Below are 48,788 nucleotides of genomic sequence, written 5' to 3'. Positions count from 1 at the left end.
GTACTCGGTCACGGTGCTTCTCCCTGCTCCGTGGTGTCGTCGGTTCTCACGTCGCCTCCTCGCCGGCCTCGATGACGAGGACCGAGGGGAGGGTGCCGAGGAACAGCGCGACCGCGTACAGCTCATTCACGGGCCACGGCGCCTGGTTGTCCATGCGTTTTTGGACCCTCAGGACGCTGATCCCGGTCCAGTCGGCGACGTCCGACGCGGTGGCTCCCTTGTCGTGGAGCCGGCTTCGGATGACGTCGTTCAGGCGCTCCTCGAGCGGGCTGACCCTGCTGACCGTCGCGCCGCTCACGATGCAGCCTCGACGATGTCCGCGGCCTTGAGGAGCGCCTGAGCCATGTCGCGGGCCTGAGCGGCGGTGAGGCTGACGTCATCTGCGAACACGGTGACGGTGACGCCGTTGTCCTCGGAGTCCTCGATGACGACCTGGACCCCACGCTCGCGCAAAATCAGCCCCTGGCAGGCGTCGTGCTCCTGGATGAACGTCGCCGGGTCAGCGTCGTCGTGGACGTGATCGGTACACCACGAGGCGTGTGTCATGGTGGTCATCGGATCTGCCCCTCAGCCTGAGCCACGAGGAACAGGATCTCGAGGGCGTAGGAGTGCGCCTCCCTGACGGTGAGGTAGTGCCCGACCTCCTCGTCGTAGCCGATGTGGACATGAGGTTGGCCGGCGACGTCGGAGAGCACGGCCGCCATGTACGGCTTCCGGTAGGAGTCGTCCGTGAGGCGCACGGACGACTCGCCGCTGATCGTGACCTGGCGTTCCTTGCCGAGGCAGGCGATCTCGTCGTGGGCGCGGGCACACCATCGGGTGTGCGTGGCGGTGAAGGGTTGTGCGGTCATGGCTGGTGTCTCTCCCTCGCTAGATGCACACAAGGTGCACGCGGGGCCAAAACGAAAGGCCCCTAGTCTGCGTTTCCGCAGGTCAGGAGCCGTTTCGTGTCGGTGGGCGATACTGGGTTTGAACCAGTGACCTCTTCCGTGTCAAGGAAGCGCGCTACCACTGCGCCAATCGCCCCGGATCGAGCTTCGGGCCTTGTTTTTAGCGTGAACTTGGGTAAACGTATACGTGAGGTGGAGACGGGATTTGAACCCGTGTACGCGGCTTTGCAGGCCGCTGCCTCGCCTCTCGGCCACTCCACCGTGAAGGCGTCAAGCCTCCGAGCGGACAACCGGGCTCGAACCGGCGACCTCAACCTTGGCAAGGTTGCGCTCTACCAACTGAGCTATGTCCGCGTAAACATCAGCGGTGTAACTTCCCCGCTCGATGCTTTGTAGACATTAGCGGATTCTCCGCACGTTTCCAAAACCGGATCGGGGGGCTTCTGGGGTGCCGCTCACGACGCTTGACGACGCGACTCTGCGGCCGCTCCGGACGCCCTACCCGACCACGACCCGTCGATGTACTGCTGCTCCTGCGCGAGCAGCTCCTCGTCCACCGCCGGGTCCTGCCCGTAGTCCAGCGGCGATCGACGTCGCTCCACCTCCTGCCTCGCCCACGCCACCAGGCGGGCGCTGGAGCTGACCCGCGTCTCGACCGGCCACACCACCCGGGTCGCCGCGTTGAGCCCGGCCCCGATGAGGACCGCGATGGCCAGCGCGTAGAGCCAGATGAGGATGACGATGGGCGCCGACAACGGGCCATATATCGACGTCCCGTCGAGCGAGGCCCCCACCGCCCCGCGGACGACGAAGGAGGCCAGCACCCAGATCACCAGCGCGAGCACCGCCCCCGGCAGGTCGCGCCACCACCGGGACCGGTGCGGCGTCGAGATGTGGAACAGCGTGGTCAGCGCACCGATGGTCGCCACGACGACGACCGGCCAGTAGAGGACCCCGAGGAACCGCACCCGCTCGGGCAGCCAGCCGTCGATGACCGTCGGGCCGATGAGCACGAGCGGGATGATCAGCACGCCGAAGACGAGGGCGATGAGGTAGAGCGAGAAGGACAGCGCGCGCGTCCGCACGATCCCCCGGACCCCGCTCTGCCCGTACATGATCGAGATCGTGTCGACGAAGACGTTGAGGGCGCGCGAGCCCGACCACAGGGCGAGCAGGAACCCGATGGACACGAGGTCGAACCGGCCGCCGCGGAACACGTCGTCGACGGTCGGGACGAGCACGGAGGTGATGCTCTGCTCGGTGAGGAACTGCGCGGCATACCCGCTGATCGCGTGTGTCACCTCGGCGACGGCGTTGGTGCCCAGCCACTGCCCGACGTAGCCCACCCCGCCGAAGAGCGCGAGGACGAGTGGCGGCAGTGACAGGAGCATGAAGAACGCCGCCTCGGAGGCCAGCCCCGTCACCCGGTAGCGCAGGCACGCGCGGATCGTCTCCAGGACCAGCCGCGCACTGGTCGTCGCGCCCTGGACCTTGTCCAGTTCGCGCCGGAGCCGGGCTCTGATCGTCATCGAGCCCCACGCTAGCGGCGAGACCGGCCGGTGCCGGCGTGTGACACGGGCAGCGGGTGTCACGGAAGCGCAAAGGAATCCGCCGGGTCAGGGGGGCCGGGACGACTAGCCTCACCATGTGGCGACGCACGTGGTGACGAACCAGGTCCCGGCTCTGACGGCATACGACCTCTTCGGCCGCGATGCCGTCCTCGTGGAGGCGATGGACCGCTGGGGCGACCCCGGCGATCTCGGCGGCCTGCACGACCTCGGCCAGCGGGCCGGTTCGGCGCAGGCGATGGAGTGGGGAGACCAGGCCGACCGCAACGTTCCGCGGCTGCGGACCCACGCGCCGAGCGGCGAACGCCTCGACGACGTCGAGTTCCACCCGGCGTGGCACTCCCTCGTCGAGGTCGCCGTCGGTGCAGGGCTGACCGCCGAGCCGTGGACGAGGCCCGCCGGCAGCGCGGCGCACCTGCGACGGGCCGTCGGCTTCCTGGTCTGGAGCCAGGTCGAGGCGGGCCACGGCTGCCCGGTCTCCATGACGTATGCCGCGGCGCCGGCCCTGCTGACCGACCCCACCCTCGCGGCGGTGTGGGTCCCCAAGCTCGCCTCGCGAGACTACGAGCCGGCGCTGCGGCCGGTCGGCGCGAAGCGCGGGGCACTGTCCGGCATGGGGATGACGGAGAAGCAGGGTGGCTCCGACATCCGCTCCAACACCACGCAGGCCTTCGCGACCCCGGGCGGGCCCCTTCCGGGCGAGACCTATCGACTGACCGGGCACAAGTGGTTCTGCTCGGCCCCGATGAGCGACGTGTTCCTCATGCTCGCGCTGACGCCCGCCGGGGTGACCTGCTTCGTCGTGCCCCGCGTGCTCGAGGACGGGACGCGCAATCCCTTTGCGCTGCAACGCCTCAAGGACAAGCTCGGCAACCGCTCCAACGCCTCGTCCGAGGTCGAGCTCGACGGCACGTGGGGCTCTCGTCTCGGCGAGGAGGGACGCGGCGTGCGCACCATCATCGACATGGTCTCGGCAACGCGCCTCGACTGCGTCCTCGGCTCCGCCGCCACCATGCGCCAGGCGCTCGTCCGCGCCGTCCACCACACGCGACACCGCAGCGCCTTCGGGCACCTCCTCGTCGACCAGCCGCTGATGCGCAACGTCCTGACCGACCTCGTACTGGAGTCCGAGGCGGCGACCCTGCTCGCGACCCGGCTGGCGCACGCCGTCGACGAGGGTGACACCGCGTTCTCCCGGCTGGCCGTTGCCGTCGGCAAGTACTGGGTCTGCAAGCGGACCGCGCCGATGGTCGCCGAGGCGCTGGAGTGCCTGGGCGGCAACGGTTACGTCGAGGAGAACGGCCTGGCACGGCTCTACCGCGAGGCGCCGCTGAACTCGATCTGGGAAGGCTCGGGCAACGTCAACGCCCTCGACGTCCTGCGCGCCGTCACCCGAGAGCCACAGGCGCTCGACGCCTTCGAGAAGGAGCTCACCCTCGCCCGCGGTCTCGACCGTCGCCTCGACGAGGCCATCGACGGTGCCATGACGCAGGCCCACGGCGTCCTGACGGGCGACGCGGTCGCGGCCCAGGCCGGCGCCCGGCGGCTCGTCGAGGCCCTCGCCCTGGTGCTGCAGGCATCGCTCGTCGTGCGCTACTGCCCCGCCCCCGTCGCGGAGGCGTTCGTGGCTAGCCGGCTCGGCGGAGCGAAGGGTCAAACGTTCGGGACGCTGCCCCCCGACCTCGTCGGTGCGGGCGGCGCGATCATCGACCGCGCCTTCGCCTGACCCCTGCTGCCGAGGTGCAGGCGCAGGCCCCAGACGACGCTCGGACGGCGCTCAGACGACCTCGCGCAGACGGCCGTCGGTGACGTCGTAGATGAACCCGCGGACGCTGTGCTTCTTGGGGATGAAGGGGCTGCCCTGGACGCGGGCGAGGGACTGCCTCACGTCAGCGTCGAGGTCGGAGAACGCCTCTGCAGCCCACTCCGGCTTGATGCCGGTCTCTTCCTGGATCGACTGCTTGAACTCGTCGTCGGTGAAGGTCAGCATCCCGCAGTCGGTGTGGTGGATGAGGATGATCTCCTCGGTCCCGAGCAGCCGCTGGCTGATCGACAACGAGCGGATCTCGTCTGCCGTGATCACGCCGCCCGCGTTGCGGATGACGTGGGCATCGCCCTCCGAGAGGCCGAGCAGGCCGTAGGGGTTGAGGCGGGCGTCCATGCAGGCGACGATCGCGATCTTGCGCGCGGGGGGCAGCGGGAGGTCGCCCTTGGTGAAGGACGAGGCATACGCCTCGGCGCTCTCGAGGAGCTCGTCGGTCGTGGACATGCGGGACTCCCGGGGTCGAAGGGGCAGCGAACGAGAAACGCAGTGAGTGAGAACCTAAGTGTCCCCGGGCAGGAAGTATAGGCTTCAACCATCGGCTGAGACGGCTCACTCCCCCGTCGGGCCGCCGTGCAGCTCGCAGACGATGTCGAGGTGACCGACGTGTCGGGCGAACTCCTGGATGACGTGCAGCAGCACCCTCTCGAGCGATGCCGGGTCGGCGCCGGCCCAGCGCTCACCGGGCGCCCCGACGTCCGTCAGCGCGTGCTGCATGACGATTGCCCGGGTGCGCTCCCCGCCTGCCGTCAGGGCACCGAGCAGCCCCTCGAGTGACTCCTGCGGAGCGACGAACCAGCGTCCGTCGCGTCTGTCCGACCACGGGTCGTCGACCTCGAGTCCCGCGAAACCCCAGACGAGCCAGCGGCGTTCGACGTTGACAAGATGTTTGATGAGCTCCAGGGGCGTCCAGCCCGAGCCGACGAGACTGGTTCTCAGCTGATCGTCGGAGAGACCGGCGGCCTTGGCCCGGACCACCGACCGGAAGTGGTCGAGATAGTCGAGCAGCACCACACGGCGGTCCCCGCGAGGGCTGGTGGGCTCAGGGAAGGGGACGGTCACGGCCGGTGGTCAGCTGGCGTCGAAACGGGCCAGCTCTGCCTCGACGTCGATCCCCATGTCGGGCCATTCCGGCGCCATGGCCTCGAGCCGGTCGAGCAGGAGGCGCTGCACGGCATACCGGGCGTACCACTTCTTGTTCGCGGGCACGACATGCCATGGGGCGCCCTTGGTCGAGCACTTCGTGAGCGCGACCTGGTAGGCCTCCATGTAGTCGGGCCACAGCTGACGCTCGTCGATGTCGGCGCGGTTCCACTTGTAGTGCTTGTCTGGCCGCTCCAGCCGCTGGGTGAGCCGGGCCTTCTGCTCGTCCGCGGAGACGTGCAGCATGACCTTGATGATCTCGGTGCCCGAGCCGACGACCTGGCGTTCGAAGGCGTTGATCTGGGCGTAGCGCTTTGACCACTCGGCCTGCGGCACGAGCTCGTGGACGCGGACGACGAGCACGTCCTCGTAGTGCGAGCGGTCGAACACGCCGACCGTGCCCGCGTGCGGCAGCGCGGCGCGGATCCGCCAGAGGAAGTCGTGCTGACGCTCCTGCTCGGTGGGCGCCTTGAACGCGGTCGTCCGCACGCCTTCGGGGTCGACGGCCCCAACGACGTGGCGCATGATGCCACCCTTGCCGGACGTGTCCATGCCCTGGATGACGAGCAGGAGGGCCCGCTTGCTGCCGGCCCTCGACTCCGCGAAGAGCCGTTCCTGCCACTCCCCCACCTCGGGCGCGTGCAGGGCCAGTGCCTCCGTCCCGGCCGACTTTCCGCCCGAGAACCCCGGTGTCGACTCGCAATCCACCTCCGCGAGGACGAAGCCCTTGTCGACGCGGAGCAGGTCCGACATCGAGGGCTCGCCGACGACCTGCACCTCCTCGGCATCCAACGGCAGGACGGCTGCCTCAGCGGCCTCGGTCGTCTTCTTCGCATGCTTTCGTGACGTCTTGTGGCCCATCCGGTCATCCTGCCCTACCGCGCCGGTGAACGGCGGGCGGCGACTCGGCATACTCGCGGCATGCGCCTGCTGCTCGCCGACTCCCCTGTCACCGACGCCCCCACCCTTGGCTCCGGCCTGGAGGACGCCGCCCTCGCCGCCGCGTACGCCGTGCCCCGCACCTCCCGGCGGTGGCTCCGCGCCAACTTCGCGTGCAGCGTGGACGGCAGCGTGACCGGCGCCAACGGCCAGTCGGGGTCGATCAACACCGAGGCCGACCACATCGTCTTCGAGCTCCTGCGCGCCCTCAGCGACGTCGTGGTCGTCGGCGCCGGCACCGCACGGCAGGAAGGCTATCCGGCCCTGACGGTGGACGACCGGTGGCGCGCTGCGCGGGCCGACGCGGGGTTGAGCCCGGCCCTTCCGCTGGTCGTCGTCTCGGCACGCGGCCAGGTGCCGCCGAGGCTCGTCGAGGCCGAGGGGGGCACCGTCCTCCTCGTCACCCACGGCGGCTCCGAAGGGCTGGACTCCGCGCGCGAACAGCTCGGCACGGAGCACGTCCTCGTGTGCGGCCAGGGCCACGTCGACCTCGTGGGGCTGATGGACGAGCTGGCCGAGCGGGGCTGGACGCGGGCGCTGACCGAGGGCGGCCCGCGCCTGCTCGGCTCGTTCCTCGCGGCGGGTCTCGTCGACGAGCTGTGCCTGTCGGTGACGCCGCGGGTCGTCGTCGGTGACGGGCCCCGCATCTCGACGGGCGGCGGGCGCGACGACGCGTTCACACCGCGGGTCCTCGTCGAGCAGGACGGCACCCTGATGGGCCGGTGGCTGCGCGCCTGAGCGGGCTGTCCCTCAGCTGCAGTGCCCGACCGGGGCCCCCGACTGCTGACGTCCGGGCTGCAGGAAGTCGGCCAGGACCCGCTCCCAGCGCTGCGGGTCGAGGTTCCACTCCTTGCAGTGCCGCGCGGTGTCCCAGCGTTCGAGGGTGACGAGGTCCGGCCTCGCCGCGGCCAGGGCGATCGACGGGCCGACCGGGACGAACTCGTCATCGATCGAGTGGTGGATCAGCATCCGGTGGCCGATCTCGTCGGCCCGGGCGACCCAGTTGGTCCGCGCGACGTCGACCGGGTCGTGCACCCCGGCCAGGCGCCTCGTCGCCCGGCGCCCCATGACCAACGAGCCCATCCAGCCGAAGACCTGCGGCACGCGGCGCAGGCGCGCGTGATGGGTCAGGACGTCGCCCCAGTCGACGACGGGCGAGTCGAGGAAAACGGCCTCGACGAGGTCGCTGAGCCGCGACTGGTTGAGGGTCTGCAGCGTGATCGCCCCACCCATCGACCAGCCGCCGAGGACGAGTGCCTCGGCGCCGTGCTGCACGGCATACTGCATGGCCGCCTCGACGTCGCGCCACTCGCTCAGCCCGAGGTTGTACCGCCCGTCCGGAGCCGGCGGGGCGCCGGCGTCGTTGCGGTAGGAGATGACGAGGGTGGTGTAACCCAGGCGGCGCAGCGTCGGCAGCGCACGCAGGCACTCCTCGCGCCGCGCCCCGCGGCCGTGGACGAGGACGGCCCAGCGGCCGGTGGGCCGCTCCGGCTCGAGCAGCCAGGCCGGCATCGGGCCGAGCTCGCTCTCGACGGTGACGTCACGGGAGGGGAGGTCCATGCTGCGTGCGGGCGAGTCCCAGTAGTAGTAGGCGTTCCAGCGGGCCGGACCGGGGGCGAGGTGGCCGCGATCGACGCTGAGCAGCTTGCGCACGACGGTCCCCGCCTCCTCGTCGGACCGGATGACGTCGCCGACCCGGGCATGGCCGGACCCGCCGTCGAGCCAGAGACCGTAGCGACCCGCCACCGTCGTCTCGGGGCCGAGCTGGAGGGTGACCTCGTCGTCGTGGACGGCGAGCACCACGGTGTCGTCGGGCCGGCGCGAGTCCGGGGTGAGCACCTTGCGGGCGAAGACCGTCGCGCCGGCGAGGGAACCACCGAGGGCGACGCCGAAGGCTGCGGCGCCGGAGATCCCGGTCACCCGGGCGGCACGACGCCGTCTTTCCGTGGCCTGCTTCGTGGATGACACGGGCTCATCGTGTCAGGCGGGGCCGCTGGCACCACAATGGGCGGGTGGACCAGCCGATCGACCTGCCCATCCAGCCCATGCTCGCCAAGGCGGTCAAGGGAGTGCCCGCCGCGGACAGTGTCCCGGGCGGGCTGCTCTACGAGCCGAAGTGGGACGGCTTCCGGTGCCTCATCGTGCGGGACGGCGATGAGATCGAGCTCGCCAGCCGCGGGAGCAAACCGTTGACCCGCTACTTCCCCGAGGTCGTCGAGCACGTGCGTCGTCTGCTGCCCGACAAGTGCGTCGTCGATGCAGAGATCGTCGTCCGGACCGGCTCACCCGGCGCGGAGCGGCTGCACTGGGAGCACCTTTCGCAGCGGATCCACCCTGCGGAGTCCCGCATCCGCAGGCTCTCGGTCGAGACGCCCGCCGAGCTCGTCTGCTTCGACCTGCTCGCGCTCGGCAGCGCGTCGCTGCTCGACGTGCCGTTCCGCGACCGGCGGACTCGGCTGGAGCAGGCCCTGTCGGGACTCACGGACGACGACCCGATCCACCTCACCCAGGTCACCACCGACGCCGACGTCGCCCGCACCTGGTTCGAGCGCTTCGAGGGAGCCGGCCTCGACGGGGTCGTCGCCAAGCCGCTCGACCAGCCGTATGCCCCGGGCAAGCGGACGATGCTCAAGGTCAAACACCACCGGACGGCCGACGCCGTCGTCTACGGCTACCGCGTGCACAAGTCCGGGCAGGGTGTCGGGTCGCTGCTCCTCGGGCTCTTCACCGAGCAGGACGGTGCGGACCGGCTGGTCGGCGTCGGCGGGATCGCGGCCTTCACCAACCTGCGCCGGCTGGAGCTCGTCGAGGAGTTCGAGCCGCTCGTCGTGCGCGACGAGGACGGCACGGTGCTGGACGCGGCCACCGACCGGTCCCGGTTCTCCGGTAGCAAGGACGTGTCCTTCGTGCCGGTCCGTCCCGAGCGGGTCGTCGAGGTGGCCTTCGACCAGATGGAGGGAGTGCGCTTCCGCCACGCTGTGACCTTCCTGCGCTGGCGGCCCGACCGGGAGGCGACGTCCTGCCGGCTCGACCAGGTCGACCGGGCGCCCGCATACGACCTCGCCGAGGTCCTCGCGGCCCCCTGACCCGGCGTCACCCGTCGGACGAGAGCAGGGCGCTCATCCGGGGTAGGGCGAAGAAGTCCGCCACAGCGGGCGCGTTGGGCGATCCCAGCTGTGGGTCGGCGCCGGCCGCGAGCAGGTCGGCGACGATCTCGCCCTGGTCCCGGAACACCGCGGCGACCAGCGCGGTCTGGGCGCGCTCGTTGATCCGGGCCGTGTCCGCACCCCGCTTCAGCAGCGCGCGGACGAGGTCGGCGTGCTCGTGGTAGGCCGCCAGGATGAGCAGCGTGTCGCCCTTGCTGTTGGTGAGGTTCACCGGCAGGCCGCGGTCGAGATAGCCGACCACCGTGCCGGTCTCGCCCTCGCGGGCCAGGTCGAAGACCGAGGTGAGGAAGGCGAGCTGGGCGTCGGTCAGCTCGGCGACAGGCTCGGCGGCAGGCTCGGCATCAGGGTCCGGTGGCGGGGTCGTCGTGGGGTCGTCGTCCATGCCGCCATCGTAGGTCGGGTCACTCGCTCGTCCGGCGCGGCCGGCGGGCACCTCTCGAGCCACCCTCGGGCGGCTCCTCGGGGTTGTCGCGCAGGTAGCCGCCCTGCGACGGGTGGTAGTCCTCGTCCTCGTAGCGCTTCTTCGACGGCTGCACCCGCGGCGGCTCCCCCGGCATCTTCGGATAGTCCGGGGGGAAGTTCAGCTCCGGCAGCCCGTCCGCCGCGTCGCGCTCCCACCATGCCAGCGCCGGCCCGAGGTCTCCGGCGGTCGACGCGATATCACCCCACGGATCTGCTTGGGAGGCAACGAGATCCGGCACGGTCTCGACCGTGAAGTCCCCCGGGGTGAGGCCCCCGAGGTCGTCCCAGCCGCACGGCATACTCACCGGCGCTCCGGGCAGCGGACGAGGACTGTAGGCCGACGCGATGGTGCGGTCGCGGTTGGCCTGGTTGAAGTCGACGAAGATCTTGTCCCCGCGCTGCTCCTTCCACCACGCCGTCGTGACGAGGTCCGGCAGCCGCCGCTCGAGCTCGCGGGCGATCGCGATGACGCCGTGCCGCACGTCGAGGAACTCGTGGTCGGGACGGATCCGGCTGTAGACGTGGATGCCCCGGTTGCCGGACGTCTTGGGGTATGCCGTGAGCCCGACGTCGGTGAGGACCTCACGCAGCGTCGTGGCCGCCCTGACGACCTCGCCGAAGGTGCGGCCGGGCTGCGGGTCGAGGTCGATCCGCAGCTCGTCCGGGTTGTCGAGCGCTCCCGGGGCGGCCGAGACGGTGACCGGCCACGGGTGGAAGGTGATGGTGTTCATCTGCACGGCCCAGACGGCCGTCGCCAGCTCGTCGATGACTAGCTGGGGGTGCTGGCGACCGGAGGGGTAGGTCACCGTCACGCTCGAGGCGTAGTCGGGGACGCCCTTCGGGGGGTTCTTAGAGTAGAACTCCTCCCCCTCGATGCCCGTCGGGAAGCGCTGCAGGGTGACGGGGCGGTGTCCGGCGAGCGCCAGGAACCGGTCGCCGACGGCGAGGAGGTAGGTCGCGAGGTCGAGCTTCGTGATGCCGGCATCCGGCCACAGCACCCGGGTCGGGCTCGAGATCCGGACCGCGCGCGTCACGTCGTCCGGGCCGGGAACCTCGAGGACGGTCGCGTCGGCTGCCATGTGGCCAGCGTAGAGGTTGCCTCCTCCGAGGCGTCGCCCATCCTTGACCTGCTGTTTACCTCCCGTCGGATCGCGAGAGGACGTCGCCGACGTAGGTTCGAGCATCCTGCGGAATGTCCTGACACCCCACGTGGACTCCTCGGGACGTCGTCCCAGCGGCAGCCACCCTGCCCCCCCACGAACCCGAACGGGAACCCATGTCCGTCCTGCACCGAGGCGCCGTCGCGGCGCTGTCCACCGTCGCCGTCGTCAGCACCGGTCTCGCCTTCTCCCCCAGCGCGCAGGCCGTCGACGTGTCGTCCGACGTCGTCATCAGCGAGGTCTACGGCGGCGGCGGGAACTCCGCCGCGCCCTACCGCAACGACTTCATCGAGCTCTCCAACAAGGGCACTATCGCCGTGAGTCTGGACGGCTGGTCCGTGCAGTATGCCGGCGCGACCGGGACGGCGTTCGCCACCACCACCCTGACCGGCTCGATCGCCCCCGGGGGGTTCTACCTCGTCGCCGAGGCGGCGGGCGCCAACACCACCGCGCCGGCGCTGCCGACGCCGGACGTGGTCGGCACCCTCGCCATGAGCGCCGTGGGTGGCAAGGTCGCCCTCGTCAACGTGGGCACCGCCCTCACCGGCTGCGCCGCGGCCTGCTCCACGGCCGTCGGCGTCGTCGACTTCGTCGGCTACGGAGCCGCGAACGACGCGGCCGGCGGTCACCCGACACCGGTGACGTCGAACATCACATCGGCCCAGCGGACCCTCACCCCCTTCACCAACACCGGTGACAACCTCGCGGACTTCACCGTGGCGGCGCCCACCCCCAAGGCCGTGGGCGCCACGCCCCCCGCGGGCACGGACTGCTCGGCCACCCCCACTCCGGCAGAGTGCATCCCGGGACCGAGGACCGTCCAGGACGTCCAGGGCGACGGGTTCGTCTCGCCACTGGACAGGACCACCGTCGAGAAGGTGGCCGGCATCGTCACGGCAGTGCGCACCTCCGGGCGGACGCGAGGGTTCTGGATCCAGCAGACCGCGCCGGACGCGGCCCGGACGTCGGCCTCCTCGGCGCTCTTCGTCTTCTCCTCCAGCGTCGTCCCCACCGTCGGCGACTCCGTCCTCGTCACCGGCGCCGTGTCGGACTTCTACCCGCTGCGCTCAGGTGAGACCGTCCGCACGACCGCCAACCTGTCGACGACGGAGGTCACCCCGACGACGGTCACCACGCTCAGCAGGGGCAACCCGATCCCAGCCGCACTGGCCCTGACCCCGACCACGGTGCCCGACGCCTACGCCCCGGTCGTCGCCGGCGGCAACGTCGAGTCAATCACCACCGTCAACCCGGCCGCGACGGCGATGGAGTTCTGGGAGGCCCACGAGGGCATGCTCGTCCAGGTCAGCGATGCCCGCGTCATCGGCCCGGGAAAGCCGAGGTTCGGCGAGATCTACGTGACGACCAGGCCGGCCGACCACGCCACCCCCCGCGGCGGCACCTACCTCGGTGGCTACACCGACGTCCCGACCGGTCGCCTCCGCATCTCCCCCACCAACGGGCTCGTCCCCGCGGCCAACGTCGGCGACGAGCTGACCGGCGTCACCAGCGGCCCGGTCGAGGGGTCGGGCTTCGGGGGTTACGGCATCGCCGCCACCACACTCGGCGCCCACCGGGACAACCACCTGGCCGCCAGCACGGCACGACCCGCCGCGGCCGACCGGCTCTCGGTCGCGACCTACAACGTCCAGAACCTCGCTCCCGGCGACACGGACGCCAAGTACGCCCAGCTCGGCGCCGGTGTCGTCACCAACCTGAAGTCCCCCGACGTCATCACCCTGGAGGAGATCCAGGACAACAGCGGCGCCACCAACGACGGCACGGTCGCCGCCGAGGTCACCCTCAGCAAGCTCGCCGCAGCGATCACGGCTGCCGGCGGCCCGGCATACACGTGGTCCGGGATCGACCCCGTCGACGGCCGGGACGGCGGACAGCCGGGCGGCAACATCCGGGTGGCCTTCCTCTACAACGCCGAGCGCGTCACCCTGGCACCCGGGACCAAGGGCGACTCGACGACAGCGGTGACCGTGGCCACCACCCCCGACGGCACGGCCGGTCTCTCGCTCAACCCGGGCCGGGTCGACCCGACCAACCCGGCCTGGACCAGCTCCCGCAAGCCACTCGCAGGGGAGTTCCTCTTCCAGGGCAAGAAGGTCATCGTCGTGGCCAACCACTTCAACTCCAAGGGTGGTGACCAGAGCGCCGACGGTCGTTTCCAGCCGCCGGACCGCAGCTCCGAGGTGCAGCGCGGCCAACAGGCCACCGTGCTGAACACCTTCGTCAAGCAGGTGCTCGCGGCCGACCCCGGCGCCAACATCGTGATCGCGGGCGACCTCAACGACTACCAGTTCTCCCCATCCATGCAGCGGCTGACGGACAACGGTGCGACCCTGACCGACCTCATCACCACGCTGCCGGCGAACGCGCGCTACACCTACGTCTTCAACGGCATCTCGCAGGTCCTCGACCACATCCTCCTGTCGAAGGCGGTCACGGACGCCGAGTACGACGTGGTCCACGTCAACGCCGAGTTCTCGGTGCAGTCCTCGGACCACGACCCGCAGGTGACCCGCATTCGGCCGAGCGTCCGCACCGGCACCGTGGCCCTCGACCCGGCCTCGGTGGTCGTCGGTGGCAGCGTGCAGGTCGCCCTCTCCGGCTGGTACCCCAACCGGGCCTTCTCCGTCTCGCTCGACGCGGCGGTGGCCGGCACGGTGACCACGGACGGCACCGGCGCCGCGACGTTCGCCTTGCCGATTCCCACGGTCACCACCACCGGTGCGCACACCGTGACGGTCGCCAGTGCTGACGGCGCCACCGCCTCGGCCCCCCTGAGCGTCAAGGCGGTGCCGGTCAGGCTCGGCACCGTGGCGCTCTCCCCGGCGAGGCAGGATGCCGGCAAGTCCGTGGGGGTGAGGATGGATGGGTTCGCACCGAACGCGCCGCTGTCCGTCTCGATCGACGGCGGGCCGCCGCTCGCGTCGGTGACCACGGACGCGTCGGGACACGCCAGGTCCGCGATTGCCGTCCCGCGCACAACCAGCGTCGGCACCCATCAGGTCCGCGTCACGGCCAGCGACGGCGGGAGCGTCTCGGCCGCCCTCCAGGTCCGGACTGACTGCGTGCCGAAGCCGGGCCCGCACGCCACCTGGGTCGAGAACGTCACCTGGCTGATCGCCGTGATCGCCGGCTGGGCCTGCTGACCCGGGGGATGTTCGCGAGGTTACCGAGGGATGACGTGGGGGTGGGGCGGGGAACGATCCCCCGGCATGCTGTTGTTGTCAGGAAGGACCTGTCGTCAAGAATGACTGCGGAGTCACCGCGCACCCGAGGAGAGCCCCGTGAAGAAGGACCAGACCAAGAGCACGTATGCCGTGAGCAAGACCGACGAGCAGTGGCGCGCCGAGCTGACCCCCGCCGAGTACGACGTGCTGCGCAAGGCGGGGACCGAGCGGGCCTTCGTCGGTGAGTACACCGACACCTCGACCGAGGGCGTCTACTCCTGCCGGGCGTGCGGCAGCGAGCTGTTCCGCAGTGACACGAAGTTCGAGTCGCACTGCGGTTGGCCGTCCTTCTTCGCCCCTCTCGCCGAGGACCGGGTCGAGTACGTCGTGGACCGCAGCTTCGGGTCCACGAGGACCGAGGTGCGGTGCGGGAACTGCGGCTCACACATGGGCCACGTCTTCGAGGGTGAGGGCTACGGCACCCCCACGGACCAGCGGTACTGCATCAACTCGATCAGTATCACCTTGGAGCCCAAGGCCTGAGCGGCCCTGGCCCCACGCTGGCGCGACGACGGGTTACCTCTCCGTAGGCCTCACGCGAGCCCACCCTCGGAGAGGTAGCGGGACAGGATCGACCTGCCCAACCGGGCATCTGTCTCCGCTGATCGGGCAGGTGACGGCATACTGTGTGACCCTCCACACTTCTGGCACGGGCCATGGCGGTCCGGTTCATCCCAGTGAGGAGCATGGCCTTGAGCACGGAAACCGCCGTCGCAGCCGACGTTGCTGCACAATCCCCTGTAGCGCCACCCGGGAACCCCGCCCTTCTTGGTCTTCCGACCTTCCTGCCGAGCGGCATCACGCTCGGGCTCTGGCTGGTGGGCTACCTCGACACCGCCACGAACGCGGGCGGCATGATCCCCGTCACCTTTTTCTCTGCCGGCATCTTCCTGCTCATTGCGGCGGTCTGGGCGAGTCGGCTCGGCCAGAGTGCGGTGGCCGGCATCTTCGGCACCTTTTCGGCATTCTGGATGAGCTTCGCGGTCCTGCTCCTGGCGATCGTCAACGGCTGGCTGGGGCTCTCGAAGGACGCCGCGGTCGCCGCGACGCAGATCCAGAACATCCAGGCGGCGTACGTCCTCTCCTTCCTGATCGTCTTCGCCCTCCTGACCCTGGCCACGCTCCGCCTGCCCATGGCGTTCACCCTCGGCTTCGTCCTCGTCACCGTGACGTTCGCGTTCGTTCTCGCGTTCGTCCTGACTGGCGCCAAGCTGTGGGCCACGCTCGGCGGGATCACCTGCTTTGGCTTCTGCGCAGTCTTCGCCTACATCTTCTATGACGCGATGACCCAGGAGCTGGGCGGCAAGGCGCTCACCCTCGGCGCGCCGATGCAGCGATAACCCTCAAGAGGACCTCGTCCGGCGCACCGCAGGGCAATCGCCTTTGTGGTGCGCCGCACGGGTGCTCTTGGCTGGTTCTAGCGGTACTCGGGGTTCGGCTTCACGAAGTCGAACCGCTCGCCGTCGTCCCAGGCCGAGCGCTGGTTGCCGTAGGCCGGGATGCCGCCGGCCGTGCGGATCATCCGGGCAACGTGCATGAGGTTCCACGTCATGAACGTCGTGTTCCGGTTGGTGAACTCGTTCTCCGGCCCGCCTGATCCCTCGTCGAGGTAGGACGGTCCGGGGCCGACCTCGCCGATCCAGCCGGCGTCCGCCTGGGGCGGAATCGTGTAGCCGAGGTGTTGCAGGCTGTAGAGGATGTTCATCGTGCAGTGCTTGACGCCGTCCTCGTTGCCGGTGATCAACGCACCTCCGACCCGACCGTAGAAGATGTACTGCCCCTGCTCGTTCAGCTGCCCCGACTGGGCGTACAGGCGCTCGATGGCCCGCTTCGTCATGCTCGAGTTGTCGCCCAGCCAGATCGGCCCGGCGATGACGAGGATGTCGCTAGCCTTGACCCGGTCCCAGATCTGCGGCCACGCGTCGGTCTGCCAACCGTGCTCGCGCATGTCTGGATAGGTGCCCGTGGCGATGTCGTGGTCGATCACCCGGAGGACCTCAACGTCGACGCCGTGCTTGCGCATGATCGAGGCGCTGACCTCGATGAGCCCCTCGGTGTTCGACGTCTCCGGGGACTTCTTGAGCGTCCCGTTGAGGAACATCGCCCGGAGGCCGCTGAAATCCCGGTCCTGCGTCACATCAGCCATGGTTCAAGCCTATCCACGGGGTGCAGCCTCAGCGCAGCGAGGCCACCATCTCGGCGACCTCGACGCGCGGGCCGGTGTAGAAGGGGACCTCCTCGCGCACGTGCAACCGGGCCTTGGCCGCCCGCAGCTCGCGCATCAGGTCGACGATCCGGTGCAGCTCATCGGCCTCGAACGCGAGGATCCACTCGTAGTCACCGAGCGCGAACGCCGAGATCGTGTTGGCCCGCACGTCGGGGAAGTCGCGCGCCATCTGGCCGTGCTCGACGAGCATGTCCCGCCGCTCGGTCCCGTCGATGAGATACCAGTCGTAGGACCGGTTGAACGGGTAGACGCAGACGTAGGCCTTCGGCTCCTCCCCCGCGAGGAACGCCGGCACGTGGCTCTTGTTGAACTCGGCCGGACGGTGCAGGGCCGCCACCGACCACACCGGGTCGAGCGCGTGACCGAGCTCGGTCTGCAGGAAACGGTGGTAGGCCGCCTGCAGCTGCTCGATCGTCTCGGCGTGCCACCAGATCATGACGTCGGCCTCGGCCCGCAGACCGGCAACGTCGTAGACCCCCCGCACGACGACGCCCTCCGCCTCGAGGTCGGTGAAGAGCGCCGTGACCTCTCCGGAGATCTTGTCCCGGTCCTCGTCGAGCGGTTCGGCCGCCGCGAACACCGACCACATGGCATACCGGATCGTGTCGTTGATCTCGCGGACCTGGCTCGGGGACGGCTTACGGCTCATGCCCCCATCATGGCAAGTCACGGCCGCGCGTGAGCAGGTGGGTGGCCACGGAGCGAGCGGCCCGTCGCGCCGAGGCGATGCACGCCGGCACCCCGACCCCCTCGTATGCCGCACCCGCCAGCTCCAGCCCGGGGAGACGGGCGACGTCGGCCATGATCGAGGCCACCCGGTCGACGTGACCGACGGCATACTGCGGCAGCCCGCCGCCCCAGCGTTGGACGTGGGCGTCGACCGGCCGCGGGAGGGTGTGGCCCAGGACGGTGCCGAGGTCCGCGAGGGCGACGGCGACGAGGTCGGCGTCCTCGCGCTGGAGGGTGGCGGTCTCGCCCAGGCGTCCGACGGAGGCACGCAGGTGGACGACCTCGGGATCGAGGTCGTCCACCCACTGCCACTTCGAGGCCGAGAACGTCGCCGCCTTGATCGTGACGGGCTCCATCGGTGGCACGAGGAACCCCGACCCGGCGAGGTCGACGCCGTCGCTGCCCGCCGGCTCCGTCCGCAGGCCGGAGCGCGGCAGGGCCAGGGTGACGATGGCCATCGACGCATAGTCGATCGCCTGCAGCCGCCGCGAGGCGTGCGGTGCCACCTCGACCAGGAGCCGGCCCGTCGGTGCGGCCGGAACGGTGAGGACGACGGCATCCACCTCGAGGCGCTCGGGCGCGGTCGTCGGGCCGAGGACGAGGGCCCAGCCGTCGGGAGTGCGCTCCAGCTGGCGGACCGTGACACCGGTGCGGATCTCGATCCCGCTGGCCTGCAGTCGCCCTGACAGGTCCGCGACGAGACGTCCCAGGCCTCCGCGATAGCCCGCGAAGACCGGTCTCGCGCCCGCGGGGCCGCTCCCGGTGTTGTCGCTGCGACGGGCCACCTCGGCAGCCGTGTCGACGATCCCGGCACCGGTCCGGGCGGCGGCCCAGAGCTCCGGGACGGTGGCCCGCAGCGAGAGCCGGCGGGCGTGGCCGGCATACACGCCGGCGAGGAGCGGTTCGACGAGCCGGTCGACCACGGCGGCGCCGACCCGCGACTCGACGAAGTCGCCGACCGACACGTCCTCGGTCGATGTCGGGGTCGGGGGCTCTGACCGGAGCCGGGCGACCTCGGGCGCGGTGAGGATCCCGAGAGCCGAGTCGGGATCCGAGGGGACACCCATCAGGGTGCGGGGGGGCAGGGGCCAACGCCGTCCACGCGACCAGATCGAGGCGGGGGCGGGCGTGGGGTGGACGATGCCGTCGCTGAGCCCGGCTTCGGCGATGAGCTCGAGGGCCTCGGGGCGGCGGGCGAGCATCGACTCGGCACCCACATCGATCTGGTGCCCGGCGATCTCGGCGGATCGGAGCTTGCCACCCACGCACGCAGCGGCTTCGAGGACGACGATGTGGGCCGGTCCGGGCGTGCCGGCGAGCTGACGGCTCAGCTCCCAGGCAGCAGCGAGCCCGCTGATCCCGCCGCCGACGACGGCAATCCTCATGGCCCGCACGGCTCCAACGATGTCAGACCCCCTCCTGCGGACCTGACGCGGCCGGCGTCGGAACCGAGACCTCTTCCGGTGGAACGCTCCACGGCGCGCCGCGTGTCCTCTCGGTGAGACGACCCCACAGGAGGAACGACATGGCGATCCACCTCAACAGCCGAGCCGGCGCCGTCGCCAGTCTGGGGCTCGTGGTCGCCCTGGCGCTGGGCGCCTGCTCGTCGTCCGAATCCTCCGGTGCGGTGGGCTCAGCGGAGCCTGGCGCCGTGGCGCCGGGCGCCCTCCGGGACGCCACCTCGGGGGCGGCGAAGGACGCCCGGGCCCCCGCTGCGGTGGCCCCTGCCCCGGCGGCCCCCGCAGCGGGTCCTCCGGCCGCTCCCCAGGCTGCTGGGGCTGCGCCGGTGCAGACCCAGAAGCTGGCGCGCTCGGCCACCGTCCGGCTGGGCGTCAGCGACGTCGCGGCCGGTGCGTCGGGCGTCCGCGGCGTCGCGCTGGGGGCCGGTGGCTCGGTGACGGCCGAGGACATCGGCACCGCGGCCGGAGAGCGAGGTGGTGACCGGGGCACGATGACGCTCGCCGTCCCGGCCGACCGGCTCGACGCGGTGCTCGACCAGCTGGGCCTGCTCGGCTCCGTGGCCCAGCGCACCTTGACCAGCCAGGACGTGACCAGCGCCTACGTCGACACCGCGTCGCGGGTGGCGACGATGAAGGCGAGCGTTGACCGGCTCCGCGCTCTCGTCGCGCAGACGACGACAATCGCCCAGATCGTCGACCTCGAGACGGAGCTGTCGCGACGGGAGGCTGACCTCGAGTCGCTGCAGGCCACCCTGGCAACGCTCGACAAGCAGGTGGCGCTGTCCACGGTCACCGTGACGCTCACCCCGACGACCGCCGCGGCACCGGTCGTCGACGCGGGGTCAGGGTTCCTCGTGGGGATGCGTCACGGCTGGGACGCGTTCAGCTCCGCCGCCGTGGGCGTGCTCACCGCCCTCGGCGCGGTCCTGCCGTTCGCGGCGACGCTCGCCCTGCTCGGTCTGCCCGGGGTGGTCTGGTGGCGACGCCGGCTGCGCGCCGAGGTGCCGCCGCCGGCCGCCGTGGCAGCGGTGTCCGAGCAGTGAATCGAGACCTGCTGAGCCCCGGTGCGCTGAGGCTCAGAGCAACCGGGGCTCAGCGCACCGGGGCTCAGCGCACCGAGATCTCGTGGACGAGGGCGGTGATGCGGGTCAGCACGTCGGGGTCGACCTCCGGGAGCACGCCGTGGCCGAGGTTGAAGATGTGGCCTGGCGCCGCGATGCCTTCGGCGACGATCTCGCGGACCCTCGCCTCGATGACGTCCCACGGGGCGAAGAGGAGCGCGGGGTCGAGGTTGCCCTGTACGGCATACGCGGGACCGAGTCGGGCCACGGCGTCGGTGAGCGAGACGCGGAAGTCGACCCCGACGACCTCGGCGCCGGCCGCGCCCATCGCGGGGAGCAGCTCACCGGTCCCGACGCCGAAGTGGATCCGGGGCACGCCGAGGTCGGCGACCGCGGCGAGCGCCACGGCCGAGTGGGGTTGGACGAACCGCACGTAGTCCGAGACCGGCAGCGCCCCTACCCACGAGTCGAAGAGCTGGACGACGCTGGCCCCGGCCGAGGCCTGCACCCGCAGGAACATCCCGGAGATCTGGGCCAGCCGCTCGCAGAGGTCGTTCCACAGCTGCGGGTCGCCGTGCATCAGGGACTTGGTGTGCTCGTGGTTGCGGCTCGGACCCCCTTCGACGAGGTAGGACGCGAGGGTGAACGGGGCCCCCGAGAACCCGATGAGCGGCGTCTCCCCCAGCTCGGCGACGAGCAGGCGCACCGCCTCGGTGATGTCGGGGACGTGGTCGGGAGTCAGCTCGGGCAGTCGGTCGAGGTCGGCCCGGGTGCGGAACGGCCGCGCCACCACGGGTCCGGTGCCGGGGACGATGTCGAGGTCGACCCCGACCGCGGCCAACGGGACCACGATGTCACTGAAGAAGATCGCCGCGTCGACCCCGTGACGGCGCACCGGCTGCAGGGTGATCTCGGTGACAAGGTCGGGCCGGCGGCACGACTCGAGCATCGGGATGCCCTCGCGCACCGCGCGGTACTCCGGGAGCGAGCGCCCGGCCTGGCGCATGAACCACACCGGCGTCCGGCCGACCGGCTCCCGGCGGGCGGCGTGGACGAGGTCGCTCGTCGCCGGGCAGGCAGTGGCGGCAGGGGCATCGGGCGCGGCAGAGGTCACCCGGTCATCGTCCCATGCTTCGGGCAGGGCGCCCGGACCAGACCTCAGCCCGAGGCGAGCACCACGACACCGACGAGGGACAGAAGCACCCCGACGTTCTGGATCCCGGCCAGCCGCTCACCGAGGACGGCGCGCGCCAGCAGGATGGTCACGACGGGGTAGAGCGACCCGAGGACGCTCGCCACACTGACCATCCCCTGCGTCGCCGCGAGCGCGAAGAGGGCGTTGGCTGCCAGGTCGGCGACGCCGACGAGGACGAGGGCGGGCCAGTCGCGGCGCCCCACCCCGCCGAGCGTGCGACGCGCCAGCGCGACCACGGCATACAGGGTGGTGCTCGTCAGCCGCATCCCCCACAGGGTCGAGACGAGCGACTCGCGCGAGCCGCGGCTGATGAGGAAGAGCACCAGCCCGAAGCCGACCGCCGCGACGGCGGCCAGGACGATGGGCCGCGCGGGGAGGCCGCCGCGCAGCTCTGGTCCGCTCGCCAGCACCGCGCCGGCGACGGCGACCGCCATGCCGACCCAGGCGAGGGGGCTCGGGTCGTCGCCGCCGATGACCCCGAGGATGACGGGGACCGCGGCGCCGAGGGCCGCGATCGGGGCGACCACGCCCATGGTGCCGGTCGACAGGGCCGCATAGAAGGCCGCGAGCGCGACGGACCCGATGGCGCCGGCCGCGACGGCCCACGGGATCCACGCAGTGCCGGTCAGCGGGTGCCCCGCGAGGACGATGACGCTCAGGCTGGTCAGCCCGACGAGCTGCGACCACCCCACCACGGCCGCCGGCGGCAGGGTCCGCGAGCGCAGGCCCGCCACGAAGTCGCTCGTGCCCCAGAGCAGCGACGAGCACAGGGCGAGGAGGGCGGACACGGGCGACACGGTACCGGCGTGGCCTGCCCCCACAACACGCCCCCGCGACCTACTCTCAGGGGGTGCGTGGTCGAACCCTTCCAGGTGAGCAGTCCGCTGAGTTCACGCGGGCCGTCTCGGCCCTGCGTGATGCCCGGCTGCGGCCTGAGGTCCGGATCACCGAGGTGCCGGCGCCGCAACGCATTGCTCCGTACGCCGTGGCCCTCACGGCCGAGGTCGTGGCCTCCGCCTCCGACGACGAGGAGCTGGCCTCCGGCCGGTTCGTCCTGCTGCACGACCCGTCCTCCCCGCAGCCGTGGGAGGGCGAGTGGCGCGCGGTCACCTTCGCCCGGGCCGAGCTCGAGCCCGAGGTCGCCGGTGACCCGATGCTCGGCGCGGTCGGCTGGTCGTGGCTGATCGACGCCCTCGAGTCGCGCGGCGTCGACTACGGCGCCGAGGCCGGCACCGTGACCCGCGTCGTGTCCGAGAGCTTCGCCGGTCTGTCGGATCGCGAGCCCACCGTGGAGATGGAGGTCCGCGCGTCGTGGACCCCGCACGGCAGCGACCTCGGTGCCCACCTGCTGGCATGGTCCGACCTGTTGTGCACGATCGCCGGTCTGCCTCCGCTGCCGGACGGCGTCGTGGCCCTCCCCGGCCAGCGACGGTGACCCTCCGCGGCGACCGCATAGGGTCGGGGGCGTGAGCAGCGACACGACTCGACCCCGCGCGGGTGACGGCGACCCCGAGCGGACGGACGCGTCCGAGACCGGCGGGACGTCACCCGAGCTGAGCGTGGCTCCCGCGGTCGTCGACGAGGCCGACTGGGTCGACCCGGTCGCCGAGGAGGCGGACGGGGAGGGCGAGTTGGATCCCGACCGGGTCCTCATCCCCCTGCTGTCTCCCGTCGGAGGGGTGCCCGACATCGTCGTCGACGAGCACCGTCTGGTCGAGGCCGGTCAGGCCCTCGCTGCCGGGAGCGGACCGGTCGCCATCGACGCGGAGCGCGCCTCCGGCCACCGCTACGGACAGAAGGCCTACCTCATCCAGCTGCGCCGAGAGGGCTCGGGCAGCTGGCTCATCGACCCGATCGCCTGCCCCGACCTCGGTCCCGTGGCGCAAGGGATCGGCGACGCCGAGTGGGTGCTCCATGCCGCGACGCAGGACCTCGTCTGCCTCGCCGAGGTGGGCCTTCGACCGGCGCGGCTCTTCGACACCGAGCTCGGTGCGCGGCTGGTCGGCCTGCCCCGGGTCGGCCTGGGCGCCGCCGTGGAGCACTATCTCGGTCTGTCCCTCGCCAAGGAGCACTCGGCGGTGGACTGGTCGACTCGCCCGCTGCCCGAACCGTGGCTGCGTTACGCCGCGCTCGACGTCGAGGTCCTCATCGAGCTGCGCGACGCCATCGCCGCCGACCTCGAGAGCCAGGGCAAGTCGGAGTGGGCGAGGCAGGAGTTCGAGGCCCTGTTGTCCTTCGCCGGTCCGCCGCCGCGGGTCGACCCCTGGCGGCGCACGTCCGGCATGCACAAAGTCCGCAAGCGGCGGGCGGTGGCCATCGTCCGCGAACTGTGGCAGACGCGCGACCGGCTGGCCGAGCAGCGGGACACCTCGCCCGGCCGCGTCCTGCCCGACGTCGTCATCGTCGAGCTGGCCCTCGCCTCGCCGAGCTCGCCGGCCGAAATCGAGGGTGTGCGTGAGCTGCGGTCGGCGCGTCGCAACGTCCGGGCGTGGATCGACGCGATCCACCGGGCCAACGCCGTGCCCGAGGCCCAGCTGCCCCCGCTGAACCTCCCCGGGGTGGGTCCGCCGCCACCTCGGGCCTGGGCCGACCGCGACCCGGTCGCGGCCGCCCGGCTCGCCCAGAGCCGCGAGGCGCTGGCGGCGTTCTCGCAGGAGCACTCAGTGCCAGCAGAGAACCTCCTGACCCCGGACGTCATGCGCCGTGCGCTGTGGACCCCGCCCGCCGCCCCGGACGAAACGAGCTTCCGCTCGGCGCTCGAGAGGATGGGGGCGCGTAACTGGCAGATCGACATCGCCGCGCCTATCCTCGCGCAGGCCTGTTCCGACCACGCCTGACCCGTGCGCGGTGCCCAGCGGGATCTGGTCCGGAAGCGGACAGGGCAGCTGGCACGGCGGACCGCGCCGCAATAGAGTCGTCCGCAGGTTTGATGTCTCGATCCCCGTTTCGCGACCCGTGGAACTCCGATGCCTTGCTCAACGCGGAACGGCAACAACGCGATCGACAACGACACGATCGGCGATACCGCGCCATTCGCCTCCAGGGCTCGCTCGTCGTGATGCTGGTCTGGCAGGAGCATCCCTCGACCTCGTCTGCAAAACGCCCGCTCACCGGGAAGGTGACCGGGCGGGTCTGTGCTCACGCAATCAGGCACTCGGACGTTCGACCCGGCTACGTCACCGCTTGTCGTTCGGCTTACGGACCCCCCCGGGCACGGTTGCCGCTGGTGCACGAGATCCGCTATGACGACGGCAATCTCGGTCTCACCTACACCGGTGTCACGGCCGGCGGCGGGTTCGAGGACGCCCTGTATGGCGTCGACGTCACACCGGTCGCAACCGTGAACGGGTCTCCGGCAGTCGCGTCCACCGTGCTGGGCGGCAACGGCACGGTGGCATGGGAGCCTGCACCCGGGCTGGTCGCTTACGTCGGCTGGAGCGGCGCCACGACCAGCGCCGTTCGCCTCGCCGAGCAAAGCCACAGCATCACGGCAGAACAGTGGCTGGCTCTCACGCCGCAGTTGGTGGACCAGCCGAACATCCTTGGCGGTCAGTGATCTGTCCCAACTGGAAGCGGCCTCACCTGCCTTGGGCCTTGTCGAGGAAGCTGATCCGGTGCCCCAGTGGCGACGCTCACACACGGCTGCGCGCAGCCCCCTGGTTACCGACGAGTAGCATCGGACCCGGGACCAGCCGGCCCCCCGCTCCCGATTGCCTTCAGGAGGCATCCCATGCCCCGCTCCTTGCGCGAGGTCGTCTTCGTCGACGGCGTGCGCACCCCGTTCGGCAAGGCCGGCGACAAGGGTGTCTACGCCCAAACCCGCGCCGACGACCTCGTCATCAAGTGCATCCGCGAGCTGCTTCGCCGCCACCCCGAGCTGCCCAAGGAGCGCGTCGAGGAGGTCGCCATCGCCGCGACGACCCAGATCGGCGACCAGGGCCTGACCCTCGGCCGCACGGCGGCGCTGCTCTCGGGGCTGCCCAGGACGACGCCCGGCTACTCCGTCGACCGGATGTGCGCCGGCGCGATGACCGCGGTGACCAACACCGCCTCCTCGATCGCGTTCGGTGCCTACGACATCGCCATTGCGGGTGGCGTCGAGCACATGGGCCGCCACCCCATGGGTGAGGGCGTCGACCCCAACCCGCGGATCCTCGCCGAGCAGATCGTCGACCCCTCCGCGCTCGTCATGGGCTCGACCGCCGAGAACCTCCACGACCGCTTCCCGCAGCTGACGAAGGACCGTTCCGACGCGTATGCCGTGTCCTCGCAGGACAAGCTCGCGCAGGCCTACCGCGACGGCAAGATTCAGCCCGACCTCGTCAGCGTGGCCACCCGCCATGCGGAGAAGGGCTTCGGCCTCGCCACGGTCGACGAGCCGCCGCGCCCCGGGACGACGCTCGAGAGCCTCGACGCCCTGAAGACCCCGTTCCGGCCGCACGGCCGGGTCACGGCGGGCAACAGCGCCGGGCTCAACGACGGCGCGACCGCCTGCCTCCTCGCCAGCGAGGAGGCCGCCACCGAGCTGGGTCTGCCGATCCGGATGAGGCTGGTCAGCTACTCGTTCGTCGGCGTCGAGCCGGAGGTCATGGGCATCGGCCCGGTCCCGGCCACCGAGAAGGCCCTGAAGAGCGCGGGTCTCGGTATCGAGGACATCGGCCTCTTCGAGCTCAACGAGGCGTTCGCGGTGCAGGTGCTCGCCTTCCTCGACCACTTCGGCATCGCCGACGACGACCCACGCGTCAACCAGTACGGCGGCGCCATCGCCGTCGGACACCCGCTCGCCTCGTCCGGCGTAAGGCTGATGACCCAGCTCGCCCGTCAGTTCGAGGACCACCCCGAGGTGCGCTACGGCGTCACCGCGATGTGCATCGGCATCGGGATGGGTGGCTCGTGCATCTGGGAGAACCCGCACCACGCCGACTACGGAACCGAGAAGGTGTCCTCAGCATGACCACGCCGACCCAGCCCACCCAGCCCCCAGCCGGCACCGGCGCGAGCACCTCGCCAGACCTCAGTGCCCTCTTCCCCGACGAGGTCATCACCTGGACCCCGGTCCAGGACGTCGACCTCCCCGGGGGCGCCGGCACCCTCGCCCTGGTCACGCTCGACAACGGGTTCGACCACACCAGGCCGAACACCTTCGGGCCGGCGACGCTCACCGGGCTCCAGGCGACGCTCGACCGACTTGCGCAGCGCGCGACCGCCGGTGAGATCCAGGCCGTCGGGGTGACCGGCAAGCCCTTCATCTTCGCGGTGGGCGCCGACCTCACCGGCGTGCCCAAGGTCACCGAGCGCCACCACGCCGTGGCCATCGCCCGGGCCGGCCACCGGGCCTTCGCGACGCTCATGGACCTCGAGGTCCCGACCTTCGCGTTCCTCAACGGCGCCGCGATGGGTGGGGGCGTCGAGATGGCCTTGTCGTGCGACTACCGCACCATCTCGGCGGGCGTCCCGGCGCTCGCCCTGCCAGAGACCTTTCTGGGGCTGGTCCCCGGGTGGGGCGGGTGCTATCTGCTGCCCAACCTCATCGGGCCCGTCGACGCGCTCAAGGTCATCATCGAGAACCCGATGAACACCAACCGAATGCTCAAGGGCCCGCAGGCTTTTGAGCTCGGCATCGCCGACGTGATGTTCGAGCCCGCCGACTTCCTCGAGGAGTCGCTCGCCTGGGCGGCGTCCGTCCTCTCCGGTGCCACGACCCTCGCGCGCCCTCAGGTCGAGCGCGACGAGGCCACCTGGGCCGCTGCAGCCGAGGCAGCCAAGGGTGTCGCGAACGTCAGGACCGGTGGCCAGTCCCCTGCGCCCTACCGCGCCATCCAGCTCGTCCTCGCCGCCCGCACCGCCTCTCGTGACGACGCCTTCGCCGCCGAGGACGAGGCCCTCGCCGACCTGCTCATGGGTGAGGAGCTGCGCGCCGGGCTCTACGCCTTCGACCTCGTCCAGAAGCGCGCCAAGCGGCCGGCCGGGACGCCGGACAGGGCTCTGGCGCGCCCGGTCACCAAGGTCGGCATCGTCGGCGCCGGGCTGATGGCGAGCCAGCTGGCGCTGCTGTTCGTCCAGCGGCTGGAGGTGCCGGTGGTCCTGACCGACCTCGACCAGGGCCGGGTCGACAAGGGCGTGGCCTTCGTGCACGCCGGGCTGGCCAAGCTCGCTGCCAAGGGCCGCCTCAGCCCGGACCGCCTCCGCCGATATCAGGCCCTCGTCACCGGCTCGACGTCCAAGGACGGCTTCGCCGACGCCGACGTCGTCATCGAGGCGGTCTTCGAGGAGATGTCGGTGAAGAAGCAGGTCTTCGCGGAGGTGGAGGCGGTCGTCAGTCACACGTGCGTCCTCGCCACGAACACCTCCAGCCTGTCGATCAGCGAGATGGCGTCGGGCCTGGCGCACCCCGAGCGAGTGGTGGGCTTCCACTTCTTCAACCCCGTCACCGTCATGCCGCTGCTCGAGATCATCCCCGGCGAGGGGACCGACGACGCGACCCTCGCCACCGCGTTCGCGACGGGCAAGACCCTCAGGAAGACATGCGTCCTCGTCAGGGACACCCCGTCGTTCATCGCCAACCGGCTGCTCGGCCGGCTGGCCAGCGAGATCGGCCGGATCGTCGACGGGGGCACCCCGATCGAGGTGGCGGACAGCGCCTTCGCCGGCCTCGCCCCGATGCCGCCGTTCGTCCTCTTCGGCCTCGTCGGACCAGCGATCGCCCTGCACAACCTCGAGACGCTGGCTCGCGCCTTCCCGGAACGCTTCCACGTCTCGGAGGGCTTCAGGGCCGTCGTCGCGGCGGGCAAGCCGGGCTTCTACACCTGGTCCGGGGGCAGGCCGGTCCTCGACCCGGAGGTCGCGGCGCTGCTGCCTGCTCCCGCCGAGCCGGTCCTGCTGCCTCCCACGGAGATCCGCGAGCGGGTCCTCGGAGCGCTCGCGCTGGAGGCCCGGATCATGCTCGACGAGGGCGTCGCGCAGGCACCGATGGACCTCGACCTCGCCATGATCACCGGCGCCGGGTTCCAGTTCTGGAACGGTGGACTGACCCCGCTGCTCGACCGCACCGGCATCTCTGAGAAGGTGACCGGGAAGCGGTTCCTCCCCCGGGGAGTCGCGAGCGTCCCCGTCTGACCGGGGACCCCACGAGCGACGAGGTATGCCGGGAACTCGCCTTCACGGCATACCTCGTCTTCGTTCTCGTGCTGATGGCAACGCCGCCGTTACCAGCGGCCGTCCGGCGCTGCAGCGAAGGTGATCCCCGGGGGACCGCGTCTGCGCCATCGTCTTGAGGACGTGGATGGTCTCTCGGTGAGCAGGCACGGTCGGACCATGGACGGTGGACTGGACTGCTACCGGCAGGGTGATCTCACTGTGTTAGCGGACGGCGGCTGTGAGTCGCCCGCGTCCACGGCGGGCGCTCCGTCAGGTGGTGGGCCGATGACATCGGTGAGGTGCCGCTGTTGCGGGCCAGATGCAGCGGGTGACCGATGCTCGCGAGCGGCGACAGCGGGTGAGCCGAGCACAGGTCATGCGTCGACCGACTGGTGAGTGATCGCGGATCCGGTATCGTCAAGGGGTGCCGAGCCGAGCCCCTGCCGTCATCAAAAACACCGAGCGATTCGCCGGGAACCTTGCGCGTCTCGCTCGATCCCACACCGGAATGTCACAGCGCGATCTGGCGGCCCGCTCGGGCGTCCCCCAATCCGTGATTGCCGCCATCGAGTCCGGCACCCGTCAACCGTCCTGGCCGCTGCTGTGCCGCATCCTGTCAGGCGCCGACCTGGAGCCCCGCGTGCACCTCGCGCCCTACGACGACCACGACGACGTCCTCGACCGACGCGCAATTGACGTCCCCGAAGCCCACCAGGGCGCTGTACGGGCCCAAGACGCGGCGCTGACCGTCGCCCCTCCCGCCAGTGAGCAACAGCCCGCCTCCCGCGGAAGAAGGGGGCGACTTCGACGGCGCGTCCATGTTCCCGGCCCACCACAGACGCCGACGTCACCCCGGAGACCAGCGCGGGCGCTCAAGGCTCGAATCCGTACGGACGCAGTCCCCGAGGGACAGCCGCCTTGTCGCTGACGCTCACCTACCCAACACGATGGCCAGCGTGGCGATGACCAGCCTGGTCGGCCAGATGGGTGACAGCTGAGCAGCTCGGGGACGAGCCCACGTACCATCACCCCTGTCCGGAAGAACTCAGCTGAAGAGCCAGCGTCTGGGTGGAGGGGACACGCCGACCCTGCCCTCGAACGGATTATCTCATATGTGAGATAGCCTCCGGGGATGACCGAGAACTACCTCGTCCGCATCGGCTCCCTCATCCGCGACGCGCGCCGACACAAGCAGATGACCCAGGCCGACCTCGCCAGGTCGCTGGCGACGAGCCAGAGCGCCGTCGCCCGGATCGAGCAGGGCCAGCAGAACCTCAGCCTGGAGATGCTCGCCCGGATCGGCGAGAGCCTCGACTCCGAGTTCGTCTCGCTCGGCCACTCCGGTGCCCAGCACCTGCGCATCGTCGGCGGCACCAAGCTGCACGGGTCGATCGACGTCAAGACGTCCAAGAACGCCGCCGTCGCCCTGCTCTGCGCGTCGCTGCTCAACCGGGGCAAGACGACCCTGCGCAGTCTCGCCCGCATCGAGGAGGTCAACCGGATCCTCGAGGTGCTCGGCTCGATCGGCGTCAGGACCCGCTGGCTGCCCGACAGCAACGACCTCGAGATCATCCCGCCGGACAAGCTCGACCTCGACGGCATCGACGTCGAGGCGGCGCGGCGCACCCGGACCGTCATCATGTTCCTCGGGCCGCTCATGCACGACTACCCACACTTCCAGCTGCCCTACGCCGGCGGCTGCGACCTCGGCACCCGCACGGTCGAACCGCACATGGCGGCGCTGCGCTCCTTCGGTCTCGACGTCACCGCGACGCACGGGTTCTACGACGCCCAGGCGGACCGCAGTGTCCGGCCAACGCGACCCATCGTCCTCACCGAGCGCGGTGACACCGTCACCGAGAACGTCCTGCTCGCCGCGGCCCGCAACGATGGCGTCTCGGTGATCCGCAACGCCAGCCCCAACTACATGGTCCAGGACCTGTGTTTCTTCCTCGAGAAGCTCGGCGTGCGGATCGAGGGCATCGGCACGACGACCCTGACCGTCCACGGCGTCGCGGAGATCGACGTCGACGTCGAGTTCGCGCCGTCCGAGGACCCCATCGAGGCGATGAGCCTGCTCGCCGCCGCCGTCGTCACCGACTCGACGATCACCATCCGCCGGGTGCCGATCGAGTTCATGGAGATCGAGCTGGCGACCCTCGAGGGGATGGGGATGACCTACGAGATCTCCGAGGAGTATCGCTCGGCCAACGGGCACACCCGACTCGTCGACCTCACGACGGTGCCCGGGCCGTTGCGCGCGCCGATCGACAAGATCCACCCGCTGCCGTTCCCCGGCCTCAACATCGACAACCTGCCCTTCTTCGCGCTCATCGCCGCACAGGCCGAGGGCACGACGATGCTCCACGACTGGGTCTACGAGAACCGCGCCATCTACCTCACCGAGCTCACCAAACTCGGCGGCCGGGTCAAGCTCCTCGACCCGCACCGGGTGCTCATCGAGGGTCCCACCCGTTGGCGCGCCGCCGAGGTCATGTGCCCGCCAGCGCTGCGCCCCGGCGTCGTCGTGCTGCTGGCGATGCTCGCCGCACCCGGCACGTCGGTGCTGCGCAACGTCTACGTCATCAACCGAGGCTACGAGGACCTCGCCGACCGGCTCAACGCCCTCGGCGCCACGATCGAGGTCTTCCGCGACATCTGAGTCTCGTGGCTGACTAGTCTCGAGCCATGTCACCGACCGAAGAGTCCCGGCTGGGCGCCCCGATCGACCTCTCGGGCCGGACCGCCATGGTCACCGGAGCCGCCAGCGGGATCGGCGCCGCAACCGTCGAGCGCCTCGTGGCCGCGGGCGCCGGCGTGTATGCCGTCGACCGCGACGAGGCGGGCCTGACCCGGTGTGCGTCGTTGGCCAGGGTGACCCCGCTCGTGGCGGACCTCGCCGACCTCGACGGGCTCGCGGCCCTGCCGACGGACGTCGACATCCTCGTCAACAACGCCGGGATCCAGCACGTGGCGCCCCTCGAGACGTTCCCACTGGAGCGCTTCGACCTCATCCTGCGGTTGATGCTGCACTCCCCCTTCCGCCTGATCCGGCAGTCCCTGCCGCACATGTATGCCCAGGGCTGGGGCCGCGTCATCAACGTCTCGAGCGCGCACGGTCTGCGGGCGAGCGAGTTCAAGGGCGCCTACGTCACGGCCAAGCACGGGCTCGAGGGCCTGTCCAAGGTCGTCGCCCTCGAGGGTGCCGCCAAGGGCGTGACAAGCAACTGCATCAACCCGGCATACGTCCGGACTCCCCTGGTGGAGAAGCAGATCGCCGACCAGGCGGCCACCCACGGCATACCCGAGTCGGAGGTCATGGAGAGCATCATGCTCGCCTCCGTCGCGGTCAAGCGGCTCATCGAACCCGCCGAGGTCGCGGACCTGGCCGCCTTCCTCTGTGGCCCGTCGTCCGCCTCGATCACCGGGGCGTCGATGAGCATGGACGGCGGGTGGACCGCCCGGTGACCCGGATCGGGCCGCGACCCCCTTGGCCCAGCGGCTTGCGCGGGTCGTGGAGGCGTTGGGGCACGGTGGCAGAAGCCGGACCACCCGGCGAGATGTCGGAGCGGCGGCGCCCCCCTGCGGAGGCCAGCGCCCTCAGCGGTCGGTGGGCCCCAGCGTCCGCTCGATCGCGTCGACAACCGCGGCCACTCCCCGGTCGCCGAGGATGATCGTGTAGTGGTTGGTGTCGGGCACTGCGGTGATCCGCACCTGAGCCGGCAGGTCCAGCGCCGCGATCCGGTCCTCGTCGTAGAGGCCCTGCGCCTCGTCCATGAGGCCACGCGCGGCCCACACCAGCTCGATCGGCACGCCGGCCGCAACGGCCTTCACCGCGGCGGAATGAGTCTGCCGATCGGCCAGGACGTCGGCGCCATCGGCCCTCACGGCCTCCAGCCGGCAGGAGCTCACCCACTCTCCCGTGCCGTCAGCGGCCGGGACGAGGTCGTGCAGGAGATATCGCCGCACCTCGGGACCCTGCTGACCGCTCAGTGCCGGCCCGACCGCCGGGTGCTCCCGCCAGAAGTCCACGTAGGCCTCCGGCCTGGCGAAGCGCATACTGAGCCGCGCCATGGCCGGACCGATGACAGCGTGCAGGACGGCGTCGACGTCCAGTCCCGGCGGTGGCGGGAAGGCGAACCCGCCGTCCACGAGCACGGCGCCGGAGACCCGGTCGGGGTGAAGGGCACTGGTGAGAGCGCACACGAAGGCGCCCATCGAGTGACCGACGAGGACCGGCCTGGCCCCGAGGACGTCGATGATGCTCACCAGGTCCTCGGCATGGGTCGCGAGCCCGTAGGGTCCGCCCGCGCCGCGGCTGTCGGCCCGGCCCCGCAGGTCGGGAGCGAGGAAGCGCACCGAGCCGGGACCTCGGCGTCGGGAGAGCTCATCCGCGACGCACTGCCAGCTCAGTCCGTTTGCGGTGATCCCGTGCACGGCCACGACGAGGGGGACGCTCCCCCCGGCGTCACCCCCCGTGAGGTCGTGGATGTCGAGGCTGCCCTCGGCCAGCTCGATGCGGAACCCGGCGGTGTCCCGGTCCATGGTCACTCTCCTCTGCGGACGGACCTGCGGCCCGGGCCGGTCAGCCCCGACGGGCGAAGTGGACGGCGAGGAGCAGACCCAGGATGAACAGCGGCTGCGACAGGACCTGCCTAAGCGCCTGGGGCAATGATGCCAGCGCCGAGGTCCTGGACACCCTCGTGCACCGTTGCACGAGTGCCCACCCCGCCATGGGGAGCGAGGCTACGGGAGGGACCAGGGCGCGTTCGTGGGGCGGCGGCCCCACAACAGCCTCCACCCGGATATGAATGCCCACCAACGGCCCCCCGCCCTGAGGGCCCGCGGAGGTGCTCACCGGTCGAGGGCCGCCGCGAGCTGGTCGGCGATGGCGTCGGGCGTCAGCCCGATCTCCTCGAGGACCTCACCCCTTGAGGCGTGTGCAAGGAACTGCTTCGGTATGCCGTGCAGGTGCACCGGCAGGTGCAGCCCCGCGTCGCGCAGCGCCTGGCCGACCTGCGACCCGACTCCCCCGATCACGAGGTTGTCCTCGATCACGGCCACGGCGCCGGCGTTCCGCGCGAGGCCGACGAGGTCGTCACTGACGGGGAGGCACCACCGGGGGTCGACGACCCGGGTCGTGCGCCCCTGGGCGGTGAGCTTGTCCGCGACCGACATCGCCGTGGTGGCCATCTCACCCAGCCCGACCAGCAGCAGGTCGACACTGGTGTCCGGGCCCGGCTCGAGGAGGACGTCGACGGTCCCCGCTGTGCGGACTGCAGGGAGAGGCGCAGGCAGGTTCTGCTTGGAGAAGCGGATGACGCTGGGGGCGTCGTCGATGTCGACGGCCTCCGCGAGGGCCCGGGTGAGCTCGCGGGCGTCACGCGGGGCGCACAGGTGCAGGCCGGGGACCAGGCCGGTGACCGACATGTCCCACATGCCGTTGTGCGACGCGCCGTCGGTGCCTGTCACGCCGGCCCGGTCGAGGATGAAGGTAACCCCCGCCCGGTGCAGCGCGCAGTCCATGAGCAGCTGGTCGAACGCCCGGTTGAGGAACGTCGCGTAGACACAGACGACGGGGTGCAGACCCCCGAAGGCCAGCCCCGAGGCCATGGTCACTGCATGCTGCTCGGCGATGCCGACGTCGAAGACTCGGTCCGGGTAGCGCTCGGCGAAGGTCCGCAGTCCGACGGGGATGAGCATCGCGGCCGTGATGGCGACGACGTCGTCCCGGTCCTGCGCGACGTCGAGCAGCGCGTCGCTGAACTCGTCGGTCCAGATCCGCCCCTTGATCTGCAGCGGCAGGCCGGTCTCGGGGTTGATCTTGTCGACCGCGTGGAATCGGTCCGCCTCGTCGTTGCGGGCCGGGTCGTAGCCCCTGCCCTTCTGGGTCAACACGTGCACGAGCACCGGACCGCCGAAGGAGCGGGCCTTGCGCAGCGCCGACTCGACGGCCGGCTCGTCGTGACCGTCGATCGGGCCGAGATATTTCAGCCCCAGGTCCTCGAACATCCCCTGCGGGGCGACGATGTCCTTGATCCCCTTCTTCATGCCGTGGACCGCGCCGTACATCACGCCGCCGATGACGGGCGTTCGCGACAAGGTGCTCTTGCCCCAGTCGAGGAAGGTCTCGTAGCCCCGCGTCGTCCGCAGGGTCGCCAGGTGGTCGGCGAGGCCACCGGTGGTCGGCGCGTAGGACCGCTCGTTGTCGTTGACGACGATGACCAGGGGCAGGTCCTTGTCCGCGGCGATGTTGTTGATCGCCTCCCACGCCATCCCGCCCGTGAGTGCCCCGTCGCCGATGACCGCGACCGTATGCCGGTCCCGCTGGCCCGTGAGGCGGCGCGCCTTGGCGATGCCGTCCGCCCACGACAACGACGTCGACGCGTGAGAGTTCTCGACGACGTCGTGCTCGGACTCGTCGCGGCTGGGATAGCCCGACAGCCCGCCCCTGGTCCGCAGCCCGCCGAAGTCCTGGCGCCCGGTGAGCAGCTTGTGGACGTAGGACTGGTGGCCGGTGTCGAAGACGACGGTGTCGTGCGGGGAGTCGAAGACCCGGTGGATGGCGATGGTCAGCTCGACGACCCCAAGGTTGGGCCCGAGGTGGCCACCGGTGCGCGACACGGACGTGACGAGGAAGTCCCTGATCTCCTGGGCGAGGGCCGGGATGTCGGCCGGGCTTATGGTCTTGAGATCGTCCGGTCCGTCGATCGAGTCGAGCAGTGCCACGGTGGTGCCGCTCCTTTCGGGAGGTCGCCCGAGTGTAGGCCGTCGCACCTCACCGATCGGGACCGGACCTCGATCAGCCGCTGCCGTCCGCGGCCTGCGCGGTCGCGGCGGTCACGAACTCCCACAGTCGCTCCAGGTCGACCTCACTCTCGACGCCGAGCGGGGCGGCGTAGTGGGTGGGGCGCGGCCGGCGGTCGCACCAGAACCTGCCGCTGGGGAGGCGCGCAGGGGTCCCCGCGAGCCAGACCACCGTGTCGGCACCCTGTTGCGGTGACCGCAGGAGCGGGCCGATCAGCCTGGCGAACCCCGGTAGGGCGTCGGTCACCCCGGGAGTGGCCGCCCAACCGGGGTGCATCGCCTGCACGTCGACGCCCCGAGGACCGAGGTCGGCCGCCCACAGCGGGGTGAGGGCGACCTGCATGCGCTTCGTGCGGGCGTAGGCGGTCACGCCGGAGTAGGTGCCCCGTTCGTACTCGAAGTCCGACGTCGGCAGCCGCTGGCCGTACATGCCACCGGACGAGACGACGACGACCCGTCCCCCTCCCAGGGTGTCCGCCAGCAGCGTCGTCATGAGGTGTGGTCCGAGGACATGGGTGGCCAGGGTGAGCTCATGGCCCTGCGCCGACGTCGTGCGCGCCGGCGGCAGGACGCCGGCGTTGTGGACGAGGGCGCGCAGCTGCGGTGTCCGCGCTGCGAACTCGGCGCAGAAGCCACGCACGGCGTCGAGGTCGCTCACATCGCACTCCGCCAGCTCGAAGCGACCCGTGGGCACCTGTTGGAGGGCCGCTGCCCGGGCGGTCACGAGGCGGTCGTGTCGCCGGCCGACGAGGTGCACGGTCGCACCCAGGCGGGCGATGCCGACTGCGGCCGCGAGGCCCAGTCCCCCGCTCGCCCCGGTGACGAGGACGTGCTCGCCGGCCAGAGCACCCGGCAGGACGTCTGGCGGCCACCAGTGCCGTCGCACGACGGGCCCGATCTTGGTGTAACCGAGCAGCAGCGACTTGTCCATGAGCCAGTCGAGCGGCCCGGCCAGCAGCGAGGGCTTCATGCCCAGAGCCTAGAAGGGCCGTTCCTCGGGACACGAGGGGAGGTACGTCAGTGGATGGTGACCGTCACATCGGCCGGGGCCGCCAGGACCGTGACGGCTCCGTCGTCCGCGACGTCGAGGTCGATCCGGCCGCCGCAGAAGCGCAGCCCCTCGACCCGCATGGGGCCGTAGGCCGAGGGCCGGACCGGGTGGAGGTGCAGGGTCCGAGCCGGTGCGTCCGGCCGCGCGCCGAGGGCCACGGTGAGCAGCGCCACGGCCGATGCGGCCGACCAGGCCTGGGGTCGGCACGAGGCCGGGTAGGGCGCAGGTCGACCCAGGGTTGCCTCCCCGGAGTAGAGCTCCGGCCACCGGTAGTCGAAGGCCTCCGCCGACGCCAGGAGGGTCCTCGCGACCCGCACCGCCTTGAGGGGCAGACCCTCGGCAGCCAGTCCGAGAGCAGTGATCGCCGTGTCGTGCGTCCAGATCGAACCCGTGTGGTAGCCAAGCGGATTGAACCCGGCGTTGCCCGACCCGAAGGTGCGCACACCGAACTCGTCGAGCAGCTCCGGCCCGACCAGGTGGGAGGCGACGGAGGCGACCTCGTCGGGGGCAAGCGCACCGGTGCCGAGGACGTGTCCCATGTTGGACCCGACGCCGTCGACCAGACGTCCTGCCCCGTCCACGGCAAGACCGAGGTAGGGGGTGGCTCCGTCATGCACCCAGTAGCGCCGGCGGATCCGCTCCGCCAGCGCGGCACGTCGTTCGCGCAGCTGGCTCGAGCCGTCCCGGCCGAAGGCGTCGAGCAGGCGGGCCGCGCACTCGAGGGCCTGCACGGCATACGCCTGCGCCTCGACGAGGGCGATGGGGGCGACGGCGATGCTGCCGTCGCGGAAGCGGATGGCGTCCCCCGAGTCCTTCCACCCCTGGTTGGCCAACCCGGTGCCCGTCTCGTCGAGATATTTCAGCAGGCCGTCCTCGTCGGGCATGGCGTCGGTCACCAGCCAGTCCACCGCTGCCTCGAGCGGGTCCAGCAGCCCTGCCACGTCCTCCTCTGGCAGTCCCCACTGCCACGCGTCGTGCAGGAGCAGGACCCACAGGGCCGTGGCGTCGACCGTGCCGTAGTAGACGGCCGGCAGCGCCAGGCCGGACTGCGTGTCGAGATGGGGGACGCGCCGGACCTCGTGCGGGATCTTGCCGGGGGCCTCGGCAGACGCGTCGTCGTAACGGACCCCCTGACGACGGGCCAGCGTCCTGAGGGTGCCCCGCGCGAGCTCCGTGCCGATGGGCAGGGTCATCCGTGCCGCCCAGATCGAGTCGCGACCGAACAACGTGAGATACCAGGGGGTTCCAGCTCCCGCGAACACGTCCTGCGGCGCCATCGGGTCGGTGAGCAGGAGCGCTCGCAGGTCCTGGACGGCGCTGTCCACCGTGGGGCTGAGCCGCGGGTCGGCGCCACTCACGCACACGTCGTCCCACGCGACGAGGTGCCCGCCAGGATCGGCATCCAGCTGCGACGCGAGCCGCCGATGGGCGAGGAGGTGCAGGCGCACCGTGTGCGCCTGCTGAGGCTCGAGGCGGACGGCGAAGGAGGCGACGACGCAGCCCTCGTCGACCGCGACCGAGCTGGGGACGGGTTCGAGGCGTGTCACGTAGTCGTGCCACGGCGCGGTGAAGCGCGCGCCTGACGCGTCGATGGCCGGCTCGAGCGGCACGAGGTCGGCCCGACCGGTCTTGACGGCGCTGATGGCTGCAGCATCCACGGCATACCTGATGGCCACGACGGTCTCGATGGGCTCGGTCGACCGCGAGGTGATGACCACCGACTCGACCATGCCGCCGGTCACGAGTCCCCGGCTGCGGCGGACCTCGACGACCGGGTCGGGAGTCAGCGAGCCCAGGTTGCGGGCCGACGCGAGGAACTCCGCGGCCCCGCCGAGGGCCCCGTGCGCGACCCGACTCGGCGTCTCTCCCCCGACGGTGAGGCTGAGCTCACTCAGGGCCCGACGGTCATCGACATAGAGCCCGGCTGCGGTGTCGGGCCGCATGTCGCCCCCCGCGTCCGACACGGCCGTGACGTTGCCGAGGACGCACACCGTCATCTCGTGGAGCCATGGTTGGCGGGATGCGGCTGGCGACATGGGGTCAACTGCCCTTCGGCTGGGAGAGAGGCGCGCTCGGTCGTGCGGTGGCAACGGGTCGACCATCCGGCTCCGGCACCGAAGGGTGTCACGTCAGCAGTTGCCGAGGGTCTTGACACCCGATGCCGTTGTGGGGAAACTTCAACCCTCACCATATGAACGTTCAAACCGATGTCAAGTGCGGGTCGATATGAACGATCAACAGGGACGCGGAGTCGACGACGCCTTCGGAAAGGGTGCGATCTCATGCGCGGACAACGGCGCGAACGAGCGACCCTCGTCGATGTTGCCAAGGCCTCCCGGGTCTCGCGCCAGACCGTCAGCAACGCGATGAACAACCCCGACCGGGTCGCTCCCGAGACCCTCGAGCGGGTCCGGGCCGAGATCGCCCGGCTCGGATTCCGCCCCAACCGGGCCGCCCGGTCGCTGCGTCGACAACGGGCGAACGCCATCGGCTTCCAGGTCGAGCAGGCAGCCGGGCGGCCCGTCGGCAACATCCTCGACCCCTTCCTCTCCGCCCTGACCGCCTCGGCGCAGGCGGACGACGCCCACCTCATCACGTTCGTCGCCGACGACGAGCGGGTCCTGCGCACCTACGACCGGCTGTTGGCCACCCAGGTCGTCGACGGGTTCGTCCTGACCCACACCCGGCACGCCGACCCTCGCGCTGCGTGGCTGCGCGAGCGTGAGGTGCCCTTCGTGTCCTTCGGGCGGATCTGGGACGACCCGACCGTCACCTCGTGGGTCGACGTGGACGGGCGGGCCGGCACCGTCGCCGGGGTCGAGCACCTGCGGGACCGCGGATACCGGCGCATCGCGTGGCTCGGCTGGCCGGGCGGCTCACCTGTCGGGGACGAGCGCCGCAAGGGGTGGGCCGATGCCACTGCCGATCTCGACCAGGACGCAGGGCTCCTGTCCGGGACCACGCCGCAGGACGCGCTGCAGGCCTCGGCCGCCACTGACCGGCTCCTCGACGCTCTCGAGCCCGGCGACGCGATCGGGTGCGTGTCCGACATCGTCGCGCTGGGTGTCACCCTGGCGATGAGCCGGCGCGGACTCCGCCCCGGCGCGGACATCGGGGTCATGGGCTTCGACGACGGCGGGATCGCCGAGGTCTTCGACATCAGCACCGTGCGTCAGCCTCTCGAGGACATCGCCGATGCCCTCGTCCGGATGCTCGAGCAGCCCACCGAACCGAGCGAGGGCCTGATCATCGTCCCCGCGGTCGTCCCTCGAGCCAGCACGTCGAGGTAGCCGCCCGACGACCTCAGACGCCACCACCTCCCCGCTGCCATTCCTCCACCGTCCCGAACCACCGCACTCCGGCGTCCTGCCGGGTAAAGGAGAACCACGATGCAGTCCATGACAACCCGGCCGGCGCGAGCCACACTCATCCTCTGCGCGGTCGGGTCACTGACCCTCGCGGCATGCTCGGGCGGCGGCGGCTTCAGCCAGCCGGCCGCCACCCAGGCGCCGGCCAGCGGGCCTGTCGCCCTCACGATGATGATCGGCAGCTCGGGCGACGCCGAGACGAACGCGGTCAAGGCCGCCACGGCCGCCTGGGGCACCAAGACCGGCAACACCGTGCAGGTCATCGCCGCCGACAACCTCGACCAGCAGCTCGGTCAGGGATTCGCAGGCGGGACTCCCCCGGATGTCTTCTACGGGGCGGACACCCGGATCGGGGACTTCGCCAAGGCGGGCAACCTCTACGCCTACGGCGACCAGCTCACCAACGCCAAGTTCCTGCCGAGCCTGGTCCAGACCTTCACCTACGAGGGCAAGCTCCAGTGCGCGCCCAAGGACTACTCCACGCTCGCCCTCGAGATCAACACCGACCTCTGGACCAAGGCCGGCCTCACGGACGCCGACATCCCCAAGGACTGGGCGAGCCTGGAGACGGTCGCCAAGAAGCTCACGTCGGGGGCCGTCACCGGCCTCGTCATCGGCAACGACATCAACCGCGGCGGCGCGTTCATGAAGCAGGCCGGCGGCTGGGTCATCTCGAGCGACGGCAAGAAGATGACCGCCGACACCCCGGAGAACCTCGCTGGCCTCCAGCAGATCAAGAAGATGATGGACGCCGGGACGCTGAAGTTCAACACCGACACCACGCCGGCCGCAGGGTGGGGCGGCGAGGCCTTCGGCAAGGGCATTGCCGCCATGACGATGGAGGGCAACTGGATCAAGGGCGGGATGCAGAAGGACTACCCCGCCCTGAAGTACAAGGTCGTCGAGATGCCGACCGGGTCTGCCGGCAAGGGGACGCTGAGCTTCAGCAACTGCTGGGCGATCGCCGCCAAGAGCAAGTACCAGGCCGCCTCCGTCGACCTGGTCACCTTCCTCACCAGCACCGAGCAGCAGCTCGCCTTCGCCAAGGCCTTCGGCCCGATGCCGTCGACCGAGGCGGGGATCGCCGAGTTCAAGAAGCAGTACCCCGCTGACGCCCCGTTCGCCCTCGGCGCCGACTACGGGCAGGGCGCGGTCAACGCCCCGGGGATGGACCCGGTGATGAAGGCCTTCAACTCCAAGATGGCCACCCTCAGCAAGAGCGGAGACCCCAAGGCGATGCTCGCCGACCTCCAGAAGAACGGCGACGCGGCCCTCAAGGGCTGACGGACCCACCCCCCACCGCGAGCGAACGGCATACGGACTGCGCAGAGGTCGAGTCCGTATGCCGTTGGCGGAAGAGAGAGCCATGACCCGCACCAAGGGCGGGATCCACGGGCGAGAGGGTGTCGCCGGGTGGATCTTCACCGCCCCGATGATCATCATCCTCGGGGTGTTCCTCTTCGTCCCCGTCGTCATGGCCCTGTGGGTCAGCGTGACGAACTGGACGGGAAACGTCGACCCCTTCGGCGGTGGGCCCAACGCGACCTTCGTCGGCGCCTCCAACTACACGGACCTGTTCCTCAAGGAGGGGCTGACCCGGCAGACCTTCATGCAGTCGATCGGCAACACGTTCTTCTACGTGCTGCTCGTCGTGCCGCTGCAGACGATGACGTCGCTGCTGCTGGCCCTCGTCGTGAACAACAAGCTGCTCAAAGGCAAGAGCTTCTTCCGGACCGCCTTCTACTTCCCGTCCGTGACGAGCTCGATCGCGATCTCGACGGTCTTCCTCTTCCTCTTCTCCAACTCCGGCGCCGTCAACGGCTTCCTCAAGATCTTCGGTATCACCGGGCCCCAGTGGTTCGGTGACTCGCGCGGGCTGCTGCACCTGTTCCTCGGACTCTTCGGCGCGGACAACCCGTCGTGGGCCCAGGGTCAGATCTTCGGCCGCAGCCTCTGGGACTGGCTCTCCGGGCCGTCGGTCGCGATGTGCGTCATCATCATCCTCGCGATCTGGACGACGACGGGCACCTTCATGCTGATGTTCCTCGCGGCCCTGCAGGACATGCCGGTCGAGGTCGACGAGGCGGCGGCGCTCGATGGCGTCTCGGCGTGGCAGAAGCTGCGCCTCGTGACGATCCCGATCCTGCGCCCGGCGATCTTCCTCGTCGTCACCCTCGGGCTGATTGGCACCTGGCAGGTCTTCGACCAGATCTACGTCATGGGCAAGGGCAACCCGGACGGGACGACGATGACCCCCGCGTTCCTGTCCTACAACCAGAGCTTCACGTCGATCAAGTACGGCTCCGGAGCCGCCATGGCCTTCATCGTCTTCCTCATCATCGTCGTGCTGACCTGGTTCCAGCGGCGGGTCATGCGTGAGGACAAGAAGCCGAGCCGATGGCGTCGGCGCAGCGCCGTCCTGGCGGACGCCGGCGCGTCGGGCGCCGGCGGGTCGGGCGCCGCCCCCCTCGCAGAAACCACGACAGGATCACGGCGATGAGCACGAGCACCCGCACACCCACGAAGGACTCGGCCCAGACGGTCCACGACGAGGACCTGCGGCACGTGCGCAACGCCGGCCGCAAGAAGCTCGCCGGGTATGCCGTGCTGGTCCTCTTCTCGGTCATCTACCTCTACCCCTTCCTCATCCAGATCGCGACGTCGTTCAAGAGCGACCCACAGGCCAGCGCCACCCCGCTCTCGATCATCCCCAACCCGTTCGACCTCTCGGCCTGGAAGCGGATGTTCGGGCTGACCCCCGACAGCTCGATCCCGATCATGACGTGGCTCGGCAACTCGGTCCTGGTCACGGTCATCGTCACAGCGGCGCGGGTGTTCCTCGACAGCCTTGCCGGCTATGCCCTGTCCCGGCTGCACTTTCGCGGCCGGGGGGTTCCTCTTCGCCGCGGTCCTGGCTGTGATGAGCGTCCCCGGCGTCGCGCTGCTGTGCCGAAGTTCCTCATCGTCACCTACCTCGGCCTCTACGACACGTATGCCGCGATGATCCTGCCGCTGCTCGTCGACGCCGCGGGCGTCTTCATCATGAAGCAGTTCTTCGACTCGGTCCCGATCTCGATCGAGGAGGCCGCGCGGATGGACGGCGCGGGGGTGTTCCGCACCTTCTGGTCCGTCGTGCTCCCGATGGCCCGGCCCGCGCTGATCACCCTGACGATCCTGTCCTTCCAGGGCTCGTGGAACGAGTTCAGCCACTTCCTGGTCGTGACCCAGAGCCCCGAGCACAAGACGCTGATCACCGGACTGGCCGGCCTGGCCAGTGGCTCGCTCGGCTCCGGCACCCAGTTCCCGCTGAAGATGGGCGCCGCACTGTTGACGACGATCCCGGTCGCCATCCTCTTCTTCGTCTTCCAGCGCCACTTCGTCAGCGGAGCGAACGAGGGCGGCGTCAAGGGGTGATCCCCCGAGCCGGTGCGGCTGAGTCGCCGGGCAGATTATTGATCGTGTCGGGCCCTGATCTCCGACGGTGGGACCCATGCCACACTCGTCGCGAGTCTGGGTGGGACCTGTTGCACAATGGCACGCACGCACGTCCACGCGACCTCACCAGGAGCACCCATGAGCACCACGACCTCGAATGACACCACCTCATTTGCCGACTTCGGCCGCGACATGTGGTCCTACCTGACGGGCAAGGAGGCCACCATCGACTATACGTTCGTCGACATGTCCATCGAGGTCCCGCGCACGACCGGTCCGGACAGCGACCGGGCGACCTGGAAGCTGAACGGCACCCTGCGGATCACCACCTCCGACAAGGACAACCGCGGCGCCGCCAACGGCCACGGTGCCTGACTCCAGCCCGGGGCGGCCCCTCACCGTCGTCGCCGACCTGCGCTTCGAGGTCAGCGACGACGAGGGGTCGACGACGGCCCACCTGAGCAGCGAGCACGAGGGCCTCGTCCTCGACGTCGACCACCTGTCGACGATGCTGCGGTGCATGCCCGGTCGAGGTCTGACCCGTGATCTGCCCGTCGCCGTCCCCCGCGATCTCTTGGCAGGAGCCCAGCTGCGTCTCACCTCGCAGGGTCGGGACCTGGGCCGGGTCAGGCTCTCCCCGCGTGGCCGGATCCGGGTGCGGCCGACGGGAAGTGGGGTGCTGGTCGCCGTCCGGACCGCCTCGTCCAATGTCCCCGGCCGCAGCGTGGCGTGGGCCCTGGCCACGGTCGCGGCCCTCGTTGCCGGGTGGACGGCGTGGGCTCGCCAGCGTCGACAGCCCCGCTGACGGACGGCGTCCTTCACAGGCGCGGGATGAACCGCTTGCCCTGCATCGCCTCGAGCACCAGGGCTGCGCTGCGCTTGGCCGCCACCAACCTCAACCCCTCCACCTCGAGGTTGGCCATGATCTCCGCCAGCGCTTCGGTCGTGACGCGATCGCCGAGCTCGACCCGCGCCTCGCGATAGGCCTGCCGCATCGCCGACACCTGTCCGTCGATGTGCCGGTCGGCGAGCCACGCGAGGGCGACCGGGTTCTTGCGCCACCCGGCATACGCGCGATAGTCCGGTGGGCAGTGGTCGAGCAGCCAGAGGACGGCCTTGTCCTCCCACCCGGGCGTGTGCGCGGGGGGGACGGGCCTCGGCCAACCGGGCGGGACTGCGGAGCTCACCCCCACAGTCTCTCAACCGCACGGAGCGCCCCGGGACCGGTGGGCCTCAGCGCCGCCGCACCGGACGGATCGGCACGATGACGCCAGAGCTGACGGGCCAGTTCGGCTCGCGCGGGGGCTGCGGCAGCTTCACGTCCGGGGGGTAGATGACGTATGCCGTGCCCCCCGACCGCGGGATCCACACGTTCTCGAACTGGGCCCGCTGGTAGACCGTGCGCACCTGGGCGTTGCTGGCGATGAGGTGGCTCGCCGGGTCGTTGACGATGACGTCGCCGTTCGCGGTGAACCCGACGATGACCATCAGGTGACCGGCCGTGCCGTAGCCCGCGCCGGTCAGCTCGGTGCGCGAGAAGGAGACCGAGACGATGACCGGGATGCCGGCCTTAATGAAGACCTCCGCCTCGGCGAGCGACCGGAGCCGCGTCACGAACGCCCGCAGCCCGAACCGGGCGACGTAGGCGGTGTTGAAGGGCCAGTTGCCACAGCCGCTGTAGGTGTAGTCGAAGACGTTGCGGGCGGCGTAGTCCACCTGGCTGTCGACCCAGGGCGTCACCCAGCTGACGTCGGCCCCGTTGGGCCCGGTGCCCCAGTAGCCGAGGACCATCGCCGACGAGGTCGCCGAGCACCACGCCTCACCGCCGTTGTTCCACTCCGGGTAGTGGCCCCGGTGGACCTCCTGCGAGAGTGCCGGCACGTTCAGCGTCACGCCCCGGGCGACCCCCGGCGCGCTGACCGGCACGGTCGTCCCGGCCGGCAGCGCAGAGGCGACCGCACCGACGAGCCGCACCGTCGGGGACGTCGTCGCACCGATCGGACGCAGGAGCGTGACGCGCACCGACCAGGACGTCAGGCTCAGCCCGCCGAGGAGGCTGAGCGTGTCGGTGTCCATCCTCGCGAGGGCGTTGACCTGACCGTCGACGGAGCAGCGGTGGATCGCGCCGCCCTGGGCGGGGTCGTTGCTGCACCAGCGACCGACGACGAACCAGCCCGAGAAACCGCCCGAGGTCGTGCCCCCGATCGACACCTCGACCCAGGTGCCGTCCGGGGTGTCGGCGTCCCACGAGGCGATGGCCTGGGTGAGGCCGAAGCCCGGGGAGACTGCGGGCGAGGTCCAGGTGGCCGTGTCGTAGGTCCGGGTCACGCCGCCCGGGAACGGATCGGTGTAGACCCGTTGCCCGACCGAGCCGGCGAGGACGAGCCCGGCCGCCGTCGCCCGGGTCCCGGAGTGCGAGCCCTGCTCGAAGTCCGGTCCGGCCCAGCAGCGGAAGGCGATCCGCCGTGCCGGCGGTGCGGCGGACGCGGCCGGAGCCGTCGCGACCGCGCTGCCCACCCCGAGCACGGCTGCGGCGCCGAGGCCTGACCCCAGCACCGCGCGGCGGCTCACCCCTGCTGTCGGCATCGGCCGCAGCTCTCCACGATCAGCCATGACTCACCAGTTCGGTTCGGAGGGCACGAGCGGCCGCGGCAGCGACACCCGCAAGGGATGGACGACGTATGCCGTGCCGCCGGAGTGCGGCACCCACGCGTTCTCGAGCTGGTCGCGACGGTAGGTCGTGCGCACCTGGCCGTTGTCCTTGATCAGGTGTGACGCCGGGTCGTTGACGACGACGTCCCCGCTCGTGGTGAACCCGACGACCACCATGAGGTGACCGCTGGTGCCGTAGCCCGCCCCGTCGAGCTCGCCCTTGGCGAACGAGACCGAGATGATCACGGGGATCCCCGCGCGCACGAGCTCCTCCGCCTCGGTCAGGCTGCGCAGCCGGGTGACGAAGGCCTCGAGACCGTAGCGCCCGGCATACGCCGTGTTGAACGGCCAGTTGCCGGCGCCGTCATAGGTGTAGTCGAAGATGCTGCGGGCTGCGAAGTCGACCTCGGCGTCCACCGGGGGGGTGACCCACGCGAGGTCGGCCGGTCCGGGTCCGGCGCCCCAGTACCTCAGCACCATGGCCGTCGACGTCGCCGAGCACCACGCCTCGCCGCCGTTGTCCCACTGCGGGTAGTGGCCGACGTGGACCTCCTGCGACAAGGTGGGCACGTCGAGCGTGCGCCCGGCGGCGCGGCCGAGCGGGCTGACCGCCACCGTGGTCTCGTCCGGCAGTCTGGACGCCACGGCGCCGATCATCCGCAGCACCGGCGTCTGGCGGCTGCCCCGCGGCCGCAGGAGGTTGACCTGGAGCTGGTAGTCGTGGAGGCGGTGCGGGTCGTAGAGGTGGAGCGTGTCGGTCCAGACGTTGGCGAGATCACTCTTCTGGCCGTCGACCGACGTGCGGTGGATCGCCCCCCCGTCGGCCGGGTCCTCGGCGCACCAGCGACCGAGGACGTACCACCCCGAGCGGGTGCCCGCCTCGTCCGTGCCCCGGACGAGCACCTCGACCCAGGTCTGGTCGGGGGTCTCGACGTTCCACGACGCGATGAGCTCGGTGAGGTCGAACGGCGTGCGGACCACGGGTGACGTCCACGACGCCTCGTCGTAGCTGATCGCCACACCGCTGCCGAACGGGTCGACGTGGTCCCGCGTGCTCGTCGGGCGCGAGATCCGCACGCCCTCGTCCCGCAGCACGGCCCCCTGCATGGACCCGCGCCGCAGAGCGTCGTCGGAGAAGCGGGTGAACTGCGTGTGGTGTTCGCCCGGCCCGGCCGGGCCCGGCCGGCCACCCGGGCCTCTGCGCCGTTCGTGCCCGGACGGACCGGCATACGCCGCCGGAGCGCTCGCCAGCGATCCCGCCACCCCGAGCGCCGATGCGGCGGCCAGACCCGAGCCGAGCACCGCGCGGCGGCTGAGGCCGGTTGTCTGCGGTCTGGGCACACCACCACGATCAGCCATCGGGTTCACCCTTCGGTTTGCCTACAAATCACGTGATACCGGGGCTTATCCTAGAACCTCAGTGCCGTCTCCGCAGCCCGAAATGCCCTTTTGCCGCTCTCCCTCCGGACGATCATTGCGGGGACGACAGCGGCCCGCCTCCCCGGTGGGGGTGGCGGGCCGTCGTGGCGGGCGTGCGGTGCGCGGGTCAGCTCGTCACGAGGGAGCGCAGGACGTATTGCAGGATCCCGTCGTTGCGGTAGTAGTCCGCCTCCCCGGGGGTGTCGATGCGCAGCACCGCATCGAACTCGACGGGCTCCCCGCCCTCCTTGGTCGCGACGACCTTGACCGTCTTGGGCGTCATCCCCTCGTTGAGCGCCGTGATCCCGCTGATCGAGATGGTCTCGGTGCCGTCGAGGCCGAGGGAGTCGGCGTGCTGGCCCGCGGGGTACTGCAGCGGCAGGACGCCCATGCCGATCAGGTTCGAGCGGTGGATCCGCTCGTAGCTCTCGGCGATGACGGCCTTGACGCCCAGCAGTGCGGTGCCCTTGGCGGCCCAGTCGCGGGAGGACCCGGAGCCGTACTCCTTGCCCGCGAGGACGACGAGGGGGATGCCGGCGTCGAGGTAGTGACGGCTGGCCGCGTAGATGGAGGTGACCTCGCCGCCGGCGGTGAAGTCGCGGGTGACGCCACCCTCGGTGCCCTCGGCCAGCTGGTTGCGCAGCCGGATGTTGGCGAAGGTCCCGCGGATCATGACCTCGTGGTTGCCACGGCGCGAGCCGTAGGAGTTGAAGTCACGCGACTCGACACCGTGCTCGGCGAGGTAGCGACCGGCCGGGCTGTCCTTCTTGATCGCGCCGGCGGGGCTGATGTGGTCGGTCGTGACCGAGTCACCCAGCTTGAGCAGCACGCGGGCGCCGGTGATGTCCTCGACCGGGGACGGCTCGTGGGGCATGCCGTCGAAGTACGGAGGACGCCGGACGTAGGTGGAGCTCTCGTCCCACTCGAAGGTGTTGCCCTCGGGCGTCTGCAGCGACTGCCAGCGCTCGTCTCCCGCGAAGACGTCCTTGTAGGACTCGTCGAACATCTCGGAGTTGATCGCCATCGCGATCGTCTCCTCGACCTCGGTGGGGCTGGGCCAGATGTCCTTGAGGAAGACGTCGTTGCCGTCCTGGTCCTGACCGAGCGCGTCGCCGAACAGGTCGAGGTCCATCGAGCCGGCCAGCGCGTAGGCCACCACGAGCGGCGGCGACGCGAGATAGTTCATCTTGATGTCGGGGTTGATCCGACCCTCGAAGTTGCGGTTGCCCGACAGCACGCTGGTCACGGCCAGGTCGGCCTCGTTGACCGCCGCCGACACCTCGGGGATGAGGGGGCCGGAGTTGCCGATGCAGGTCGTGCAGCCATAGCCGACGAGGTTGAAGCCGAGCTTGTCGAGGTACGGCGTGAGGCCGGACTTCTCGTAGTAGTCACTGACCACCTTGGAGCCCGGAGCGAGCGTGGTCTTGACCCACGGCTTGCGCGAGAGACCCTTTTCGACGGCCTTCTTGGCGAGCAGGGCCGCAGCGATCATCACGCTGGGGTTGGAGGTGTTGGTGCAGGACGTGATCGCCGCGATCGTGACGGCGCCGTGGCCGATCTCGAACTCCTGGCCGTCGAGGTTGACGGTCGCCTTGGCGTCCTTGTTGTCCGTGTAGTCGCCAAGGGCCGTCTGGAAGCTGGCCTGCGCGTTGGAGACCTCCACGCGGTCCTGGGGCCGCTTGGGGCCGGCGAGGCTGGGCACGACGGTGGAGACGTCGAGCTCGAGCTTCTCGGAGTAGCGCGGCTCGGCGCTCGGGTCGTGCCAGAGGCCCTGCTCCTTGGCGTAGGACTCGACGAGCGCGAGCTGCTCCTCCGGGCGACCCGTCAGGCGGAGGTAGTCGATGGTCTGCT

The 48,788-nt window shown here is 70.6% G+C and carries 43 protein-coding genes, 3 tRNA genes and 1 pseudogene; 21 read left to right on the top strand and 26 right to left on the bottom strand.

The window, feature by feature from the left end; translation table 11 throughout:
* Nucleotides 1-46: 46 nt before the first annotated feature.
* The 7 genes from ACLL9L_RS11950 to ACLL9L_RS11920 form a co-directional block, all read right to left on the bottom strand.
* A complete protein-coding gene (locus ACLL9L_RS11950) occupies nucleotides 47-298 on the bottom strand; it encodes a hypothetical protein (protein ID WP_411284882.1) in 252 nt (83 codons plus the stop codon).
* Entirely contained in the window at nucleotides 295-555 is a 261-nt protein-coding gene (locus tag ACLL9L_RS11945; protein WP_411284881.1) for a DUF6360 family protein, read from the bottom strand. The genes ACLL9L_RS11950 and ACLL9L_RS11945 overlap by 4 nt, the downstream gene beginning before the upstream one ends.
* Nucleotides 552-851 carry a hypothetical protein gene (locus tag ACLL9L_RS11940; RefSeq protein WP_411284880.1) on the bottom strand — a complete coding sequence of 100 codons (300 nt, stop codon included), beginning with the start codon at nucleotides 849-851 and terminating at the stop codon, nucleotides 552-554. Before ACLL9L_RS11940 ends, ACLL9L_RS11945 begins: the two co-directional genes overlap by 4 nt.
* Before the next feature lie 103 nt (nucleotides 852-954).
* Nucleotides 955-1,026, bottom strand: a tRNA-Val gene (locus ACLL9L_RS11935).
* Between the two features lie 54 nt (nucleotides 1,027-1,080).
* Nucleotides 1,081-1,151: transfer RNA gene (locus ACLL9L_RS11930), tRNA-Cys, on the bottom strand.
* Nucleotides 1,152-1,171: 20 nt separating this feature from the next.
* Nucleotides 1,172-1,244: transfer RNA gene (locus ACLL9L_RS11925), tRNA-Gly, on the bottom strand.
* 101 nt (nucleotides 1,245-1,345) lie between these two features.
* Entirely contained in the window at nucleotides 1,346-2,419 is a 1,074-nt protein-coding gene (locus ACLL9L_RS11920; protein ID WP_411284879.1) for a YihY/virulence factor BrkB family protein, read from the bottom strand.
* A 118-nt stretch (nucleotides 2,420-2,537) separates the two neighbouring features.
* Here ACLL9L_RS11920 and ACLL9L_RS11915 point away from each other — a divergent pair, with 118 nt between their 5' ends.
* Entirely contained in the window at nucleotides 2,538-4,184 is a 1,647-nt protein-coding gene (locus ACLL9L_RS11915) for an acyl-CoA dehydrogenase family protein (RefSeq protein ID WP_411284878.1), read from the top strand.
* A 51-nt stretch (nucleotides 4,185-4,235) separates the two neighbouring features.
* Here the strand turns inward: ACLL9L_RS11915 and ACLL9L_RS11910 are convergent, their stop codons facing one another.
* The 3 genes from ACLL9L_RS11910 to ACLL9L_RS11900 form a co-directional block, all read right to left on the bottom strand.
* Nucleotides 4,236-4,727 carry a beta-class carbonic anhydrase gene (locus tag ACLL9L_RS11910; protein WP_411284877.1) on the bottom strand — a complete coding sequence of 164 codons (492 nt, stop codon included), beginning with the start codon at nucleotides 4,725-4,727 and terminating at the stop codon, nucleotides 4,236-4,238.
* Nucleotides 4,728-4,832: 105 nt separating this feature from the next.
* Nucleotides 4,833-5,294: a DinB family protein gene (locus ACLL9L_RS11905; RefSeq protein WP_411284876.1), complete on the bottom strand. Its 462-nt coding sequence runs from the start codon at nucleotides 5,292-5,294 to the stop codon at nucleotides 4,833-4,835.
* Between the two features lie 57 nt (nucleotides 5,295-5,351).
* Nucleotides 5,352-6,284, bottom strand: coding sequence for a PPK2 family polyphosphate kinase (locus tag ACLL9L_RS11900; RefSeq protein WP_411284875.1), 933 nt, complete (start codon nucleotides 6,282-6,284; stop codon nucleotides 5,352-5,354).
* Nucleotides 6,285-6,344: 60 nt separating this feature from the next.
* Here ACLL9L_RS11900 and ACLL9L_RS11895 point away from each other — a divergent pair, with 60 nt between their 5' ends.
* A complete protein-coding gene (locus ACLL9L_RS11895) occupies nucleotides 6,345-7,100 on the top strand; it encodes a dihydrofolate reductase family protein (protein ID WP_411284874.1) in 756 nt (251 codons plus the stop codon).
* Nucleotides 7,101-7,112: 12 nt separating this feature from the next.
* Here ACLL9L_RS11895 and ACLL9L_RS11890 read toward each other — a convergent pair whose 3' ends face one another.
* Nucleotides 7,113-8,330, bottom strand: a complete 1,218-nt coding sequence (locus ACLL9L_RS11890; RefSeq protein ID WP_411284873.1) for an alpha/beta hydrolase family protein — start codon at nucleotides 8,328-8,330, stop codon at nucleotides 7,113-7,115.
* A 77-nt stretch (nucleotides 8,331-8,407) separates the two neighbouring features.
* On the opposite strand from ACLL9L_RS11890, the gene ACLL9L_RS11885 reads away from it, so the two are divergent.
* Nucleotides 8,408-9,448: an ATP-dependent DNA ligase gene (locus ACLL9L_RS11885; protein WP_411284883.1), complete on the top strand. Its 1,041-nt coding sequence runs from the start codon at nucleotides 8,408-8,410 to the stop codon at nucleotides 9,446-9,448.
* Nucleotides 9,449-9,455: 7 nt separating this feature from the next.
* Here ACLL9L_RS11885 and ACLL9L_RS11880 read toward each other — a convergent pair whose 3' ends face one another.
* Both ACLL9L_RS11880 and ligD read right to left on the bottom strand, forming a co-directional pair.
* Nucleotides 9,456-9,911: an ankyrin repeat domain-containing protein gene (locus ACLL9L_RS11880; protein ID WP_411284872.1), complete on the bottom strand. Its 456-nt coding sequence runs from the start codon at nucleotides 9,909-9,911 to the stop codon at nucleotides 9,456-9,458.
* 19 nt (nucleotides 9,912-9,930) lie between these two features.
* Nucleotides 9,931-11,070 (bottom strand): non-homologous end-joining DNA ligase, encoded by a 1,140-nt coding sequence (ligD, locus tag ACLL9L_RS11875; protein ID WP_411284871.1) that lies wholly within the window; start codon nucleotides 11,068-11,070, stop codon nucleotides 9,931-9,933.
* A gap of 197 nt (nucleotides 11,071-11,267) precedes the next feature.
* On the opposite strand from ligD, the gene ACLL9L_RS11870 reads away from it, so the two are divergent.
* The 3 genes from ACLL9L_RS11870 to ACLL9L_RS11860 all read left to right on the top strand — a co-directional run bounded on the left by ACLL9L_RS11870 (nucleotide 11,268) and on the right by ACLL9L_RS11860 (nucleotide 15,736).
* Entirely contained in the window at nucleotides 11,268-14,315 is a 3,048-nt protein-coding gene (locus tag ACLL9L_RS11870; protein WP_411284870.1) for an endonuclease/exonuclease/phosphatase family protein, read from the top strand.
* A 138-nt stretch (nucleotides 14,316-14,453) separates the two neighbouring features.
* Nucleotides 14,454-14,879: a peptide-methionine (R)-S-oxide reductase MsrB gene (gene msrB / locus ACLL9L_RS11865; RefSeq protein ID WP_411284869.1), complete on the top strand. Its 426-nt coding sequence runs from the start codon at nucleotides 14,454-14,456 to the stop codon at nucleotides 14,877-14,879.
* A gap of 209 nt (nucleotides 14,880-15,088) precedes the next feature.
* Complete coding sequence (locus ACLL9L_RS11860; RefSeq protein ID WP_411284868.1) at nucleotides 15,089-15,736, top strand: GPR1/FUN34/YaaH family transporter; 648 nt, start codon at nucleotides 15,089-15,091, stop codon at nucleotides 15,734-15,736.
* A gap of 77 nt (nucleotides 15,737-15,813) precedes the next feature.
* Here ACLL9L_RS11860 and ACLL9L_RS11855 read toward each other — a convergent pair whose 3' ends face one another.
* The 3 genes from ACLL9L_RS11855 to hemG are packed head-to-tail and all read right to left on the bottom strand — an operon-like array spanning nucleotide 15,814 to nucleotide 18,737.
* Nucleotides 15,814-16,542, bottom strand: a complete 729-nt coding sequence (locus ACLL9L_RS11855) for a flavodoxin family protein (protein WP_411284867.1) — start codon at nucleotides 16,540-16,542, stop codon at nucleotides 15,814-15,816.
* Between the two features lie 28 nt (nucleotides 16,543-16,570).
* Entirely contained in the window at nucleotides 16,571-17,272 is a 702-nt protein-coding gene (hemQ, locus tag ACLL9L_RS11850) for a hydrogen peroxide-dependent heme synthase (protein WP_411284866.1), read from the bottom strand.
* Between the two features lie 7 nt (nucleotides 17,273-17,279).
* The gene (gene hemG / locus ACLL9L_RS11845) at nucleotides 17,280-18,737 is read right to left on the bottom strand and encodes a protoporphyrinogen oxidase (protein ID WP_411284865.1); all 1,458 of its coding nucleotides are present in this window, start codon (nucleotides 18,735-18,737) and stop codon (nucleotides 17,280-17,282) included.
* A 140-nt stretch (nucleotides 18,738-18,877) separates the two neighbouring features.
* On the opposite strand from hemG, the gene ACLL9L_RS11840 reads away from it, so the two are divergent.
* Nucleotides 18,878-19,855 carry a DUF4349 domain-containing protein gene (locus tag ACLL9L_RS11840; protein WP_411284864.1) on the top strand — a complete coding sequence of 326 codons (978 nt, stop codon included), beginning with the start codon at nucleotides 18,878-18,880 and terminating at the stop codon, nucleotides 19,853-19,855.
* A gap of 64 nt (nucleotides 19,856-19,919) precedes the next feature.
* Here ACLL9L_RS11840 and hemE read toward each other — a convergent pair whose 3' ends face one another.
* Together hemE and ACLL9L_RS11830 are read right to left on the bottom strand one after the other, a co-directional pair.
* Nucleotides 19,920-20,987: a uroporphyrinogen decarboxylase gene (gene hemE / locus ACLL9L_RS11835; RefSeq protein WP_411284863.1), complete on the bottom strand. Its 1,068-nt coding sequence runs from the start codon at nucleotides 20,985-20,987 to the stop codon at nucleotides 19,920-19,922.
* A gap of 44 nt (nucleotides 20,988-21,031) precedes the next feature.
* Nucleotides 21,032-21,856 (bottom strand): EamA family transporter, encoded by an 825-nt coding sequence (locus ACLL9L_RS11830; protein WP_411284862.1) that lies wholly within the window; start codon nucleotides 21,854-21,856, stop codon nucleotides 21,032-21,034.
* A 62-nt stretch (nucleotides 21,857-21,918) separates the two neighbouring features.
* On the opposite strand from ACLL9L_RS11830, the gene ACLL9L_RS11825 reads away from it, so the two are divergent.
* The 8 genes and pseudogenes from ACLL9L_RS11825 to ACLL9L_RS11790 all read left to right on the top strand — a co-directional run bounded on the left by ACLL9L_RS11825 (nucleotide 21,919) and on the right by ACLL9L_RS11790 (nucleotide 31,673).
* Nucleotides 21,919-22,503: a DUF3000 domain-containing protein gene (locus ACLL9L_RS11825; protein WP_411284861.1), complete on the top strand. Its 585-nt coding sequence runs from the start codon at nucleotides 21,919-21,921 to the stop codon at nucleotides 22,501-22,503.
* 31 nt (nucleotides 22,504-22,534) lie between these two features.
* The gene (locus ACLL9L_RS11820; protein WP_411284860.1) at nucleotides 22,535-23,905 is read left to right on the top strand and encodes an HRDC domain-containing protein; all 1,371 of its coding nucleotides are present in this window, start codon (nucleotides 22,535-22,537) and stop codon (nucleotides 23,903-23,905) included.
* Nucleotides 23,906-24,294: 389 nt separating this feature from the next.
* The gene (locus ACLL9L_RS11815; RefSeq protein WP_411284859.1) at nucleotides 24,295-24,624 is read left to right on the top strand and encodes a hypothetical protein; all 330 of its coding nucleotides are present in this window, start codon (nucleotides 24,295-24,297) and stop codon (nucleotides 24,622-24,624) included.
* A gap of 174 nt (nucleotides 24,625-24,798) precedes the next feature.
* Nucleotides 24,799-26,022: a thiolase family protein gene (locus tag ACLL9L_RS11810; protein WP_411284858.1), complete on the top strand. Its 1,224-nt coding sequence runs from the start codon at nucleotides 24,799-24,801 to the stop codon at nucleotides 26,020-26,022.
* Nucleotides 26,019-28,184, top strand: a complete 2,166-nt coding sequence (locus tag ACLL9L_RS11805) for a 3-hydroxyacyl-CoA dehydrogenase NAD-binding domain-containing protein (RefSeq protein ID WP_411284857.1) — start codon at nucleotides 26,019-26,021, stop codon at nucleotides 28,182-28,184. Before ACLL9L_RS11810 ends, ACLL9L_RS11805 begins: the two co-directional genes overlap by 4 nt.
* A gap of 529 nt (nucleotides 28,185-28,713) precedes the next feature.
* Nucleotides 28,714-28,785 (top strand): annotated as a pseudogene (locus ACLL9L_RS11800) (helix-turn-helix domain-containing protein); the annotation flags it as partial.
* Nucleotides 28,786-29,337: 552 nt separating this feature from the next.
* Nucleotides 29,338-30,867, top strand: coding sequence for a helix-turn-helix domain-containing protein (locus ACLL9L_RS11795; RefSeq protein WP_411284856.1), 1,530 nt, complete (start codon nucleotides 29,338-29,340; stop codon nucleotides 30,865-30,867).
* 26 nt (nucleotides 30,868-30,893) lie between these two features.
* Nucleotides 30,894-31,673, top strand: coding sequence for a 3-hydroxybutyrate dehydrogenase (locus ACLL9L_RS11790; RefSeq protein ID WP_411284855.1), 780 nt, complete (start codon nucleotides 30,894-30,896; stop codon nucleotides 31,671-31,673).
* Nucleotides 31,674-31,805: 132 nt separating this feature from the next.
* Here the strand turns inward: ACLL9L_RS11790 and ACLL9L_RS11785 are convergent, their stop codons facing one another.
* From ACLL9L_RS11785 to ACLL9L_RS11770, 4 genes are all read right to left on the bottom strand, one after another.
* A complete protein-coding gene (locus ACLL9L_RS11785) occupies nucleotides 31,806-32,750 on the bottom strand; it encodes an alpha/beta hydrolase (RefSeq protein ID WP_411284854.1) in 945 nt (314 codons plus the stop codon).
* A gap of 309 nt (nucleotides 32,751-33,059) precedes the next feature.
* Nucleotides 33,060-34,934 carry a 1-deoxy-D-xylulose-5-phosphate synthase gene (gene dxs / locus ACLL9L_RS11780; RefSeq protein ID WP_411284853.1) on the bottom strand — a complete coding sequence of 625 codons (1,875 nt, stop codon included), beginning with the start codon at nucleotides 34,932-34,934 and terminating at the stop codon, nucleotides 33,060-33,062.
* Nucleotides 34,935-35,007: 73 nt separating this feature from the next.
* Nucleotides 35,008-35,982: an SDR family NAD(P)-dependent oxidoreductase gene (locus tag ACLL9L_RS11775; protein WP_411284852.1), complete on the bottom strand. Its 975-nt coding sequence runs from the start codon at nucleotides 35,980-35,982 to the stop codon at nucleotides 35,008-35,010.
* A gap of 47 nt (nucleotides 35,983-36,029) precedes the next feature.
* Nucleotides 36,030-38,060, bottom strand: coding sequence for a glycogen debranching N-terminal domain-containing protein (locus ACLL9L_RS11770; protein ID WP_411284851.1), 2,031 nt, complete (start codon nucleotides 38,058-38,060; stop codon nucleotides 36,030-36,032).
* A gap of 285 nt (nucleotides 38,061-38,345) precedes the next feature.
* Between ACLL9L_RS11770 and ACLL9L_RS11765 the strand changes: the two genes are divergently transcribed.
* The 6 genes from ACLL9L_RS11765 to ACLL9L_RS11740 all read left to right on the top strand — a co-directional run bounded on the left by ACLL9L_RS11765 (nucleotide 38,346) and on the right by ACLL9L_RS11740 (nucleotide 43,671).
* Entirely contained in the window at nucleotides 38,346-39,353 is a 1,008-nt protein-coding gene (locus ACLL9L_RS11765) for a LacI family DNA-binding transcriptional regulator (protein ID WP_411284850.1), read from the top strand.
* Between the two features lie 99 nt (nucleotides 39,354-39,452).
* Nucleotides 39,453-40,715 (top strand): extracellular solute-binding protein, encoded by a 1,263-nt coding sequence (locus ACLL9L_RS11760; protein WP_411284849.1) that lies wholly within the window; start codon nucleotides 39,453-39,455, stop codon nucleotides 40,713-40,715.
* 82 nt (nucleotides 40,716-40,797) lie between these two features.
* The gene (locus tag ACLL9L_RS11755; RefSeq protein ID WP_411284848.1) at nucleotides 40,798-41,931 is read left to right on the top strand and encodes a carbohydrate ABC transporter permease; all 1,134 of its coding nucleotides are present in this window, start codon (nucleotides 40,798-40,800) and stop codon (nucleotides 41,929-41,931) included.
* On the top strand, nucleotides 41,928-42,845 hold the full coding sequence (locus ACLL9L_RS11750) for a carbohydrate ABC transporter permease (protein ID WP_411284847.1): 918 nt from the start codon (nucleotides 41,928-41,930) through the stop codon (nucleotides 42,843-42,845). Before ACLL9L_RS11755 ends, ACLL9L_RS11750 begins: the two co-directional genes overlap by 4 nt.
* A 159-nt stretch (nucleotides 42,846-43,004) precedes the next feature.
* Nucleotides 43,005-43,241, top strand: a complete 237-nt coding sequence (locus ACLL9L_RS11745) for a hypothetical protein (RefSeq protein WP_411284846.1) — start codon at nucleotides 43,005-43,007, stop codon at nucleotides 43,239-43,241.
* Complete coding sequence (locus tag ACLL9L_RS11740; RefSeq protein WP_411284845.1) at nucleotides 43,234-43,671, top strand: hypothetical protein; 438 nt, start codon at nucleotides 43,234-43,236, stop codon at nucleotides 43,669-43,671. Before ACLL9L_RS11745 ends, ACLL9L_RS11740 begins: the two co-directional genes overlap by 8 nt.
* 13 nt (nucleotides 43,672-43,684) lie before the next feature.
* On the opposite strand, the gene ACLL9L_RS11735 is transcribed toward ACLL9L_RS11740, so the two are convergent.
* The 4 genes from ACLL9L_RS11735 to acnA all read right to left on the bottom strand — a co-directional run.
* On the bottom strand, nucleotides 43,685-44,053 hold the full coding sequence (locus tag ACLL9L_RS11735) for a hypothetical protein (RefSeq protein ID WP_411284844.1): 369 nt from the start codon (nucleotides 44,051-44,053) through the stop codon (nucleotides 43,685-43,687).
* A gap of 46 nt (nucleotides 44,054-44,099) precedes the next feature.
* Nucleotides 44,100-45,479: a peptidase C39 family protein gene (locus ACLL9L_RS11730; protein ID WP_411284843.1), complete on the bottom strand. Its 1,380-nt coding sequence runs from the start codon at nucleotides 45,477-45,479 to the stop codon at nucleotides 44,100-44,102.
* 3 nt (nucleotides 45,480-45,482) lie between these two features.
* Nucleotides 45,483-46,877: a C39 family peptidase gene (locus tag ACLL9L_RS11725; RefSeq protein ID WP_411284842.1), complete on the bottom strand. Its 1,395-nt coding sequence runs from the start codon at nucleotides 46,875-46,877 to the stop codon at nucleotides 45,483-45,485.
* Between the two features lie 187 nt (nucleotides 46,878-47,064).
* Nucleotides 47,065-48,788 (bottom strand): aconitate hydratase AcnA (gene acnA, locus ACLL9L_RS11720; protein WP_411284841.1); only part of this gene is annotated, 1,724 nt, incomplete at its 5' end.

Origin of the sequence: Lapillicoccus sp., from assembly GCF_046595215.1 — a bacterium.
GTDB lineage: Bacteria > Actinomycetota > Actinomycetes > Actinomycetales > Dermatophilaceae > Lapillicoccus.
This window is presented reverse-complemented; position numbering and strand designations above follow the sequence as displayed.

Excerpts from the sequence above, each read along its gene's own strand:
- ACLL9L_RS11920 (WP_411284879.1), bottom strand. The coding sequence starts at position 2,419 with ATGACGATCAGAGCCCGGCTCCGGCGCGAACTGGACAAGGTCCAGGGC.
- ACLL9L_RS11775 (WP_411284852.1), bottom strand. The coding sequence starts at position 35,982 with ATGAAGCCCTCGCTGCTGGCCGGGCCGCTCGACTGGCTCATGGACAAG.
- hemG (WP_411284865.1), bottom strand. The coding sequence starts at position 18,737 with ATGAGGATTGCCGTCGTCGGCGGCGGGATCAGCGGGCTCGCTGCTGCC.
- ACLL9L_RS11755 (WP_411284848.1), top strand. The coding sequence starts at position 40,798 with ATGACCCGCACCAAGGGCGGGATCCACGGGCGAGAGGGTGTCGCCGGG.
- ACLL9L_RS11730 (WP_411284843.1), bottom strand. The coding sequence starts at position 45,479 with ATGGCTGATCGTGGAGAGCTGCGGCCGATGCCGACAGCAGGGGTGAGC.
- ACLL9L_RS11745 (WP_411284846.1), top strand. The coding sequence starts at position 43,005 with ATGAGCACCACGACCTCGAATGACACCACCTCATTTGCCGACTTCGGC.
- ACLL9L_RS11795 (WP_411284856.1), top strand. The coding sequence starts at position 29,338 with ATGACCGAGAACTACCTCGTCCGCATCGGCTCCCTCATCCGCGACGCG.
- ACLL9L_RS11895 (WP_411284874.1), top strand. The coding sequence starts at position 6,345 with ATGCGCCTGCTGCTCGCCGACTCCCCTGTCACCGACGCCCCCACCCTT.
- ACLL9L_RS11790 (WP_411284855.1), top strand. The coding sequence starts at position 30,894 with ATGTCACCGACCGAAGAGTCCCGGCTGGGCGCCCCGATCGACCTCTCG.
- ACLL9L_RS11725 (WP_411284842.1), bottom strand. The coding sequence starts at position 46,877 with ATGGCTGATCGTGGTGGTGTGCCCAGACCGCAGACAACCGGCCTCAGC.
- ACLL9L_RS11765 (WP_411284850.1), top strand. The coding sequence starts at position 38,346 with ATGCGCGGACAACGGCGCGAACGAGCGACCCTCGTCGATGTTGCCAAG.
- ACLL9L_RS11910 (WP_411284877.1), bottom strand. The coding sequence starts at position 4,727 with ATGTCCACGACCGACGAGCTCCTCGAGAGCGCCGAGGCGTATGCCTCG.
- ACLL9L_RS11770 (WP_411284851.1), bottom strand. The coding sequence starts at position 38,060 with ATGACGGTGTGCGTCCTCGGCAACGTCACGGCCGTGTCGGACGCGGGG.
- ACLL9L_RS11900 (WP_411284875.1), bottom strand. The coding sequence starts at position 6,284 with ATGGGCCACAAGACGTCACGAAAGCATGCGAAGAAGACGACCGAGGCC.
- ACLL9L_RS11880 (WP_411284872.1), bottom strand. The coding sequence starts at position 9,911 with ATGGACGACGACCCCACGACGACCCCGCCACCGGACCCTGATGCCGAG.
- ACLL9L_RS11760 (WP_411284849.1), top strand. The coding sequence starts at position 39,453 with ATGCAGTCCATGACAACCCGGCCGGCGCGAGCCACACTCATCCTCTGC.
- ACLL9L_RS11940 (WP_411284880.1), bottom strand. The coding sequence starts at position 851 with ATGACCGCACAACCCTTCACCGCCACGCACACCCGATGGTGTGCCCGC.
- hemQ (WP_411284866.1), bottom strand. The coding sequence starts at position 17,272 with ATGAGCCGTAAGCCGTCCCCGAGCCAGGTCCGCGAGATCAACGACACG.
- ACLL9L_RS11885 (WP_411284883.1), top strand. The coding sequence starts at position 8,408 with ATGCTCGCCAAGGCGGTCAAGGGAGTGCCCGCCGCGGACAGTGTCCCG.
- ACLL9L_RS11855 (WP_411284867.1), bottom strand. The coding sequence starts at position 16,542 with ATGGCTGATGTGACGCAGGACCGGGATTTCAGCGGCCTCCGGGCGATG.
- ACLL9L_RS11750 (WP_411284847.1), top strand. The coding sequence starts at position 41,928 with ATGAGCACGAGCACCCGCACACCCACGAAGGACTCGGCCCAGACGGTC.
- ligD (WP_411284871.1), bottom strand. The coding sequence starts at position 11,070 with ATGGCAGCCGACGCGACCGTCCTCGAGGTTCCCGGCCCGGACGACGTG.
- ACLL9L_RS11810 (WP_411284858.1), top strand. The coding sequence starts at position 24,799 with ATGCCCCGCTCCTTGCGCGAGGTCGTCTTCGTCGACGGCGTGCGCACC.
- ACLL9L_RS11870 (WP_411284870.1), top strand. The coding sequence starts at position 11,268 with ATGTCCGTCCTGCACCGAGGCGCCGTCGCGGCGCTGTCCACCGTCGCC.
- ACLL9L_RS11805 (WP_411284857.1), top strand. The coding sequence starts at position 26,019 with ATGACCACGCCGACCCAGCCCACCCAGCCCCCAGCCGGCACCGGCGCG.
- ACLL9L_RS11840 (WP_411284864.1), top strand. The coding sequence starts at position 18,878 with ATGGCGATCCACCTCAACAGCCGAGCCGGCGCCGTCGCCAGTCTGGGG.
- ACLL9L_RS11785 (WP_411284854.1), bottom strand. The coding sequence starts at position 32,750 with ATGGACCGGGACACCGCCGGGTTCCGCATCGAGCTGGCCGAGGGCAGC.
- ACLL9L_RS11945 (WP_411284881.1), bottom strand. The coding sequence starts at position 555 with ATGACCACCATGACACACGCCTCGTGGTGTACCGATCACGTCCACGAC.